Source organism: Paenibacillus sp. BAC0078 (assembly GCF_054483875.1).
The window spans coordinates 1-40418 of record NZ_JBTLRW010000035.1; the positions used below are offsets into that span (position 1 = coordinate 1).

Annotated in this window: 38 protein-coding genes and 1 pseudogene; 11 read left to right on the forward strand and 28 right to left on the reverse strand. The window is 50.7% G+C overall.

Annotation, left to right across the window (positions count from 1 at the left end):
* Positions 1–351 precede the first annotated feature (351 nt).
* Positions 352–1134, forward strand: a complete 783-nt coding sequence (locus ACX1DY_RS30675) for a hypothetical protein (RefSeq protein ID WP_458967904.1) — start codon at positions 352–354, stop codon at positions 1132–1134.
* 183 nt (positions 1135–1317) lie between these two features.
* On the opposite strand, the gene ACX1DY_RS30680 is transcribed toward ACX1DY_RS30675, so the two are convergent.
* From ACX1DY_RS30680 to nifB, 14 genes are all read right to left on the reverse strand, one after another.
* On the reverse strand, positions 1318–2364 hold the full coding sequence (locus ACX1DY_RS30680) for an MBL fold metallo-hydrolase (protein WP_458967905.1): 1047 nt from the start codon (positions 2362–2364) through the stop codon (positions 1318–1320).
* 42 nt (positions 2365–2406) lie between these two features.
* A complete protein-coding gene (locus tag ACX1DY_RS30685) occupies positions 2407–3141 on the reverse strand; it encodes a class I SAM-dependent methyltransferase (protein ID WP_458967906.1) in 735 nt (244 codons plus the stop codon).
* Between the two features lie 228 nt (positions 3142–3369).
* Positions 3370–5061 (reverse strand): glycoside hydrolase family 13 protein, encoded by a 1692-nt coding sequence (locus ACX1DY_RS30690; protein ID WP_458967907.1) that lies wholly within the window; start codon positions 5059–5061, stop codon positions 3370–3372.
* A 331-nt stretch (positions 5062–5392) separates the two neighbouring features.
* On the reverse strand, positions 5393–6166 hold the full coding sequence (locus tag ACX1DY_RS30695; protein WP_458967908.1) for a Cof-type HAD-IIB family hydrolase: 774 nt from the start codon (positions 6164–6166) through the stop codon (positions 5393–5395).
* 176 nt (positions 6167–6342) lie between these two features.
* On the reverse strand, positions 6343–7485 hold the full coding sequence (locus tag ACX1DY_RS30700; RefSeq protein ID WP_458967909.1) for a homocitrate synthase/isopropylmalate synthase family protein: 1143 nt from the start codon (positions 7483–7485) through the stop codon (positions 6343–6345).
* Positions 7482–8234: a HesA/MoeB/ThiF family protein gene (locus tag ACX1DY_RS30705; RefSeq protein WP_458967910.1), complete on the reverse strand. Its 753-nt coding sequence runs from the start codon at positions 8232–8234 to the stop codon at positions 7482–7484. The genes ACX1DY_RS30700 and ACX1DY_RS30705 overlap by 4 nt, the downstream gene beginning before the upstream one ends.
* Before the next feature lie 40 nt (positions 8235–8274).
* Entirely contained in the window at positions 8275–8841 is a 567-nt protein-coding gene (locus tag ACX1DY_RS30710; RefSeq protein ID WP_458967911.1) for a DUF269 domain-containing protein, read from the reverse strand.
* A complete protein-coding gene (gene nifX, locus ACX1DY_RS30715; RefSeq protein ID WP_458967912.1) occupies positions 8825–9235 on the reverse strand; it encodes a nitrogen fixation protein NifX in 411 nt (136 codons plus the stop codon). Before nifX ends, ACX1DY_RS30710 begins: the two co-directional genes overlap by 17 nt.
* Positions 9210–10538: a nitrogenase iron-molybdenum cofactor biosynthesis protein NifN gene (nifN, locus tag ACX1DY_RS30720; RefSeq protein WP_458967913.1), complete on the reverse strand. Its 1329-nt coding sequence runs from the start codon at positions 10536–10538 to the stop codon at positions 9210–9212. Before nifN ends, nifX begins: the two co-directional genes overlap by 26 nt.
* Positions 10528–11892: a nitrogenase iron-molybdenum cofactor biosynthesis protein NifE gene (gene nifE / locus ACX1DY_RS30725; protein WP_458967914.1), complete on the reverse strand. Its 1365-nt coding sequence runs from the start codon at positions 11890–11892 to the stop codon at positions 10528–10530. Before nifE ends, nifN begins: the two co-directional genes overlap by 11 nt.
* A 34-nt stretch (positions 11893–11926) precedes the next feature.
* A complete protein-coding gene (gene nifK, locus ACX1DY_RS30730; RefSeq protein ID WP_458967915.1) occupies positions 11927–13486 on the reverse strand; it encodes a nitrogenase molybdenum-iron protein subunit beta in 1560 nt (519 codons plus the stop codon).
* Positions 13483–14940 carry a nitrogenase molybdenum-iron protein alpha chain gene (gene nifD, locus ACX1DY_RS30735; RefSeq protein ID WP_458967916.1) on the reverse strand — a complete coding sequence of 486 codons (1458 nt, stop codon included), beginning with the start codon at positions 14938–14940 and terminating at the stop codon, positions 13483–13485. The genes nifK and nifD overlap by 4 nt, the downstream gene beginning before the upstream one ends.
* A 61-nt stretch (positions 14941–15001) precedes the next feature.
* A complete protein-coding gene (gene nifH / locus ACX1DY_RS30740) occupies positions 15002–15868 on the reverse strand; it encodes a nitrogenase iron protein (protein ID WP_458967917.1) in 867 nt (288 codons plus the stop codon).
* Positions 15869–15874: 6 nt separating this feature from the next.
* Complete coding sequence (gene nifB / locus ACX1DY_RS30745; protein WP_458967918.1) at positions 15875–17245, reverse strand: nitrogenase cofactor biosynthesis protein NifB; 1371 nt, start codon at positions 17243–17245, stop codon at positions 15875–15877.
* A gap of 658 nt (positions 17246–17903) precedes the next feature.
* Here nifB and ACX1DY_RS30750 point away from each other — a divergent pair.
* Positions 17904–18731, forward strand: coding sequence for a TerC family protein (locus ACX1DY_RS30750; protein WP_458967919.1), 828 nt, complete (start codon positions 17904–17906; stop codon positions 18729–18731).
* 127 nt (positions 18732–18858) lie between these two features.
* Here ACX1DY_RS30750 and ACX1DY_RS30755 read toward each other — a convergent pair whose 3' ends face one another.
* The 12 genes and pseudogenes from ACX1DY_RS30755 to ACX1DY_RS30810 all read right to left on the reverse strand — a co-directional run bounded on the left by ACX1DY_RS30755 (position 18859) and on the right by ACX1DY_RS30810 (position 31463).
* Positions 18859–21213 carry an S-layer homology domain-containing protein gene (locus ACX1DY_RS30755; RefSeq protein WP_458967920.1) on the reverse strand — a complete coding sequence of 785 codons (2355 nt, stop codon included), beginning with the start codon at positions 21211–21213 and terminating at the stop codon, positions 18859–18861.
* Positions 21214–21402: 189 nt separating this feature from the next.
* Positions 21403–22749 carry a sensor histidine kinase gene (locus tag ACX1DY_RS30760; protein ID WP_458967921.1) on the reverse strand — a complete coding sequence of 449 codons (1347 nt, stop codon included), beginning with the start codon at positions 22747–22749 and terminating at the stop codon, positions 21403–21405.
* A complete protein-coding gene (locus ACX1DY_RS30765) occupies positions 22742–23458 on the reverse strand; it encodes a response regulator transcription factor (RefSeq protein WP_458967922.1) in 717 nt (238 codons plus the stop codon). The genes ACX1DY_RS30760 and ACX1DY_RS30765 overlap by 8 nt, the downstream gene beginning before the upstream one ends.
* A gap of 20 nt (positions 23459–23478) precedes the next feature.
* Entirely contained in the window at positions 23479–23763 is a 285-nt protein-coding gene (locus tag ACX1DY_RS30770; protein ID WP_458967923.1) for an FAD/FMN-containing dehydrogenase, read from the reverse strand.
* Between the two features lie 170 nt (positions 23764–23933).
* On the reverse strand, positions 23934–24686 hold the full coding sequence (locus ACX1DY_RS30775) for an ABC transporter permease (protein ID WP_458967924.1): 753 nt from the start codon (positions 24684–24686) through the stop codon (positions 23934–23936).
* On the reverse strand, positions 24680–25456 hold the full coding sequence (locus tag ACX1DY_RS30780) for an ABC transporter ATP-binding protein (protein WP_458967925.1): 777 nt from the start codon (positions 25454–25456) through the stop codon (positions 24680–24682). Before ACX1DY_RS30780 ends, ACX1DY_RS30775 begins: the two co-directional genes overlap by 7 nt.
* Positions 25437–26453 (reverse strand): ABC transporter substrate-binding protein, encoded by a 1017-nt coding sequence (locus tag ACX1DY_RS30785; protein ID WP_458967926.1) that lies wholly within the window; start codon positions 26451–26453, stop codon positions 25437–25439. The genes ACX1DY_RS30780 and ACX1DY_RS30785 overlap by 20 nt, the downstream gene beginning before the upstream one ends.
* Before the next feature lie 640 nt (positions 26454–27093).
* On the reverse strand, positions 27094–27582 hold the full coding sequence (locus tag ACX1DY_RS30790) for a nitroreductase family protein (protein WP_458967927.1): 489 nt from the start codon (positions 27580–27582) through the stop codon (positions 27094–27096).
* A gap of 15 nt (positions 27583–27597) precedes the next feature.
* Complete coding sequence (locus ACX1DY_RS30795) at positions 27598–28173, reverse strand: nitroreductase family protein (RefSeq protein ID WP_458967928.1); 576 nt, start codon at positions 28171–28173, stop codon at positions 27598–27600.
* A gap of 42 nt (positions 28174–28215) precedes the next feature.
* Positions 28216–29017: pseudogene (gene sufB, locus ACX1DY_RS30800) on the reverse strand (Fe-S cluster assembly protein SufB); the annotation flags it as partial.
* Positions 29018–29063: 46 nt separating this feature from the next.
* Complete coding sequence (locus ACX1DY_RS30805; protein WP_458967929.1) at positions 29064–29579, reverse strand: MarR family transcriptional regulator; 516 nt, start codon at positions 29577–29579, stop codon at positions 29064–29066.
* Positions 29580–29744: 165 nt separating this feature from the next.
* Positions 29745–31463 (reverse strand): cellulase family glycosylhydrolase, encoded by a 1719-nt coding sequence (locus ACX1DY_RS30810; protein ID WP_458967930.1) that lies wholly within the window; start codon positions 31461–31463, stop codon positions 29745–29747.
* Between the two features lie 299 nt (positions 31464–31762).
* Between ACX1DY_RS30810 and ACX1DY_RS30815 the strand changes: the two genes are divergently transcribed.
* The 3 genes from ACX1DY_RS30815 to ACX1DY_RS30825 all read left to right on the forward strand — a co-directional run bounded on the left by ACX1DY_RS30815 (position 31763) and on the right by ACX1DY_RS30825 (position 33350).
* Complete coding sequence (locus ACX1DY_RS30815; RefSeq protein WP_458967931.1) at positions 31763–32161, forward strand: histidine kinase; 399 nt, start codon at positions 31763–31765, stop codon at positions 32159–32161.
* A gap of 178 nt (positions 32162–32339) precedes the next feature.
* Complete coding sequence (locus tag ACX1DY_RS30820) at positions 32340–32534, forward strand: hypothetical protein (protein WP_458967932.1); 195 nt, start codon at positions 32340–32342, stop codon at positions 32532–32534.
* 240 nt (positions 32535–32774) lie between these two features.
* Entirely contained in the window at positions 32775–33350 is a 576-nt protein-coding gene (locus ACX1DY_RS30825; RefSeq protein WP_458967941.1) for a fibronectin type III domain-containing protein, read from the forward strand.
* Here ACX1DY_RS30825 and ACX1DY_RS30830 read toward each other — a convergent pair.
* Together ACX1DY_RS30830 and ACX1DY_RS30835 are read right to left on the reverse strand one after the other, a co-directional pair.
* Positions 33245–33676: a DUF6398 domain-containing protein gene (locus ACX1DY_RS30830; RefSeq protein ID WP_458967933.1), complete on the reverse strand. Its 432-nt coding sequence runs from the start codon at positions 33674–33676 to the stop codon at positions 33245–33247. The two genes, ACX1DY_RS30825 and ACX1DY_RS30830, sit on opposite strands and share 106 nt — an antisense overlap.
* Positions 33677–33777: 101 nt before the next feature.
* Positions 33778–34989, reverse strand: coding sequence for an AAA-type ATPase lid domain-containing protein (locus ACX1DY_RS30835; RefSeq protein ID WP_458967934.1), 1212 nt, complete (start codon positions 34987–34989; stop codon positions 33778–33780).
* A 142-nt stretch (positions 34990–35131) separates the two neighbouring features.
* Between ACX1DY_RS30835 and ACX1DY_RS30840 the strand changes: the two genes are divergently transcribed.
* From ACX1DY_RS30840 to ACX1DY_RS30865, 6 genes are all read left to right on the forward strand, one after another.
* The gene (locus ACX1DY_RS30840) at positions 35132–36040 is read left to right on the forward strand and encodes a dihydrodipicolinate synthase family protein (RefSeq protein ID WP_458967935.1); all 909 of its coding nucleotides are present in this window, start codon (positions 35132–35134) and stop codon (positions 36038–36040) included.
* Positions 36041–36084: 44 nt separating this feature from the next.
* Positions 36085–36969, forward strand: coding sequence for a transporter substrate-binding domain-containing protein (locus ACX1DY_RS30845; RefSeq protein ID WP_458967936.1), 885 nt, complete (start codon positions 36085–36087; stop codon positions 36967–36969).
* A 30-nt stretch (positions 36970–36999) separates the two neighbouring features.
* Positions 37000–37731, forward strand: coding sequence for an amino acid ABC transporter permease (locus ACX1DY_RS30850; RefSeq protein ID WP_458967937.1), 732 nt, complete (start codon positions 37000–37002; stop codon positions 37729–37731).
* Positions 37715–38467 (forward strand): amino acid ABC transporter ATP-binding protein, encoded by a 753-nt coding sequence (locus ACX1DY_RS30855; RefSeq protein ID WP_458967938.1) that lies wholly within the window; start codon positions 37715–37717, stop codon positions 38465–38467. Before ACX1DY_RS30850 ends, ACX1DY_RS30855 begins: the two co-directional genes overlap by 17 nt.
* A 29-nt stretch (positions 38468–38496) precedes the next feature.
* Positions 38497–39030 (forward strand): OsmC family protein, encoded by a 534-nt coding sequence (locus ACX1DY_RS30860; RefSeq protein ID WP_458967939.1) that lies wholly within the window; start codon positions 38497–38499, stop codon positions 39028–39030.
* A gap of 87 nt (positions 39031–39117) precedes the next feature.
* The gene (locus ACX1DY_RS30865; protein ID WP_458967940.1) at positions 39118–40083 is read left to right on the forward strand and encodes a bile acid:sodium symporter family protein; all 966 of its coding nucleotides are present in this window, start codon (positions 39118–39120) and stop codon (positions 40081–40083) included.
* Positions 40084–40418 lie beyond the last annotated feature (335 nt).

The following is a 40418-nucleotide window of genomic DNA, read 5'->3' on the forward strand; positions in this document are numbered from 1 at the left end:
CAGAAGGAGACCCGTGCTCTTTATTTGTGTATGAAAAACGTTAACTTTCGCTACTTCGACCGCCGTTTGGATTTCAACATGATTTTTGCGGCTTAAAATGGACTTTACCAACAGTCTGAATTCCTCCACCTATTTCGGGCAAATTCATCATATATCCGGCAAATAGAGCTAATTAGTTTTACTTTTTCCAACTACGGAGTTTTTGGGAGGTAGTGTGCTGCTATTAGTGGGAGATTTTCCACTTGAGTCCACGGCTCATCTTAGGCAACAGCCCAAGATGAGCTTCACCGCAGTAGCAGATGGAGCCAGAATCATTACATAATCACGGCAATAAGGAAGGTGAACAAGACAATGACATTTTCGTTCGTAATCAATCCTGTTGCGGTACAAGAGTTCGACAGTGAGGATGAGCTGATCGAACGGTGCAAGGAATGGAATCTGTTATCCAGTACAGCAACCAGGGTCAAGACCTATCTGTACAAAGGGCATGGCTATTCGCTGCCTTGTGAAATTGTAGGATATGTGGATAGTCTGACCGTTGTCATACAATTCGAGAATAAGCAGCAGCATTGCATTCATCCCGCCTACTTAAAAGAAATGCAGACAGCAAGCTTTGGCTCAAAAACAGGGGCATTGGCGGAAGCTGCGAAGACAGACGACTCCGAAGAGACGGCGGAAGAAACCGGGGTAGAGGCGAACAACACTGAGGCAAGCAGTGCAGAAATACCTGCAGGTGATGGAGTTCCCGTCGTGACTCTTGATCAAGAAGCGGGGGCAACGGAAGCTGCAGAACCGGAAGCTCCCAAGAAGCCGGCAAAATCCAAAAAGAAACCCGCCATCATCCTGCCCGAAGAAAAGCTGGAAATGACAGCCATCGTAAAAGAGTTTACAACGGTTCCTAATCATTTCTCCGATAATGATGACGAAGTCATTATTTATGAAGGAGTCACTATAGCAGGCCACGAGCTTGCAATTGAGGAAGTCTGGTCCAGCCACAGTGCAACGCTGAAAAAGCTGGAGCTGGCTGTAGGCGATAGGGTATCCTTTGAAGCCAAGATCGTCGCCAAGAAGCTCACTCAGCATCCGGTAAAATATAAAATCAACAACCCGTCAAAGATGAAAAAAATAGAATAGGCGCCAGCAAGTAGAAACGGCTTTGCCATCCTTTGAAAGAGGCGGCATTTGTTTCAGCGAGAAATATAAGGATGATTGATGGTGTGAAACATATAAATCCTAATATTTTAAAGAGGCCAGGCAACGTATGAATGGAATCGTACCCCGTTCTATACTTTGCCTGGCCTTTTTTATGCTCAACTGCTATTCGCTAATAGCTTGCTCGACTGCCGCGAACAGCGTCACTCCGCCAGGCTCCGGCTGGAGGACGCTCGCCCGCTCCCGGCGCACCAGCTCAGCGAGATGCGCCATCGCTTCGCTCATGGCGAAGCGCATCTGGTGCGCGCTGGACACGCGGCTGCGGAACAGCGCTTCGCATACCGCGAAGCCGCTGAGCGGGCCGCTTGCCAGCAGAGCGGCTGCCGCATCCAGCCGCTCCTCATGATGGCGGAGCAGGCTGTCCGCCCGCTCCGCAAACCCCGTGAACGGTTCCCGGTGGCCCGGGAACGCACGGCTTACCCCGAGGCTGCGCAGTTCGCGCAGCCCCTCGATAAAGGTCAGCAGCGGCTGCGGATCGCCGCCCGGCTGCAGGCTGACATTGGGCGATATTAGCGGCAGCACAGCATCGCCGCACAGAATTTGCCCGCTGTCCCCGTGGTAAAAAGACACGTGCCCCGGCGCATGCCCGCCGGTGACCAGTGGCTGCCACGCGCGGTTGCCCATGATGAACGGCTCCGCCGTATTCATATAGGTCACCTCCGGCTGCGGCGTAACCTGGGGCAGGAAGCGCTCCAGATGCTCCCTGATTCCCTGCACCCAGTCCTCCGGCATGCCGTTCCGGGTGAAATACAGCGGCAGCGTCTCGTTCAAGACGGCCTCCGCTCCCCAGGTCCGCTGCGCCTCGGCGTGGGCGCGCTCCGACATCCATACCTTGCCGCCGCTGCGGGCCTGCAGCCAGCCGGCAAGACCATAATGGTCGGGATGATGATGGGTAACCACAATATCCCGGATGCTGCCCCATGAATAGCCCAGCTCCTGCAGCACTTTCTCCCAAGCCCGCTCCGCCTCCGGCGTATGCGGGCCAGGGTCGATAACCGTAAGTTGCCTGTTCCCGTCAGGCAGAATATAGCTGTTCACCCGGCGCAGCGGCGGGTCCATCGGAACAGGGAACTGGATAATGCCGCCCTCCCATGAGGTCAGCTCCGTAATATCGTCTCCGCCATTTGCTGCCGTCAGGTCCTTTTCCCTCACGATGCCATCTTCTCCTCCCCTGAATCCTCTTCCCGATACCAGCTAGGGGCGCACGCCCGTAAAAATCATCCGCGCCGAGCTGTCCGCTTCATATTCATCTTCCTCATAGCTGCCGTGTACAGCCTCAAGCTGCAAACCAGCGGCTTCAATCATCTCGCGGAATTTCTCCAGCGGATACAGCTTGACCCGCTCGTGGTACTTCCGTGGCGTCCCGTCAGCCTTGGAGGTGAGGATAATGTCTTTTTTTACATAGCCGTCCTCAATACGCCGGGACTCGTCGATCAGATTATTGCCATCCTCGCGGACGGAGTGCGGCACCAAATTGCGGATCACATGAGCCGGATTCAGAAAATCAATAATGAACTTACCGCCGGGCACAAGCATCCGGTGAATTTCCTTCAAGACCTTCAATTGCTCCTCATCCTCCTCGAAATACCCAAAGGAAGTGAACAGATTAACCACAGCGGCAAAACCGCCCTCAAGCGGCAGCTTGCGCATATCCGAACGTATCCAGGTAACGGCTTCGGCCCCGGCCTGTGCCCGCGCTTCACGCAGCAGCGCTTCGGACAGATCGACTCCTGTAACCTCGTAGCCCGCTTCCGCAAGCGCCAGCGAATGGCGGCCCATGCCGCAGCACAGATCCAGCACCTTGGCCCCTTGCGGCAGCTCCAGCCAGCCGATCATCCGCTCCACCTCGCGCCGCGCCCCGCCGAAATCCCTGTGGCGGTATACGATTAAATAATCCTCACCAAAGCTGTCCTCATACCATTCACCCATGTTCCTTCTCCTCCCCGCAGCAGCCCTGCACTAATCTCTCTATGTATGCCAATACGCGTATTCAACCCTGTTATCTCCCGATCTCTGGGCTATTCCCTGCTTCTCCTCCTAAATACCGTGGTTCGAATACATCGCCTAATGTAACGCAATTGTACCGTCTTTTGCCCGTAAACTCAAAAAAGAGTCGCCATTCCGCCACACTTTCCGCAGCAATGGCAACTCTATGTCTTACAGCAATTTTTCCAGATACACTCTCGCTTCATAAGGCCGAAGCTTCAGCTTCCTTAAGCTCTCCCCTGTACCCGGCGTGTAATTGGAGATCAGCAGCTCCAGCTTCTCCGCTTCAAAATCCTCCGGCAGCTCGAACACCGGCTCACGCTCATAGAAATTCAAAATAACCAGCAGGCGCTGATCCTCCAGCGTACGGGTGTAGGCATAAATTTCCGGGTGCTCCGCCAGTAGCAGGTCATATTCACCGTAGACAATGACCTGATGCTTTTTTCTAAGCCGGATCAGTTGCCTGTAGTAATGGTAGATCGAGTCAGGGTCCTTGACCGCGTTGGCCGCATTAATCTCCCGGGAATTGGAGTTCACCCGAATCCACGGCACACCTGTCGTAAAGCCACCGTTCTCCCCATCGTCCCATTGCATCGGCGTGCGGGCGTTGTCCCGGCTTTTTGTGTGGATGGCAGCCATGATGTCGGCTTCGGGAACGCCGTTTGTGCGTTTTTCCTCATAATAATTGAGCGTCTCGACATCCCGGTAATCGTCAATCGACTCAAAGCCCGCGTTCGTCATGCCGAGTTCCTCGCCCTGATAGATATATGGCGTGCCTTCCAGCATATGAATGAAGGTTGCCAGCATTTTCGCCGACGGGATACGGTAGTACAGATCATTGCCGAACCGCGATACCGAGCGCGGCTGGTCATGGTTGCACAAATAGTTGGCGTTCCAGCCTCTATTATGCAGAACCGTCTGCCAATTGCCGATGATTTTTTTTAGCTCCAGGAGATTCCAGGGTACCGTGTCCCATTTTCCGCCGCCAGGGGCCGCGCAATCGAGATTCATATGCTCAAACTGAAAGGTCATATTCAGCTCCCGGCGTCCGTCGCCAACATAATCCAGCGCCTGCTCCGGCCCGAGGCCTGATGTTTCCCCCACCGTCATAATATCGTAGTAATAAAGCACCTGATCGTGCAGATTCTGCAGCAGCGTGTGAACATGCTCCAGATTGGAGAACATATCATAGGCTCTCACCGTTGCCGTCCCGTCAGGGTTAAGGGCATCTGGATAACCTTCCGTCTTCACAATATGGGCAATTGCGTCAAAACGAAAGCCGTCGATCCCCTTTTTCAGCCACCACTGCACCATTTCGTGCAGCTTGTCGATCACGGCGGGATTCTCCCAGTTGAGATCCGGCTGGAATTTGGAATACAGGTGCAGATAATATTCATCCGTAGCGGGATCAAGCTCCCAGACCGACCCGCTGAAATAAGATTCCCAATTGTTCGGCGGACCGCCGTTTTTACCTTTTCTCCAGATATAATAATCCCGTTTCGGGTTATCCTTCGAGCTTCTGGATTCAATAAACCAGGGATGCTCGTGCGAGGTGTGGTTGAGCACCAGATCCATCATCAGCTTCATCCCGCGCGAATGCAGCTCCTGCAGCAGCCGGTCAAAATCCTCCAGCGTTCCGAATTCCCGGTTAATGTCGCAATAATCACTAATATCATAGCCGTTGTCATGGCCCGGCGATTTATAAATCGGACAGATCCAGATCACATCCACTCCCAGCTCCTGCAAATAATCGAGCTTAGACATCACTCCGCGCAAATCTCCGATCCCGTCACCATTACTGTCCATGAAGCTGATCGGATAAATCTGGTACACAACGCTTTCCTTCCACCACTTGGGGTTCACGGGTTTCCCTCCGCTTCTGCGATTCCTGCTTAATCTATCTTGTCCACACTTGCAGAAGAGAATCACAAATCTACGGTAAAACCTTGAGCAACGTTGCATATGAGCTTCTGATTGCACTTTGTGCAGCAGATTCCATCCAAAGTGTCCAAAAAATAATTCTATTGCATTTCATACAGCAGAATTCAGCTCTGCTCCCGACTATTCAGCCTTTCTGTCCACTTCTGCTGTACAAAGTACAATAGAACAGGCATTCCAAGCCAAAAAGGACGAATCTACTGCAGAAAATGCACTAGATTCGTCCCTTGGCTAAATAACATTTTAAATTGCCGTCCTACAGCAGCCCCACCATCCGCAAGCCCTCAAGAATTCCATTCTCACTGACATGCTTGGTGACATAACGGGCGACAGCCTTCACCTCATCCTCCGCATTGCCCATCGCGATACCATGCCCTACAAGGCTCAGCATCTCCAGATCATTCAGACCATCGCCGAAGGCATAGATTTCTTCCATCCGGGCTCCGAGACGTTTGATCATTTGCTCAATACCGGCAGCCTTGGAGCCATTACCCGGCAGCACATCCATACACAGCGGATTCCAGCGGATAAAGTTGAACTCCGGGAACCTCTCTTCATACACAATCTGGCTCTCCTGCGGACAAAATAACATCGCCTGATAAATGTCATTCTGCAAATAATATCCGGCATCATACATTGGAAACGCCATCTTTAGCGAACCGATGCTCGTCTTGATGTACTCATGTTCTGCAACATTTACGCTCATGCCCACAGCATCCACATAAGCCACCGGATGATCCTGTTTCTCGGCGAACAAGGTCATTTTCTGCAGAGAAGCCCTATCCAGAGGATTGCGGTAAATCACTTCTCCCTCAAAAATAACATACTGTCCGTTGAGCGACACATAAGAATGAATGTCCAGCTCCTCGCGCAAATCCTCGAACATATACGGCGCTCTTCCGGTGGCAATAGCCACATTGTGGCCCCGTCTCTTGAGCTCGGCAATAGCTTCCTTGGTGGTTGCGGGAACCCGCTTTTCCTCATCATAAATCGTTCCGTCAATATCAAAAAAGATCGTTTTCTTAGTCATCGTTCCCCATTCTCCCCGCACTCGCTGCTTTTCTATCTTGTTAAAATTGTAGTGGCTTGCTGCGCGCGATGCAAGAAATCTTTGCAGAAAAAAAGCAAGCCGTGGCTGTCCTTCCTATAAGAAAGACAGCCACGGCTTGCCTATCATCAACGCTTCAGCTCCTGTTATCTCAGGCCCTAAACGGCACTCCGCCCCCGCTGCCGCTCCTCCATCAGCCACTGCACCAGCAAATATTCCGGCACTGTGCCTTTGCAGGCCTCAGCGTATTCACGTACCCGCTCCAGCAGACGCTCTGCAGTATCCGCGCTGACCGCAAGGCCCCATTGACCCAGCGCATGGATTACGCCGCCAGTGCCGGAATGCTTGCCCAGCACGAAGCGGTGGCTGCGGCCCACCTCCGCAGGGTCGAAGGTCTGATACGTGGATCTCTCCTTCATCAGCCCGTCCACGTGAATGCCTGACTCATGCGTGAACGCCAGGTGTCCCACTACCGGCTTGGCATCGCCGATGCTGCGGCCTGAAGCGGCAATAACCTTATCCGCCAAGCCTTTGAGCAGATCAAGTCTCACATGGCTCTCGCCGCCGTACAGATGCCGCCAGGCCATGACGACTTCCTCCATTGCTGCGTTCCCGGTGCGTTCACCGATTCCCGCCACTGTAGTGCTGGCCCAAGCCGCACCGGCAGCAATACCGCTGAGTGTATTGGCGCAGGCCAGACCAAAATCGTTATGGCAATGCACCTCCAGCTCCACATCTGCCGGGACCGCACCGAGCAGTGTGTTTACGCGCTCTGCGATCTGGCCCGGATGGTGGGCCGATACTGTATCCGCATAACGGAATCTGCGAATGCCTTCGTTATACAGCATATTCACCAGCCGGACCAGAAAACCCATATCGGCTCTGGAGGAATCCTCCATCCCCACCGACACCGTCATGCCCAGGCGCAGCCCATATTCGGCAGCCCCGAGCAGCTTCTTCAGTCCCTCGGCAGGTGTGAGTCTAAGCTTGCCCTGCAGCTGAATCTCCGAGACGGGAATGGACACATGGCTCCAGTTCACTCCCGTAGCCCGCGCCTTGTCGATATCCCCCGCCACCGAGCGGTTCCAGGTCATCAGCTTCATCGGGAGGTTCAGCCCGGCAATCGCCGTTATATCCTCCTGCTCCCGCTTGCCCATAGCAGGAATTCCCACTTCTGCCTGCTCTACTCCGCACTCCGACAACAGCCTTGCGATTTCCAGCTTTTCCGCCCTCTTGAAGGAAACTCCCGCCGCCTGTTCACCATCCCGCAGTGTCGTGTCGCAAAGCTTGAGACTTTTCACAGCTTACCTCCTTCTCCGCAGCAAGCGCAATTCGGATTACGGGTAAGATGGACGCTATAACAGGCGAAGTCGAGTGAGCTGAAGCGATGCATTACGCCCGCATAAGTTATCCCTACCCCTGTAATCCATTTTACGGCCTCCAGTGCAGCCAGACAACCTGCGATCCCGGAGGTAGCTCCCAGAACCGGAAACCCAAGCGGCTCCCACTGCGGCTGCACATCCGGGTACAGACATTCCAGACAGGGCGTAACGCCAGGAATAACTGTGGTAAGCGAGATTTCAAATCCATACATAGCGGCTTCCACCATAGGCGTTCCGGTATCTACACACAGACGGTTCAGAGCATATCTTTCCGGGAAATCGTATCTGGCGTCAATCACTATATCAGCATCCCGCACCCAGGGCTTGGCAAGATCATATTCAATTCTGGCATTATAGCCTTCGATTTCGACAAAAGGGTTCAACCGCTTCAGGTGGGCAATCGCCGTACTCATCCGTTCCATCCCCAGATGGTCACTGTCCATCAGGATTTGCCGGTTGAGATCGGGCGGAACAATAATCCCTTCATGGGCCAAAATCAGCTTGCCGACGCCTGCCGCAGCCAGATACAGCGCAGCCGTTCCTCCAAGTCCGCCGATTCCGGCCACCATGACCGTCGCTTCCTTCAGTGCCTTCTGCCCGTCTTCTCCCAGCAGCTTAAGCTGCCGGGCATACCGCTCCAGCTCCAAACCTCCGGCAAGCTGCTCCATTCCCGATTCCCCCTGTAACTGATGATGAACTTGCGATCCGCTAGCCTTCCAGACTCAGCAGACCGTGGAATGCTGTCATTTCATTATATTTTTGCAGAAAAGCAAGGCCTTCCTCCACACATTCCACTCCATAGCGGACAGCCTTCTCCTCAGAGGTGAACGGGAAAGGAAAGCCGGCCCGCAGACTTTTCAGCACCAGAATGACACGCCCGCTGTAGAGCAGCCCCCGGCCAAAGCCCTCCATATTAATCTCGGCAGTGCTCTGAACCATGATTCCGCTTTTCTCCTCCATGACTCCTGCAATCGCCTGAAATATAACGGGAACCTGCTGGCGCACCTTCGGGGACACCGCACAGTTGAAATCCGATTGATTCTTGTCCTCGGGGGAAGCCAGGAACAGCTTCGCGATCTTCTCCTGCGGGGACAGCGCAGCATACCGGCCAAAGAAATCGCCAGTGTCCAAAAGATGGCATAAACGGCGGACAAAAGCATCCGCCGTATCCTTATCCAGCTCCTTGCCGGCCTTACGGCGGCGGGTTCTCACCGCCGCACCAGCCTCTATAGCTTCAGCTTGAAGCGCTGCGGTCTCATTAGCCATCGGTTCCATCCGCTTCCTCCCCTTCCCCTTTGCCTTCCTCTTCCGCCCGCAGCACCTTAGCCAGCCACATCGGCGGCTTGCCCTGCAGCATTTCAACCAGACGTTTCACCTGATCATCTATGGGGCTGCCAAATGGAACCTTGACAGGCATAATCTTGCGCCGTGTTACCTTGGCAGCGGCTGAAGCCCCAATCTGCATAATGAAGATCAGTGTGCAGTCACTCACCGCTTCCAGGCGGCTGTCAATTTTCCCGGCCTCATCCTGGTTCAGATGAGCCGGCAGCTTGCGCAGCTCGACCAGCTCGCCGCCATTTTTGTTCACATTATAAACCGCAAACATTGAGCTTTGCCCGAAGTGGGCATTTACGCGGCTGCCGTCATCTGTGGCGAATGCTACTTTCACGGTGTTTAGCCTCCCTCTGCATCAACAAATTCCCTGCTTTATTGCTCCACTCCATAGCCCCCCTGTAGCCTACCGAGACAGACATATACGCTCCCAGCTCACTCCAGACCGGAAACCCTGCCGCCATAAATGCCGCGTCAATCCGCTGTGCTCCGGCAATGCCGTGGGAATTGCTGATCCACAGTTCAGCGCCTTTGCCGAGCACCTCGGCATCATCCAGATCGCCGACCCATACTTCGCGCTCCATCCCGGCAATCAGCGGCGTTTCATAGGAGGCGATCAGCGCCTTCTGCTCGACCCCCAGCTCTTCAAGCCAGCCGGAGACGGAGTACAAGTGATCCGGTTCAAGCGCGGCCACTACAGACATGCCGGCAAATTGGAAATGGGCATCCAGCATGCCGTCGAGCAGATTCTCGCGCTGCCAGCAGTAACGAAGCGGTACCGGCTCGCCGCTGATCTGATGCAGGAAATGCAGCAGCTCGTCGGAAGCTTTAAGTCCCATCACACTCTCAAAAACCTTATATGGCGTGCCAAGCGCATTATGCAGCCGTCTCGCCGGACGCTCCATGCTGCCGCCGATGGCAATCGTCAGCCCCGACTGCAGACTCTGCAGCATGGAATCCAGCGGCACGCCGCCCCGGGTCAGCGGAGAGAAGCCGGTCAGCAAATGCCCTGACAAGGAGGTCGAAATATCCGGCAGTGCAATGACCTCGAACCCAAACGATGAAATAATCTCCTTCAGCTCCATTACATCCGCCGGTGTCAGAAAAGATCCGGGGAGCAGCGTAATCTGCCGGGTATTCACACTTCTCGAACCCCTGTGTCCCACCTGCTGAATCATTTCATCAATGATGGCCTCCACCGCAATGCTGAAGCCCGATTCCAGCGAACCGCGAAAGTCCGGCAGCACTACCGAAAAAGCAAGCCCTCCCCGCATATTCCGCTCCCGCTTATACGACTTGAGCATGGTCTGATAATCCACCCCGGCCACATCGGTCAGCTCTGTTCCGATAATCCCGATAATATCGGGGCGGTGCTTGCTCAGCACCAGATTCAGCGCCTCCTCCAGATTGCGGTTGGCGTCAAAGATGACGTCCATTTCCTGCAGCGCGGAGGTCTGTACGGCGATAGGCTCACGGAAATGCCGGGTCAGCAGTGCCTTAGGAAAAGCAGAGCACCCCTGTGCCCCATGCAGCAGCGGCATGGCACGGTAGCAGCCCTGCAGTGCCAATACAGCGCCGAGCGACTGGCCGATCTTGATCGGGTTGACCGAAGCTGGTTTTTTCCTTCTATTAACGGTCATATGGCGGAGCCTCCTTATCCCACGGCGCAGGACTTGCAGCCAGCTTCCAGATCGGATTGGCAAGCGAATAGGTCAGCTCCTTGGCCAGCCGCAGCAGTCCTTCATAACCGGCATAAGCCTTGTGCCGCTCCTGATTGATGTCAATGAACGGAACCTGCTCCTTCATCGCCACATACATATTGCGCCCGCCGGCGATCATAATATCCGCTTTGCGCTCCCGCACTGTCTTGAGAATCCGGCTCGCGCCACCCTCGGGAATATATTCGGTATCTTCGCTCACCCGGTCAGCGATCCGCCGCACATCATCCTCCGTGCTCTTGTTCGTGCCGACGCCTACTACCTGAACGCCCAGCTCCTTCAGCGCGGAAATGACCGACCAGCTTTTGACGCCGCCGGTATAAAGAACCGCCTTCTTTCCCTTCAGCAGCTTCCGGTACGGGCGCAAGTCTTGGCTAAGCCGGGCTTCTTCACGTTCTGTCAGACGGTCTACCCGGCGCTCCATCTCCCGGTCATTCATCAGATAAGCCATTTGCCGCAGCGAATAGGTCGTCTCCTTGGCGCCATAGAACGAGCCTTCAAAATACGGAATGCCGTAACGGGACTCCATTTCCCTGGCGAGTCCCAGCAATGCGCGGCTGCAGACCACCATGTTCACCTTGGCGCGGTGCGCCCAGGTGATCTCCTTATACCTTGCATCACCTGTAATGCGCGAGGTTACCGAAATGCCCGCACTGTTCATCAGCTTCTCGATATCCCACATCTCGCCGGCGATATTGTATTCGCCTATAAGATTTATCCCCGGAGGCAGCTCGGACTCCGGCTCCCCTGTCCCAATGACATACTGCAGCAGCGCATCACCGGCAAGGCGGTTGCCAAGATTCTTGCTGCCGACAAAACCCGGACTGTTGACCGGAATGACCGGAATTCCCAGCCGCTCCGCCGCTTCCTTGCATACCACATCCATATCCTCGCCAATCAGCGCGGTTACACAGGTTGAATATACAAATATTGCCGGAGGCGCAAAGCGCCCGGCAATATATTCAATGCTCTCCTTCAGCTTTTTCTCTCCGCCAAAAATAATATCGGAATCGTTAAGATCTGTAGCAAAGCCATATTGAGACAAGGAGGGGCCGCTTGACAAGGCTCCTCTGCTCTCCCAGCTGTTCCCGGCGCAAGCAATCGGACCATGAACAAGATGCGCAGCGTCCATAATCGGCAGCAGTGTGATTTGAGCTCCGTCGAAGGAACAGCCTCCAGCCGCTTCACCCGGTTTGGGCCGTGGACAGGGCTTTACTTTCGGGGCCAAGCTCCCGCAAGCCTCAGAATCAAATTCGTCTTTTCGAACAGGGTCCATCGGCGCTTCATCTCCTTTTCTCCCGCGAATGCCCTTACCGTACCAGGTCGTAGTTGAACTCAGAGTTGTTGCGGTCAAGCTCATCCAGCACAGTATTGACAAACAGGCTCAGCAAATTCAAGGCTCCTTGATACCCGAGAATCGGATAACGGTGCATATGATGACGGTCAAAGATTGGGAACCCTACACGGATCAGCGGCACATCCGCATCTTTGGCAGCGAATTTCAGATGCGAGCTGCCGATCGCCAGATCCACCGGGTCATTCAGCAGCAGGGAACGCATATGCCACAGGTCGTTTCCGATATAAAGATTTGCTTCTGAGCCATACGGACTGGATGCCAGAAGCGCTTCCGCTTCCTCCTTGAACTTCACCTCGTTAAAATCAACATCACCGTTGGAGCAAATAATGTGCACTGGCTCCATTCCGAGCTCCAGGCAAAGGCCGATCAGACCGATCAGCAGGTCAGGGTCGCCTACGAGCGCAACACGTTTGCCGTGAAGATACGGGTGGCTGTCCGTCAAGGCGTCTATCACGCGGCCGCGTTCTTCAATAAGCGAGGCCGGAATCGGCAGACCCGTCAGTTCACTGATCGCTTCCAGCAGCTTATCCGTGCCGGCGATTCCCAGCGGCGTAGACATTGCAGTGATCTGCTGCTTCCAGGTTCCGCTGATATAGTCCTGAGTCTTCTTGAGCGTGTATTTCTGGAGCGACAGCGTACCAAGTGCACATGGCGCCAGTGGAACATCCGCAAGCTTCGTGCCTCCGTAATAGTATTCATATTCACCATTGGCCGGAGAATCATAGTTCCCGCTGTGATCGCCAAGAATGGTGTACTGCGTATCAAATGCACCCAGTATCTTGCGGATTTCAGCAAAATTCCCGGTGTACGGCTCGAATCCGAGCATTACATTCAGCTTCTCGCCTGCTCCTTCGCCGCTTCCCGGCGCCGCCTGGATACCGGAGCGTTCATACAGGTAGCTGAGAATGCCTTTGAGCATGGAATCATAACCGGTAATATGCGAACCTACAAAGCTTGGCGTATTGCAGAAGGCAACCGGAAAATCTTCGGTAATAACGCCTTTCTGCCGGGCATTGCCGATAAAAGCCGAAAGGTCGTCACCGATAACTTCAGCCATACAGGTCGTACAGATGGCCACCATTTCCGGCTTGTAGAGCGCAACACTGTTCTCCAAACCGTCGATCAGGTTGCTCATGCCGCCGAACACCGCCGCATCTTCAGTCATTGAGGAGGAGACAGCCGGAGTAGGCTCTTTGAAATGCCGGCTTAAATGGCTGCGGAAATAGGAGTTGCAGCCCTGTGAGCCGTGGACGAACGGCAGTGTCTTCTCAAATCCGAGGGCCGCCATGACCGAGCCAAGCGGCTGGCAGGCCTTATGCGGATTGATTACCACCGCTTTGCGGTCAAAATTCTTCTCCATATATTCTGCGGATTTGGAGTAAGCGAGGGCCTCCGCCGTCTGCTTCTCACTGCAGGGCGCTTCGAACTGTTTTTTATTTTCACGCTGCTGCACGAAACGTTCTTCCGAGAACAAGGAATTATAATCCGGGATGTTCAATCTGTCCTTACTCATATGCTCGCCCCCTCTGCTTGAACCTTCACCTTCTTCTTCATCAGATTCCACACCGGATTATTCACAGTCATATCCATATCCTTGGCAAAAACCTTGAAGCCGTCAAAGCCATGATACGGACCGCTGTAGTCCCAGGAATGCATCTGGCGGAACGGAACACCCATCTTGTGGTACACATATTTTTCCTTGACGCCCGAGCCTACCAGATCGACATTCAACTTCTGTGCCAGCTCCTCCAGCTCATACGCGGTCGGATCGTCCATAATGATTGTGCCTTCCTTCATCATCGGAAAGGTCCGCTCATAGTCGTCCTTATGGGCAAATTCATACCCGGAGGCTACAATATCCATGCCCAGATCCTCATAAGCACCGATGGTATGGCGGGAACGCAGGCCGCCGATCATCAGGAGAACCTTTTTATTTTCCAGGCGGGGTTTAAATTTATTGATAATGGCATCCATTTCCGGTTTATGTCTCTCAATCATCTTCTCACAGTTCTCCTGAATCGTTTCATCGAACCGGGCTGCGATGGCCCGCAGGCTCTCATAGGTCTTGGACGGCCCAAAGAAGTTGTACTCCATCCACGGAATATCATAGGCCTTCTCCATATGATCAACCATGTAGTTCATCGAGCGGTGGCAGTGAATCAGATTCAGCTTCGCCTTATGAGCGATTTCGAGCTCGTTCAGGGTACCGTCGCCGGACCACTGGGCAATCACGCGCAGTCCCATTTCTTCGAGCAGAATACGGGAGGCCCAGGCGTCGCCGCCGATATTATAGTCGCCGATAATATTGACATCGTAGGGACCGGTTTCAGCCAATTCAGCTTTGCCAAGAACAAAATCGCGAATGGCGTCATTGGCAATATGGTGGCCCAGCGACTGGCTGACCCCGCGGAACCCTTCGCAGCGTACCGGAACAATCGGCATCTCCAGCTCTTTGGCCATTTTCTTGGATACAGCTTCAATATCATCGCCGATCAGACCGACCGGACATTCGGATTGTACGGAAATCCCTTTGGCAAGCGGGAACATCTCCGTGATTTCGCGCATGATGACTTCCAGCTTCTTGTCACCGCCAAATACGATATCCGTTTCCTGAAAATCACTTGTAATCTGCATAGCCGTAAAATTGTCGATCCCAAGCGTCCCGTTAGCATAGTTGCGGCGTGTGCCCCAACTGTACTGTCCGCAGCCGATAGGGCCGTGGCTGATATGGACCATATCCTTGATCGGGCCCCACACCACCCCTTTAGAGCCTGCATAGGAGCATCCGCGCGGTGTCATTACGCCGGGACGGGATTTAATATTGGACTTCAGGGCACAGGTTCCGCAGGATTGAGATTCTTCAGTATTGATCTGAAAATGCTTTTCGCGGTCCTTCTTTGCCTTTTTGGGGTAGGCTTCCAGAACTTCTTCTACTATTTTCTTATTCTCTTCAATATTCAGTCCCATTGGTTGACCCTCCTTTTCGTGGTGCAGGCCGCTCAAACCGCCTGCGTGACCCTTCGTTCCACTATTGGCCGGAAGCTTCCAGCTTCTTGAGCGCAGCTTCCTCGTCTTCGATAATACCGAATTCCATCAGCAGCTCTTCCAGCTCTTCCATCGAAATCGGAGTAGGGATCGTCAGCATCTTATTGTTGAGAATTTTCTCGGCCAGGATTTCATATTCCTTCGCTTGCTTGTGCTGCGGATTGTATTGAGCCACAGTCATTCTGCGCAGCTCGGCGTGCTGAACGACATTGTCGCGCGGCACAAAGTGAATCATTTGCGTATTCAGACGACGGGCAAGCTCGGTAATCAGCTCATCTTCACGGTCAGTGTTACGGCTGTTGCAGATCAGTCCGCCCAGTCTCACCCCGCCGCTGGTTGCATATTTCAGAATCCCGCGTGCGATGTTATTGGCGGCGTACATTGCCATCATCTCACCCGAACATACAATATAGATCTCTTGAGCCTTGTTCTCGCGGATCGGCATTGCGAAACCGCCGCATACAACGTCACCAAGCACGTCATATGATACGAAATCGAGATCCGAATAAGCGCCTTCCTGCTCCAAAAAGTTAATGGCAGTGATGATTCCGCGTCCCGCACAGCCAACGCCCGGCTCAGGTCCGCCGCATTCCACGTTGATGATGTCGCCAAAGCCGGTTTGCAACACATCATCCAGTTCCAGATCCTCAACGGAGCCAAGCTCTGCTGCCAGATGAAGCACGGTCTGCTGGGCTTTAGTGTTCAGAATCAGACGCGTAGAGTCTGCCTTAGGGTCACAGCCGACAATCATAATCCGCTGTCCGAATTTGGTGGCCAACTGAGCTAGAGTGTTCTGGGAGGTTGTGGATTTACCGATACCGCCTTTACCGTAAAAAGCTATTTGTCTCATAATTCATCATCCCTTCGAAATGTTTGTATTTTCAAAATAAGAGTTGTATTTCACACTTTCGAGAATAGCTTCCTGTATCCCGCCTTTGCGGACGAGAGGCAACACTCCGGCTTTGTTCAGGCTGGCACGCGGGCTGTCTCCGATACCTGAGCAGAGAAGAATGCGGCAATCACTTAAAATCGAAATAATTTCTTGCAGCGTAGCGGCCTTGTCGCCGTTACAGTCTGCCTTACCATGACAATAAGCCTGTATCTTGCGGACACCGAGCAGCTTCACATCCGCTCCGTCGGTATCGTACACTAGGAATTCCGTTGCATGCCCGAAATGCTGATTAACCTTGTCGCCGCCTCTGGTGGCTACAGCGACTCTGACCTTTGGAGCATCTTGCCGCAATTGCCTCGCTTGCTTCGCTTGAACCCGCTCGCGGATCTTTGCGTCCAGCTCGCCCTGGAGCAACGCTCTGGCTTCTTTGTTGATTACCGGATCGGCTTCCATCGCTTCAAGCGGGAAATCCTGATTGCGGTCCTGGCCCAGCAGCCCGATGGCATCCGCCCGGCATTGCCGGCAGTGGCGCATCACCTTCATGCCGTCACGGCCGAGAAGCTCCTGCAGGTTGTGCAGCTCCTTCGGACGGGGCGCCTTGCGGCCATCCTGCTCATATTGGCTGCCAGGTGCGATAATAAGCGGTGTTACATTATGCAGTGTGGCCCCAAGCTCTTTTACTCTTTTGGACACTGCGGGAAGATGCCCGTCGTTGACCCCTGGAATCATAATGGAATTGACCTTGACCAGAATCCCCAGCTTCGCCAGCCTCTCAAGGCCCAGCAGTTGGCGATTGATCAGCAGCTCTGCCGCCTCTCTCCCTTCATACCGTACACCCTCGTCGAATACCCAAGGATAAATCTCTTGACCGACATCAGGATCAACAGCATTGATAGTGATGGTTACATGGCGGATGCCAAGCTCCACAATCTCATCCACATGCCGGTAAAGCGTCAATCCGTTGGTGCTGAGGCAAAGCGAGACATCAGGCACATGCTTCTTAACCCTGGCAAAAGTGTCGAAAGTCTGCTCTGGATTAGCCAGCGGATCGCCGGGACCGGCTACGCCAACCACCGAGAGCTGCATTAACTGGGCGGCTACCCCTTTTACCTTGCGTTCCGCCTGCTCCGGGGTGAGCACCTCACTGACTACACCAGGCCTGCTCTCATTCACGCAGTCAAACTTGCGGTTGCAGTAATTGCACTGGATGTTGCAGGCAGGAGCTACCGGGATGTGCATCCTGGCATAGAAGCGATGGGCTTCCTCGCTGTAGCACGGATGGCGGCTGATCTCCTCCTCAGCTTCACTTGATATACACGGCGACGGCTGCATCATTTCCCACCTCCTAAAAGTTTTACAAGCGTTACATCCTTGATTTGGCTTCGAGTAAAACTCGCTTCGGAAGCATTCGCTTAAGTTTTGCGAGCATTCGCTTACCCTTCTAATAGACTTTCTCTTCGCGGTGCAAACAAATTTATGTAATGTTTTCTTACATAAAATCGCTTGACCGCTTTAATTAGTTACATCATATTTTCATTCCTATACACCGTCAATCGAGTTTAGGCTTAAAAAACCCTATATTTCCTTATGTTTGCAGTTTCGACATATCATATGTTATATTATCTAACCTTTATGTATCATGGTTCCGTTTCCATTTCAGGCGTTTTTCATTGATATTTATTCTCACGGGCATTGACAACGACTCTTAAGTCATATATGATACTTTTAAGTAAACAACTCAAATGATGAAATTTAATATATCCCGTAAAGGGGAGTAGCTGTTAGATAAAATCGTCAATACGAGAACGTGAGGATGTTCTCCGGTTTTATCGGCAATAAACCATTGTTAGCGAGACCTTTACCAATCAGGTTAGTCCTTTATTCCGAAGGCTGATCTGTTTGGTAAAGGTCTTTTTTATATATATTTGGTAAAAATAATGGTAATGTAGGTATTTTTTATCGATATTTACATCCAAATGAGGAGGAAGCAGCAATGGATTGGGGATTATTATTAGAATACGGATGGGTTTTGCTCGTTCTCGTAGCACTGGAAGGGTTGCTCGCCGCAGATAACGCACTGGTATTGGCAATCATGGTCAAACATCTTCCTGATGAGGACCGTAAGAAGGCATTGTTCTATGGTTTGGCAGGGGCGTTTGTGTTCCGCTTTGGCTCACTGTTCATCATCTCGTATCTGGTGGACATCTGGCAGGTACAAGCTATTGGCGCCATCTATCTGTTGTTCATCGCCGGTAACCATATCTTCCGGAAAGTATTGTTCAAGAAACCGGAAGCTGAGACGGCTGTCGAAGGTGCTTCTGAAGAAGGGGCAGCAAAGAAAAAATCCAGCTTCTGGTTCACCGTGCTGAAGGTTGAGGTGGCCGACATCGCTTTCGCCGTCGACTCTATTCTTGCAGCGGTTGCGCTGGCCGTTGCGCTGCCGCCAAGCGGAATGGGTAACATCGGGGGCCTTGATGGCGGGCAATTCCTAGTTATTTTTGCCGGCGGATTCATCGGACTTGTCATTATGCGGTTTGCGGCATCCTTCTTCGTCAAGCTGCTGCACTCCCGTCCGGGCCTTGAAGTGGCAGCGTTCTTCATCGTAGGCTGGGTAGGTGTCAAGCTGGCGGTCATCACTCTGGCTCACCCTTCGCTGGGTGTGCTGTCCGAGGATTTCGCCCATAGCACCTGGTGGAAAGCCACCTTCTATATTGTGCTGGTAATCATCGCAGCTGTAGGCTGGTTCATGAGCAGCCAGAAAGCTGAAGAGAACGAGGGCCATCTCCCTGTTCGTGAAGCAGATAAGCAGCTCGGGAAATAACCCGCAGCTACTTATAGTCATATTTGAACAAAAGCCTGCTCCCCCGCCTGAAGGCAGGGGCAGGCTTTGCTTTTGTCTTCGGCAGTGCTGTGCTTATAGCGCACTGCCATTGCTGCAGCGGAGGTTATTACTGGCCAATGGCCTGGTCGGTTTTGTCCTGCAATTCCACCAGCTTCATGATTACAGTGGCAACATCAGCTTTGGTTACCTTTTGCTGCGGATTAAATTTACCGCTGTCTCCCTGCAACAGCCCCAGCTTCACGACCAGTGCCACTGCGCCTTTATCTTTAATGGCGGCGCTGTCGCTGAAGCTGCTCACGGCAGTGTCATTTTGCAGGAACGCAGAGAACTTATTGTATTTCAAAAAGGAAGCCAGCAACACAGCGAGCTGCTCGCGGCTGAGTGTATTGTCCGGCTGCAACACAGCATCCTTGCCGATCCAGCCGTGGCTTACAGCATAGCTGACAGCCGCATAATATTTGCTGTCCGTACTTACACCGGCCATCGCCTTCCGCTCCGTTCCAGTCGAATAACCGGAATAGTACGGATTGGATGCTTTGGCAATAAAGGCAAACCAATCTCCAACCGTTATTTCCTGATCCGGCTTGAGCTTTCCGTCAGCGTCAGGAACAAGCACACCATACTTGACGAGTTCAGTTAACTGCTTCTCCGCAGGGTGGCCTTTCAGATCAGCCACCACAGGGACAGTCGCAGACTGGGCAGAGTATGGAAACACCCGGACCCATTTGCCTGTCATGGCATCCAGCACCTCATACTGATCCTTATCGTTAACCGGCGACGGATTATAGACCAGCTTCACTTTGGGTTCTACGTACAGAGTATTGCTATACCCGCCGATGCGGTTATATTGCAGCTTCAGGGTATATTTGTCCTTGTAGCTCTTCAGCGCGTCGCTCTTGGATATGGCAGGAGTTGGCTGATCCTTCAGCGTTTCGACTCCCGCGTTAACCAGGGCTGAATAGTTCTGGAGTCTGCCGTAAGTATCCATAACCAAAGTTATGGCTCCGTCGCTTATTGGAATGCCCTTGTAATAGCGTACGAATTCATAGCGGAACCCCTTTCCGTCTGGAAGAACACTCCATGCTTCATCATGACCGGCCAGTTTTAACTCGCTGCTTGCCTGATCATATAGACGGTTGATCAGAGCAACAGCCTGCTGTTTGGCTTCCGCCTGAGTCAGCTTCTTGCCGCCGGCAGGAGCAGGCTGCGGCTTAGCATCGGTACTGCCCATAAATTGCTCAGACTGAAAAACATAGATTTGACCGGTTGCCGCATCAATCTCAGCATAGGATCTGGAAGGAATTTCAGCCATGCCCCCTTTGCGTTCCGCCTCCCAGGACAGCCTCCATACCTTTTGTTTCGTGTTCGGATAGCTATCTCCCAGCATTTGGGTTGTTAGCTTACGTTCTGCCGGAATGAAGGCTACCTGCTGTACAAGCTTTGCAGCTTCCGCTGCAGTAAGCGACTTGCCTGTGCTGATTGGTTGAAATCGCTCTTTAGTCTGCGGTACAGCCTCATCCCTTGTAGAGAGAGAAGCAGCTTCCGTCCCATCATAATCTATACTTTTCCCGCTCTGGGCATCAATTGGATACAGATCCTGCTCCTCGGGACGCCAGCCCAGAATCCAACGGTCCACCTGGTTGTCTTGGTAAACCGGAATGTAGTACAGGCCCACAGACAAGCCGTCCGTAAATTTCTTCTGCGCCGATTCCAAAGAAACAGCAGGCTTAGCGGACGGATAGAAAAGTCCTGAAGACGGTTTGTTGAATTGAATGACATTTCCATTGCCGTCGATAGTGATCGAGAGGAAATCCGATGTAGGCAGACCATTCTTCAGAATCTTGAAGGAGAAGCTGTATTGAACCGTTCCGAACAGCGCTCCGCTGGCCAGATTCAGTGCATCATCGTCCTCAAGCTGAATATCATCTTTACCCAGGGATGGCGCAGCGGCGGCAATAAAGGGCCGGGCACGCTCCAGCGCTTCAGCACGTGTAATTTTGGGCGGATAATACGCGGTTTCTTGCGTTAAAGGGAACGAGAGGTAGGTATTGACCAGGTCCCCGCTAACCGCATCAACCATGCTGGAAAAACCGTAGCTGGTGTTGCCAACCTCATATCCCCAGTTGATGTTCCAGATCATTTGATTGGTGCTCGGAGGATAAGAGTTGTCTCCACCCAGCTGGACTCTCGATACGATTGCATCCTTCAGCACAGGAAACAGCTCTCTAAGTTTTGCAATCGCTTGCTCCTGCGAAATTTTGGCTTTGGAAGCGTCCGGTGTGACTGCGGCTTGTCCGGGAGCCTCCTTAACCGCTGCCGCTGCAGCTGAAGTACTACTTGAATCCGCTGCGGCTAATCCGCCAGGCAGAAGCAGGGCAAGTGCAACTGTAGTGGTAAGCAAAGCTTTGGTGATCTGAAGTACGAGATGAGTACTGTTTTTGGGACTATTTTTACGATCCAACAAATTCATCCTCCTCAATTTCTTCCATATATTCTCTCTAAGTATAGAGATATATGCTTATTTTTTCCATATTTTATTTACGGCAGGAAGCTACAGATTACGCAAAATGCACAAAAAAAGCCTCATCTCTCAAATAGAAAGCGAGGCTTTTATAGTCCCCAAACTGAAGAACTCTTCAGCAAAGGATATTCATTTAGGAAGATGAACGCAGAACTCCGAGCCTGAGCCCAGGGTGCTTGTGACGGTTACCCGTCCTCCATGCGCTTCGACAATCGCTTTTACAATCGTAAGACCAATTCCGGCTCCCCCGGTTTTACGGCTGCGCGACTTCTCTCCACGGTAAAAGCGTTCAAATATATATGGTAGCTCATCGCCGGCGATTCCAGCACCCGTATCGGCAATCATCACCTGGACTTCGGAAGACTCCTCAGAGAGGGTTACTTCTATCCGGCCTTCCTTCGTATATTTAAGCGCATTATTCAGCAAGTTGACAAAAACCTGTACCAGCCGTTCATAATCACCGTTAATAAAGATTTGCTTCTCATCCTTCAAGGTCAAGACAACCTTGTCCAGCTCCGGCCTGCCGGCAACCGAATGAACCGAATCACGGAGCACGTCATTCAGAAGCAGCCGTTCATGCCGCAGTTGAATCATCGGGTTCTCTGCCGCATTAAGCTTTTCCAGATCATTAATAAGCTGTACCAGCCGGATGATTTGAGCGTGGCAGATCTGCAATCTCTCAGGCGTGGCCTCCCATATTCCATCCTGAAAAGCTTCAATATAGCTCTGGACGGTGGTCACAGGCGTGCGTAATTCATGAGCGACATCTGCCGTGAGATTTTTTCTTAGCTTCTCCTGCTGCTGCAACGTATCCGCAAGATAATTAAGCGCCTGGCCTACCTCTTCAATTTCTGTCTGTCTGTTAATCTGAAGCGGGACCCGCTCCGTCAAATTGCCTTCCCGCATCTTCACGGCGATTCTCTTGATCTGAATGAGCGGAAGGCTCAAGCCTTTAGCCATAAATCTGCTGTACAGATAGGCACCCGCAAGCACCAGCAGCAGCGCACCCCAAGACAGCCTGTTGAACATCTGGAGAAAATCCCGGTTCTGTGCATGCTCAGCTTCACCACTTCCCCGCATTTCAAGTGTGCCGATGTTCACTCCATCCTTCACAATCTCATAGCGGCTGGCAGCCGAATCCTTATTTGTCCTTGACATGCCCATGCCCATACCCATGTTTCCTGTATCCCAGACCAGCTTCCCTTCCGCATTATAGAGGCGTATGGAATAATTCCGCAGCATCGCCTGATGGGATATATTCATCAATGTATCCATTCCCCAGGAATGTGCAGGATCATAGGCTTGTTCAAGATCCGCGAGCAGGAATCCGGCTTCGGCTTTCTGCTGGTTTTTAACATACCTTCCGAAGGAGAAGCTCATCACCAGGTTGACCAAAAACAGGATGATCAGCAAAGAGCTGAGTGCGACACCGAGATGGGACAACAGCAGTTTTTTCCGCAGTCCGCCTTTATTCATCCCGATTCACCAGAAATTTATAGCCGATTCCGAACACTGTACCAATAAACTGGGGATGCCGTGGATCATCGCCGATTTTTTGCCGCAGATTCTTGATATGCACATCTATCGTCCGCTCAAAGCCGTCAAAATCATCGCCCTGGATGAGATTCACCAGCTCGTAGCGGCTGAAAGCCCGTTTGGGATTCCTGGACAGACACTCCAGCAGCTTGAATTCAAGTGGTGTCAGCGCAAGCATCTCTCCCTCCAGCTTAACCTCATGCCGCTCAGAGTCCATCCATAGCCTCCCGCCCCCGAAGCTCAAGGCATTGCCTTGTTCCTGGTTCTGAGAATGCTGCGCCCTCCTGAGCAGACTGATGACCCGGGCCAGCAGCTCCCTTGGACTGAAGGGCTTGGTAATGTAATCGTCCGCACCGATCAGCAGGCCATTCACCATATCGTCTTCACTGCTTTTGGCCGTAAGCATAAGGATGGGCGTATTCGAGCTTCTGCGAATAATTCTGCAGATCTCTTCGCCGGAAATGTCCGGCAGCATAAGATCAAGCACCACCAGATCAGGCTTCAGCTTATCAAAAAGCTGCAATGCGCCGGTTCCAGTCTCAGCTTCATGTACGATATAATTGTTCTTCTCCAGATAAGCTCTGATCACCCGAAGAATATCCGCCTCGTCGTCCACGAGCAAAATGGTTGGAGCCTCCACCACGATCATCCCTTCGTTTTATAACGCGATTAGAAATTCATCATGCTGCCGCGACCCGATGTATTTCCCATCATGCCGGATCTGCCGGATGATTTGCCCATCATGCCGCTTGTGGCCGTTCCATGCCCACTTTGGCAATTGTTCACCATGTCCTTGATGCCATCGTCCGACAAGTTCGGATGCATCTGTCTTGCAAAAGGCAGCATTTTCTCAAACCAGCTCTGTCCATTGTCAGTTCCCGCTGCATACACGCTTGTACCGATACTCATAACCACAACCAATGCCGTAATTCCTAACCAGATCTTCTTTTTCATTGTGCTCTCCTCCTTCTTTATGTACACATCATAACTCGAAGTTGTGAAGAACCTGTTTGCTTTCGCAGGAAATTTAAATTTTTTTTATTTTGTCAAAAAGACGGCCCGTTCATGAGCCGCCTAAGCATCGTTACGCTATATTCTATCGCAGCAGCATACAAGCTCTCACTCTACCGCCGCCATTTCATAAATTTATAATCCAAAACATCGACGAGCAGGAACAGCACAAACCCGACAAGGCTGAACAGCATAATGCCTGCGTACATTTCCGGGTAATCCAGGCGCAGCCAGGCATCCATAATGAAGAAGCCCATGCCATGCTCCGTTCCATAAATCTCGGTGAAAAACAATACAGATATCGCAGTTCCAAGGGAAATCCGGATCGTGCTGAGAATGACCGACAGTGCGCCGGGCAGCGTCACATTCCAGAACTTCTGCGCGGTGCTTGCGCCGATGCTGGTCAGCACATCATAAGTGCTTTCGGGAATGGCCTTGATACCGTCACGCACGGAGATAATAACCTGAAACAGCAGAATCAGCATAATCATCAGCACCTTGGAGGTTTCGCCAAGCCCGAAGAACAGCATGACCACCGGCAGCAGCGCAATCTTTGGAATGGGATAGGTCAAGTAAACCACCGGGTCCAGCAGCCGGTTCCACAGCGGCGAGCGGCCCATTAAGAGGCCAATCAGCAGACCGATCAGCAGCGCCAGCAGCACCCCTTCAAAAATCCGCAGCAGACTGTAGCCGACATTCAGCGCCACATCCTTTGCCCCTAGATGGAACATCGCATTATAGACCGAGCCGGGGCTGGGAAGAATCGGATGATTCATCAGCAGATAAACAACATACCATACCGCATTCATGCACAAAAAGACAAACAACAGCCGCAGCAAGTGAGGAAGACGTCTTTTTTTCACCATTTCGTAAGCATTACCTTTCTGATTCGCTTGCTCTGCTCAAAGTAATCATCGCTGTCCCGCTTATTCTCATGCTTCATTGCAAAGACAGCAGTGTTATCGAGGATTTCCGGCGTATCCTGCTTGCTTGACGGCATGACGATGATCTTCTGTCCCAGCAAAATCGCTTCCTCCACATCATGGGTCACAAACAGCGTTGTAGCCGGATTAGCCAGCCAATTATCCAGAAAAATCTGCTGCAGCGCTTCGCGCGTAATGGCATCCAGTGCGGAGAACGGCTCGTCCAGCAGCAAAATCGTCGGCTGAATGGCAAACGCCCGGGCAATCGCCACCCGCTGCTGCTGTCCCCCGCTCAGCGAGAGGGGATACCGGCCGGCCAGCTCGGAAATTCCCATCGACTTCAGCCAATGGGTAATTTCCGCTTCCTGCGTTTCCTTGTGTCCTCCCGCAGGACGGGTGATCTTCATCGCAATCTGAATATTGTCATGGACAGTTTTCCAGGGCAGTAGCCCATAATTTTGCGGGACCAGCCCAATCAGCGTTTCTTTGTCATGCACGGATTTCCCGTTGAACAGCAGCTCGCCCTCATAGCCCGGCAGCAGTCCCGCCACCGCACGCAGCAGCGTGGATTTGCCGCTGCCGGAAGGCCCGATGATCGTATAGATGCCATGCTCCGGCAAGGTCAAATTGACTTGCCCCAGGGCCAGTTGTCCGCTTTTATATTCCACTTGAAGCTCTTTGATGCAGAGTCCGCTATTCTTTAAACTGGACATCGGAGATCACATCTTCAGGCGCAATTTTTTTGGTCAGCAGGCCTGTCTCCCGCGCCCAGGCAAAAGCCGCTTCCACTTCCTTCACATCCACCTGATTAGCCGGCTGGTATTCCGGCACTTTGATCTGGTCCTTCAAGGTATCCGGGTAGCCAACCTCCTTGATAATCAGATCAATATACTCCGATTGGTCATGCGATTTCATGTAAGCTACCGCTTCATCATAGGCCACATACATATTCCGGATGGCTTGTCCCTTAGCATCAATCGCGCTTTGCGGGAAGGCCAGCACAAACGGGTTCACTTTAGCGGTCTTAGTGGAGCTTAGCACGCGCAGACCCGCCGCTTTCCCCATAGTGACATAAGGCTCCGGCAAAATAGCCGCATCGGCTTTTTGGTTCTTCAGCAGCTCCAGGCGGGTTGGAATTTGCGGCACTTCGGTCACCGTAATATCTTTTTCCGTCAAGCCTGCCTGCTTCAGCATCGTCGCCACTGTATATTGTGTTGAAGTATTCTTGGACAGAATCACTGTCTTGCCCTTGAGGTCCTTCACGTCCTTAATCGCATCATTGCCGGTGAGCAGATCAAATTCACCGGTAGTGGTGCTGGCGATCTTCACATCAAGCCCCGCTTCATTATAGATCGAAATCGCCACCAGGTCGGCGCTAAGCCCATCCACTTTACCAGCCTGGAAAGCCACGTCACGGTCCTTGGCGCTCTTGAAGGTCTGAATCTCCAGATTCACGTTATGCTTTTTATCAAAGCCCTGCTCATGGGCAATAATGAATGGAATCGCATCAATAGATGGTAAAAGACCCAGCGATAATGTGGCCGTCTCTGCCGGCGTACCGCTTGCAGCCGGCACCTCTCCAGCCGCACTCCCCTTATTATCCGCTCCTGCATTATTCGTATTTGATGTGCCGCAGCCCACCGCCACTACACTGATCGCAGCGACCAGCATCAACAGCATTGTAAGGTATTTCCAGTTCGTTCTTTTCATGTTTCTCCGGTAGCCTCCATCTTCCTTGGGGTTTGATTTCTATATAAGCTGAACTATAGATTTACCCAATCGGCATTGGTCGTGACTGCAGAGAATGTTTGGACTTCCGGCCGCTGTTATGTTTGGATTTCCTGATTTAAAACCGTTGTTCACGGTAGAAATCCAAACATAGCCTATGCTTACGACGCCAGTTTTCCTGCGGAAAGCTCTCAGGCGGTCGCTAGCGCTCCATAAGTATCCAAACTTCTCCTCCGTCACTTTTGCCTTTTGGTAGTTTTTATTTCAGCTTATATAGTTTCTCTTTTCGGCCTCCGGGGCAGCACAGAATGTAAAATCGGCTCATGCGAATTTATTCACATATGGGCATATAAGTGGAGCCTGCTTCGCTGCCCTTTGAAAGCCCCTCCCATATAGCAGGCCGGCCCTTCCTGCGAATAATCCGCGTATGCGAGATGTATGTATACTGCCAGCTCCCCGAAAAGCTCAAGTAATGCAATTTTACACCCATTATTCTATTTTGTATATTTACAAATTGAAATACTTTCCACGGCACATCCCACAGCAAAAAGCTCTCCCTTGCCTTGAGAAGCAAGAGAAAGCTGTACAAAACATTCGGGTACATCCATTCAGTTGTATAAAACTACAGCGCTTCGAGCCTTACTTCTGTCATGCTACCTGCCTTGTACGCACTCCCCGGCTCGTCCACAAACCCCATTTCCAGAACGGCAACGATACATTCCTTATCCTGCACACCGAACAAGTAAGTTTGCTCCCGGTCATACGTCCAATCCTTCATCGTCCTTCTTACCCCCAGTTTCCGCTCGTACGCAAGCAGCTGGAAGTTCTGAATAAGGCAGCAGACCGCGGCAAAATCCTCATCCCGCTTATAAGAATCACTCTCTTCCTTCATTGCGACAATCAGGTAAGCTGGAGCAGGGTCCTGCAGACCTGTCATGAAGCTGCCGCCGCTGCCTGCCTCTGCATAAATAAATCTCCAAGGCTCCCTAAGCCCGTCATTTGGCGCCCACACGGCATCATTCAGCAGCTCGAGCACAAGCCACTGAGGAACGGGCCGGTCGGAAAAGGACCCGGGGCGGTACAGCCCCATGCTCAATCCGGTTAATGACACTTGGCATCCCTCCCTTTAAGCCTTCTGGCCTGTATAGACTGTCCATTTCTTCTCGGCTGTCGTTCTTGCCCGGCCTCTTGGCACCTTATCGAAATATCCCAAATGAATAATGCCGACAAATCTTTCATTCTCGCGGACCCCGATACGTTTGAAAAACTCCTCGCTCTGCATCATCGGTTCAGTATCCCACAGCATCCCAAGCTGCCGCTCCCAGCCAAGCAACTGGAAGTTCTGCAGGATGCTGCAGACCGCCGCATAATTCTGGTCGCTAGCCCTGCGGTCCGGGCCGGTGCCTGCAATCACAACAACATGGCCGGGAATATCGATGAATCTCTTTTTGAACAGCTCGATCATTTTGCCCGGAATCCACTTGCCAAGCCTGCTCCCGGTCATTTGCTCCAGTATATAATCAGCCAGCCGAGTGCGCGACTCGGACGTACCGGCGTATAGACAGCGCCAGATAACAGTATCCGAAGCCGGAAACAATCCTGCGGCTGCATTCAGCAGCTCAGCCACCAGTTCCTCGGCAACAGGCGTCTGATTGAACTTGCGGATAGTTCTCCGCTCTCTAATTAATGATGCCAGACTCAAGCTGCTCATTCTCCTCTCATTCGGAGCCATGGTCTCCGGGCTTTATCCGATGCTTCCTTCCATCTCCATTTTGATCAGCCGATTCATTTCCACAGCGTACTCCATAGGAAGCTCCTTAGTGAACGGTTCAATAAAGCCCATTACAATCATTTGAGTGGCTTCTTCTTCCGTTAATCCCCGGCTCATTAAATAGAACAACTGCTCCTCGGAAACTTTGGATACAGTCTCTTCGTGCTCTAGTGTAATGGATTCATTCCGGATTTCATTGTAAGGGATCGTATCTGAAGTAGATTGATTATCAAGAATCAGCGTGTCACATTTAACATTCGATTTAGAACCGGCTGAGTCCCGGCTGAGTCCCGGCTGAATGACACAAGTCCCCGGTAGGTCACCTTCCCTCCATGCTTGCTGATTGATTTCGAAACGATGGTGGAGGTCGTCTCTGGTGCCAGATGAATCATTTTCGCTCCGGCATCCTGGTGCTGGCCTTTACCGGCTAAGGCAATGGAGAGCACTGAGCCTTTGGCTCCACGGCCTTTCAAGACAACGGAAGGATATTTCATCGTCAGTCTGGAGCCGATATTGCCATCCACCCATTCCATCGTTGCATTTTCTTCGGCAACCGCCCTTTTGGTTACCATGTTGTAGATATTGGGCGCCCAGTTTTGGATGGTTGTATAGCGCATACGTAATTTTTCCGGCAGATGATTTCAACCACTGCGCTGTGCAGGGAGTTCGTACTGTAGATTGGTGCTGTACAGCCCTCTACATAATGCACAAAGCTGTCCTCCTCTGAGATGATCAACGTCCGTTCAAACTGTCCCATATTTTCTGAATTAATCCGTTTCCTTCAATCTCTGCTCTTAAATCACTGATTTCCAGACATGTATTCATCGCTCAGCAACTCCTTCTGTTAATCTGACTTCCAGTTCAACATTGTATTCCTGCAGAAATTTGCGGATAAGCTGCTGTTCAGCGGCCGAATACTTATCCACAAAACGGTAAAAGCGCTGTGCTTCAATTTCGTGCAACTGCTCATGAAGATCAAATATTTTTTTCCCTTGCGAAGTAAGCTGGAAGTAGCTCTCTTTCTTGTTGTCATCCTTTTGTGTCCGCTTTACAAGTCCATCCTTCAAAAGCCTGCCGCCGATTTTGGTAATACTGGCTTTCGACAGATCCAGTATTTCCGCAATAGTCGTGCTGTTGACCGGTTCATGGCGGCCGATACAATCAATCACGTGAATCGCTGTAATGCTCTGCGGAAAGTTATCGATGGACTCCCTTTGGGCAAAAACGAGAAATTGATCAAGCTCCGTCTCCGCAAGAGATTCATGCATATGCAGAAATCTGATGTATTGCGCATACAACAGTTGTTTGAGAGAATCCGCTGATTCCAATGCGCTCATCCACTCCTTTTCAATAGCAATATTATTGTTTACTAGTAAACAATATACCATCATTGATAATGATTATCAACTACTTCGGCAAATTCCATCCCTCTCACAGCAAAAAGCCTTCTTCTCCCCCGCATCCATCACAGGTTAAAAGAAGGCTCGTCTTATTTCCACATCCTACATTGCAGTGCCTGTAACTGTGGTTCCGTTCTTCGTAATCTTATAGTTCACCACATCGCCGTTCCAGAAATGGAACTTCAGAATGACATCGCCGTTATTCACTTCATTGAAGAAGGCCGGCAGCAGACTGATCTCATTGGTGGTGTAGGAAGGCGTAAACGTATAGGCGAATTCCTTGTACGGCGTCCAATTTTGCGGACCGGCATTGCCGCCGGAGGCATACGTAGCTTCCATAGTAGCCAAGGTTGTTCCATTAAAGGCAGTAGGGATTTTAAATGAGCTGGTCGTTCCCTGGGCATTGCTCAGTTTTGGCGTGTTCGAGAGGACAACATTAAAGCTCCAGTCTGCCCCTTTGTTGAAGCGGGCGGTTAATACCGCATTTACCCCAAGCTTGCCGGAGGAGGTCAGGCTCGTGAGTCTGGCCGCTTTGAAGGTCAATTGGTCACCGCTCAAAGTATAATCTGTTCCCTGCACCAACTGCTGGCTTCCGTAGAGGATCGAGGACAGCGTATTGCCGTTCAGGTTAAGCTTCACCGTCACATCTTTGGCCGCAGCATCCTTTTTCAAATTAATGAGATCGCTTTCAGCAGTGGACGAACGGCCGGACCAACTGGCTTTCATCATATTGTAGAGCTGGGGATCGGACCATTGATAGGTTGTACGGCCAAAATGCTGGCCATTATCCCACAGCATCGGTGTAATCTGCTTGGATTTCAGATAATAGGCCAAATATTCGAAGAACTTCAGTTTCTCGCCCTGCTCGATAACACCGGTATTTTTGTCAAAGCCGAGCAGGCCGTATTCGCCGACAATGACTGGAATTCCTTTGGCTGTAAAGGTGTTGTACACATTGGTAAAGGTGGTGTTGATGTCATTCTGTGTATCGGTGTCGAACTTCGTATAACCCGCAATGTTAACGCTGAATGGCCAGAAGCCATAGTAATGCACGGTAGCAATCAGGTTTGCGTCATTCAGCTTGGTAATCGTGCTGTAAAGCGCATTCATTCGGGTCTGGGTTGGAGAAGCTTCGAGCGTAGACAGCACCAGCGGACGCGTTGCATTATTTCCGCCCGATTTTCTGACGATGCTGTGGAAGGACACATTCAGCTCGTCCAGCATCTGGATCGCCTTGTTCTCATCCGTAGTTCCGCCATCGGTAAAACGCGGCTCATTGACACTTTCGAACATCAGCTTACTCGAATACCCTTTGAACTTGTTCGCAACCTGTGTCCAAATCGCGTTATAGCGGGCCAGCACCTGGTCGTGCTGCTGCTCCATCTTGCTGATCCACAGCCAGGAATCATGGTGGAGATTGATCATCACATACAGGTTCTCGCCAATCGCCCAGTCCACAACCTGCTGAACACGGGACAGATAGGCCGGATCAACAGTATAGCCTGGAGCCGCTCCGGTGTGAACATCCCAGGTCACGGGAATACGGATGCTTTTGTAACCTTGAGCCGCAATCTTCTTGATTAATTCCTGAGTAACTGCGGGGTTGCCCCATGACGTTTCGTCGGCTCCCGTAGCATCGAGCGTATTGCCAAGATTCCAGCCCGGCTGCATGGCATCGACATAGGATTGCAGACCTGTGGCGGCGGCAGCTTGTGCCTGCGGTGCCTCTTCAGAGGATGCAGCAGAGACTGTAGGTGTAACTAAAGCAAGCAGTAAAACAGCGATGAATGCAAGTGACAGGAACGATTTCTGTTTTGGCATAAAAAAGTAACTCCTCCTTTTAGGTGTAAGGCTCCTTTTTAAAACAGATGCTGTGTTGTATAGTAGTGCATGTCATTCAGAAGGAAGGCTGACTACTGCACAAAATCACCTCCGCACTTTTTTTGCAACCGCTTACGAAAATCAATATAGCATCTTTATCCAATGGTAAATATCCCAATAATTAGTGCGAAAATCCATTCAAAATTATAGATTTTGGAATGTCATCAATTCCACAAGCTTGCTTGTCCCGAATTATGATATAATTAGCGAATCTTACGCAGGTGAGGGGACCGGGGACAATGAGTGATCAGATTCTTCAGCAGATTCTTGGGGAACTAAAGAGCATGCGCTCCGATTTAAGCGAAGTGAAGGTTGACTTGAGCGGAGTAAGGGCTGACGTAAGCGGAGTGAAGTCCGAATTAAGCGAAGTGAAGGCTGACGTAAGCGGATTGAAGGCCGAATTCAGCGAAATGAAAGCTGACTTAGCCGAAGTGAAAGCCGATATTATCAGCATTAAAGAAGACACCAAACTCATCCCGCTGATCCAGCAGGCGGTGTCGGAAGTGAATGCCGAAGTGATCGCTAACCGCGACACCTTGCATAATATAGAAGAAACTCTAAGAAGTCATGACGTTACACTTGATATCTTATCAAGACGTTCCATAGATCAGGAAGCAGCTTTGAAACGAATTAAATAGATGTCCTCGACACAGAGACACAATTCTCTCCATTGAACACAAACCCTAATAAATATATAATTTCCTTAAGAAAATTTGTCTTTTTCCCGTGGACACATCTTCCAATTTCTTTATTTTGTGTTATAATGAAAGCGTAACCAAAAAGAAATAAAACTTTTGATTGCATCGTCCAAGGAGGATGAATGAAATGCTGGCAGGACTTAAGGAGCTTAAAAATTGGGTATCCGGAATGTGGCAGCCATGGATGACTTCGGAAGAAGAAGACTACTGGAAAATCGAATATTCTGTGGAGCGTCATTTGCATACACCGCCAACTCCTAACCCGCTTACCTACCAGGAAGAAGCACGCATCAAGAGTGTCAAATATCATTAACTACATCTATTGCAGATACAAATTTACTCACAATCAACTTTTGACATAAGACCGCAAGAAGCCGGAAGCTATTCCGGTTTTTGCGGTCTTTTATTTTGGAGCAACGAGCTTGTACCAGTCATTCGCCTTTTTTAACACCTGATCTCCACCCGCAGCCTTAAATTCCTTTACAAAAGTATCAAAATATTCTACCAGCTGGCAGTAGACCCGGCAGCACCAAGCTGGCCGGCAAATGCCAAACTGACAGGCTCGAAGATTAGCCAAACAGGACTTACCTTGAACTGGCCTGCTGCGGTAGACAACGAAGGGGTTGTCAGCTACAGCGTATACCAGAACAGCAAGCTGCTTAACACCGTAGCAGGCACTACTTATTCCTACAATGTAACCGGATTAACCCAAGGCACGTCCTACTCCTTCTCTGTAGTAGCCTATGACCTTGCGGACAACTCAAGCAATCCATTAACGGTCACCCTGAGCACTGTTTCGGTCACTCCTGGAAATGGTTCAGGTTCGGGTGCAACACCAACGCCTTCTCCGTCACCTTCGCCTACACCAAGTCCAACTTCCTTTTTTTGTCTTCTTCCTCGCGGTAGTCAAGAACAGAAAGCAAAACAAATGGTCGGGAAACAATTCTCTAACTTGCTGTCATTTCATCAAGGCCCCACCTCTATCATTCGAGTGAGCCAATCCGTTGAAAGAAATTATTATTTTTATAGAAACCTGTCACCCGGGACAATTAATCCATTTACAGGGAACAAATTATTAAGCGGGTGTTGCACTTGCATACTTTCGGTTAAAAACTCAGTGTCGAAGTAGCTAAGTTTCAACATATCACGGATCACTTTGGATTTCTGGCTGGTTGTGCTTTGTGCAGTACCATAATATCCACAAATGTCGTGTACTGATACGTAAGGCTGAAAAGATTTGTCGAAAAGAAAATTAATCGTACCAATTGCATGAATAATACCCGCTGCCCAGACTTCCAGCTTACCAGACATAAAAGGAACCGTCCGTTTGCGCCCCAGCTTCTCTACCATTTTAACAGACACCCGCTCGTATTCTTCATCCAGATGTTCACGGCAAAATCCTTGCAGCAACTCGAGTAGTTTAACTTTCTTCTCCAACATTTTCGGGTCTTTCATTTACACCCTCCCCTTTTTTACATTATTCATATTTTATCATAAGAAGGCTTAAAACATGTCACTCCGAAGTACGGCAGCTAGGCTTTCGGCACCTCAAGCGTCTAGTTCCCGTTCAACTTTCTCCACATTGTACTGCGGCTGATCCCGAGCCGTTTGGCTGCTTTGGAATGATTCATATTCTCCTCCTGCAGGACCAATGAGATGATGTCTTTTGTGATTACATCCAGCGTCTGGTTTACATCTACCCCGGAGATAGACCGTTCAGGCCGCTGGGATTCTTTTCTCAGTGTGGCTTCAACTTCCTCTTTGGTAATTCTGGGACCTCTGGCGTTTAAGGTCAGTTCTTCGACTACTCTCTTCAATTGCTCCAGATTATCCTTCCAGTTAAATTCCTGCATAGCCTCTAGCGCTGCCTGTTCAAAATCAACTCCGGCTCTATCGGGCGGCCCGTTCATTTCCTCGCGGCACAGCTTCACCAGATGCGGAATATCAGCTTTCCTGCTTCGCAGTGTAGGCAGCTGCAGCTTCAGACAACCCATATTATTGGCGAACAAGCGGCAGATTTCATCGGGTTCTTCATCCGAGTTGCGGCAGGAATAGGAGAAGATAACCTTGTTATGCGAATAGAAATCCCCGTCCTTGAAGTACTCATGCATTTGCTTGATAAAAGGAACCGACAAAACCTCCACATTTTTGATATAAATTATGTGTCCAACCTCCATAAACGCAGAGCTGGTATTCTCCAAAAGCCACCTCCATTTCTTCCCGGTCATCAGGATACAGTCAACAATCATCATGGGTTTATGGCGGAGCAAATGGTTCTTACTCATTAGACATGCTTTGTACAGCTCATTGGCCACTATATTTTTGCCTGTGCCAATTTCACCGACAATAAATACAGGGCTCATGCTCTGCCCGTATCGTTTAATTTGAGCGATTACCTCTTCAATGGCCGCGCTTTGATCAAACCAGATGAAATCTTTGCTGCTGCTCCAATCCTTTTCGTTTTCGAACCGGATGGAGTAGTCGTTCGGGTCTCTGCCCGGTCCGAGCTTTTCGAACAAAAAGATATTCAAACAGATCCCTCGGACCGACAGCCTCAGCCCTTTGATCTCCCAGATGCTTCTGTTGATTTTTTTCCGGATTCGTACTTCCCGCCCCTGTCTCAGCAAGGGCAGCCTGCTGAGCATTTCCGCTTTGGCTTCTGCATGAATATTGCTCTGGAGGGTAGTAAGCAATACATTCCCGTCATCATCGTACACTTCAATCAGGCTCTGCTCTGTGAAGACGTCGTTCATATGCTCCTCTTTCACCGGTTGCCCTCTCTCTCATTAATTTAGACCCTGTTTCAAAATGAAACACTCTAGCGCTTAAATCCGATTGAATATATATGAATACTACGATAAAGTGATTAATCATACAACCCACTACTATATACAACATGGAGGTTAACCAATGCCCAAAGAACCCTTTTCACTGCATGGAATCGTTACTACCGTGCTTACACCGTTCACCCCTGAGCTAAAAATTGATTACGATTCTCTGCAACGTCAAATTCAGGCTGCAATCGATGCCGGATCAGCCGGTTTTCTGGTTCCCTGCCTTGCCAGTGAAATCGCTCATTTAACGTTGGACGAGCGCCGTGACATTGTAAAGGCCACCGCGGAGGTCAGCCAAGGAAAGGCAACCGTCATCGCCAGCATCAATGCCGATACGGGCAAGGACCGGCTTGCCCTTTTGCACGATTTCATCCAATCCGGGGCCGATGGAGCCAATGTAATGCTGGATTACACCACAGATGAGCAATATTGGCGGGATATTCAAGAGATCGATGCAGCCCGTCCTCCTTTTCTAATCCTTCAGGATGTGGACAGTCAAGGGGATGGATTAAGGGATGAGCTTCTCCTCAGATGCTATCACGATTTCGCCAGTGTCGTAGGCGTTAAGGTGGAGGTGAAGAACAACAATCCCAAATACACGAGACTGCTGAATGCAACGGACGGAGCGATCAATATTTCCAGCGGGAAAGGCAATGATCAGCTCATCGAGCTTCTGGACAGAGGTGTGCAGGTCGTTATGCCCTCGGGTTTATTTGAAATTTTCAACGGCATCTATCAGCGGTATGCTGCCGGCAACCGTGAAGGCGCAAAAAGATTATTCTATGCAGCACTCCCGATTATCGCCTATACGCGTCAGGACGGGACCCTCAATCGGGCCTTTCATAAACGTTATTTGCAGGCTACCGGCGTGTTCAAAACCAATCTCACCCGGGAAACCGCATACTATGATGCCGTCAACGAAGCCTACACCCGCGAATTGATTCAACTTGCTTTGAGCATCGTGGAAAATATCGATCAATATTAAGCGGCAGACCCAACTGATCGCATTAAAAGAGAGGGGCGAAACAAATGAAACTGAATTTATCCCTGCGTTCCATAAACGCTGCTGGCCTGTTACTATTGGTGATCCTCACCGGATGCGCGCAAAACACGGCCGACAATACCCCGAAGGGCAGCACTACATCAGCAGCGGCGGAGCAGAAGGAAGTAACCACCCTGCTGGTCGGCACAGGCGGAACAACCAAGCCTTTTACGTACAACAATGACGCCAATGAATTGGACGGGTATGACATAGCCTTGCTAAAAGCGGTAGACGAGCTGCTGCCTCAATATGAAATCAAATTTGAGCAGGTTAAATTTGACGGGATTTTCTCCGGAATTGATGCGGGACGTTACCAGATTGGCGCCAACAGCATTTCTAAAAAACCGGAGCGCTTAGAAAAATATATTTTCACCGCCGAGCCTTACGGATACGCAAGCAGTGTGATCGTCAAAAGAAAAGATGATACCTCCATTCAAGGCCTCGATGATCTGGGCGGCAAAAGAGCCGTTGTAACTACGGACGGAAGCGCGAACGACAACTTTATTGAAAACTTTAGCAAAGAGCATCCCGACAATCCGATTAAAATCACCTACGCCGATCTTGAGGATACTCAGGTCTATCAAAAAATCGAAAATAACGAGTTGGATTTCAAGCTCCACGCGCTGTCTTCCTACAAAGAAATAGTTGAAGAATTCGGATTCACTAATCTGGATAAAGTGCCTCTTTCGGTAGAGGAAGCCAAACGGATCAGCGATCCAGGTGTCTACTTTATTTTCCCTAAAACTGACAAAGGGGAAGAAATACGCGCTGCGGTGGACGATGCCTTGAACACATTAAGGAAGAATGGAAAATTGTCGGAGCTTGCCATTCAATACTTTGAAACGGACATCAGTACTGGCGCTTCTGAATGATCAACTACAACATGAAGGGAGTCCGCCCGCATGCCGAATCTGTTTGATTTTGGTGTCGTCATGGACATGATTCCGCAGCTTATCAAATATATTCCAATCACATTCGAGATTGTACTGTTATCCGTAGTGTTCAGCTGGGTAATCGGATTCCTTGTAGCTTTAATCAAAATAAACAAAATTCCGGTGCTTCATCCGCTGTCCGCTCTTTACGTCTCCTTTATGCGGGGAACGCCCTTGATTGTACAGCTGTATATCGCCTATTTCGGCATACCGCTGCTGCTGCAATATTGGAACCACATCTATGGAGCGGAATACAGTTTAAATGGGATCAGCCCTATGGTCTTTGTTGTCGTTGCCTTCGCCCTTAATGAAGGGGCCTACTGCTCGGAAACTATACGCGCCGGTCTGCAGGCTGTGGACAAGGGGCAGACGGAGGCTGCTATGTCCATCGGCATGACATCAACTCAGACTTTTTTCAAAATAGTGCTGCCGGAAGCGTTGATTGTTGCCCTCCCTTCTCTGGGAAATGCCTTTATCGGAATGATCAAAAACACCTCATTGGCATTTACCTGTGCAGTGGTGGAAATGACTGCGGCTGCCAAGCTGATGGCTTCTAAAAACTACCGCTTCTTTGAATCCTATGTTGCGCTGGCAATTATTTATTGGGTGATTACTATTGTAGCCGCAAGGCTGATCAAGCTTGGCGAACAAAAATTAAGAGCAAATGAAAGACAGGTTGAGTTCAATGATACAAGTTCGTAACCTCCACAAGAAGTTTCAGAAGCATCAGGTTCTTAAAGATATTGATCTGGATGTAGGTGAAGGCGAGGTTGTGGCGATCATCGGACCGTCGGGCTCGGGCAAATCCACCCTTCTGCGCTGCATTAACTTTTTGGAAAAACCCGAATCAGGCTTGATTGAGCTGGATGGCAAGCGAATTAATATTGAGCGGGCGAGTAAACAGGAAATATTGTATCTGAGGCAGCATACGGCGATGGTATTTCAGCAGTTTAATCTGTTTAAACACAAGACCGCCCTGGAAAATGTAATGATCGGCCTAACGGATGTGCAGAAAAAAGGCAAACAAGAAGCGCGGGAAACCGCTGAGTATTATTTGGAAAAGGTGGGGCTGAAGAACCGGATCAAATATTATCCCAAACATCTTTCCGGCGGACAGCAGCAAAGGGTGGCAATTGCCCGAGCACTGGCCTTAAATCCCAAAGTTATTTTGCTTGATGAGCCGACTTCCGCTCTGGACCCGGAAGTGGTGAATGATGTACTGGAGGTGATCCGTGCAGCTGCCCGGGAAGGCAGAACGATGATTATCGTGTCACACGAGATGAATTTTGTATATGAGATTGCAGACAAAGTGATCTTCATGGACAAAGGCCAGGTTGTGGAGCAGGGTACTCCGCAGGACATTTATCTGGAGCCCCGTCAGGAAAGAACCAGACAATTTTTATCCAAGGTCAATATCCATTCCAATTACAGTATTTGAGCTGAACACTATTCGAGGAGGCTATAACAATGACTACATTAAACGATTATTTGCAGCAAAAACGCGAGGCAGGCTTGCTTCTCAAGGAAAAGGCGCTGCAGCAGCCTGAGTATAACCGTTTTAGCGCCAAGGTAAAAGCTAAGGGACGCAGCGGTGTACGTGAAATCCGCATTCGCGATTTCCAGATTATCAGTGACAGTCCAGAGGACTACGCCGGCTATAGCCTGGGTCCAAGCTCTCCGGAGCTGCAGCTTGGCGTACTAGGCAGCTGCCTGACCCATATTACGCTGATCCAGGCATCGCAAAGAGGAGTTAGCCTGGAGTCTCTGGAGGTGGAAGTAAGCGGACAACAGCACCCCTTGGCAGGCAGTCCCGGCTATGAGCAAATTCCAATATTCCCTCACAACATCCGGTATAAGCTGCACATTACATCCAGCGAGCCGCAGGAAACGATTGCCGCACTCCATAAGGCGGTAGAGGAAGCCTGCCCTATTCTGAATCTGCTGCTGAACCCGCAGACCATTGAGGGAGAGTTAATCCTCACACCTCCAGCCTCCGTATAAAAAGCAGCTTCCGAAAAAAATGTCTCCTTCTTCATCTTAATGATATATAGTAGTAACATCCCATAATTACGAAGGAAGTTATTCGCTATGCTTCACTCATTGAACCGGCGGTTGAACCGCATGATGCCCCTGATTACACCGCTCAGCATTCTCATCGGCGTAATCTGCGGCAGCCGCTTGTCTTCTTTTACCTACTTGTCGCCGTGGCTATTTGCCTTTATGACCTTTGCCGGCAGCATCAGTCTGAGCTTCAGGGACCTATTGAATGTAATCAAAAAACCCGCTCCGCTATTTGTATGTCTGTTCATTCTGCATGTGGCTATGCCCATAATTGCATTGGCATTCGGACATTTAATCTTTCCGGGGGATACGTATACGATTACCGGACTTGTTCTGGCTGCGGTTATCCCAACCGGCGTAAGCAGCTTTATCTGGGTCCATATTTATAAAGGCAATATCGCCTTGACTCTGTCGATTATCCTCATTGACACCATCGTGGCCCCTTTCGCCGTGCCCGGCATCCTCTCGCTGTTAATCGGAGCAAATGTGCAGTTGGACGTGACAGCCATGATGAGCAGCCTGTTCTGGATGATTGTCGTCCCTTCGCTGCTAGGCATGGTATTGAATGAATGGAGTAAAGGAGCCATTGTACCAGTCTGGAGTCCGAGAATGAACCCATTCTCCAAGCTGGCTATGGCAGCAGTAATCGCGATTAACGGTTCGGTTGTCGCCCCTTATCTGACAGACTTTAGCTGGCGGCTAGTTGGCCTAGCGGCTTTGATCGTTACGCTCGCCTCCACAGGTTATCTGCTGAGTTTCAGCCTCTCCAAGCTGATGGGCTGGAGCGAAGCGGATCAGACAGCGCTTATTTTCAACGGAGGCATGCGCAATATCAGTGCGGGAGCCGTTTTGGCGGTTACCTATTTTCCCGCTCCGGTCGCTGTTCCTGTCGTCCTCGGCATGATATTTCAGCAAATGCTGGCTTCCCTGGTCGGCTTCCTGATCGGCCGCCGTACCAGGCTAGAGCATTCCGACACAGCCTCCGCCGCCTGACACCAAGTTATACCTGTTTTTCCTTTCGCACTAATAGAACAGGCCCATGTCAATGACATGGGCCTTAGATATTTTTCGATTGAAGCGGCATAAACGCATCACTCCAAAGCACGGCAGCTAAACTACCAGAGCTCAGCACACATCCAGACCGCAATAAAAGTGATTTTAGCACTATTTGATCTGTATCTGGTATATTTACTACATGAGTACAATCTTTTGAGCCTCCAACACGGCTAAAGCCGTGGGATTCCTAGCTAGTTAACGCACGCAAGCCATTTCTGTTTTGTGCAGACTGCTAAGTCAAGAGCTAGCTCATTAGCTCGTCCTGGATCAGA

Coding starts and splice junctions, on each gene's coding strand:
- ACX1DY_RS30675 (WP_458967904.1), top strand. CDS start 352: ATGACATTTTCGTTCGTAATCAATCCTGTTGCGGTACAAGAGTTCGAC.
- ACX1DY_RS30685 (WP_458967906.1), bottom strand. CDS start 3,141: ATGGGTGAATGGTATGAGGACAGCTTTGGTGAGGATTATTTAATCGTA.
- ACX1DY_RS30695 (WP_458967908.1), bottom strand. CDS start 6,166: ATGACTAAGAAAACGATCTTTTTTGATATTGACGGAACGATTTATGAT.
- ACX1DY_RS30705 (WP_458967910.1), bottom strand. CDS start 8,234: ATGGAGCAGCTTGCCGGAGGTTTGGAGCTGGAGCGGTATGCCCGGCAG.
- ACX1DY_RS30710 (WP_458967911.1), bottom strand. CDS start 8,841: ATGGAACCGATGGCTAATGAGACCGCAGCGCTTCAAGCTGAAGCTATA.
- nifN (WP_458967913.1), bottom strand. CDS start 10,538: ATGACCGTTAATAGAAGGAAAAAACCAGCTTCGGTCAACCCGATCAAG.
- nifE (WP_458967914.1), bottom strand. CDS start 11,892: ATGGACCCTGTTCGAAAAGACGAATTTGATTCTGAGGCTTGCGGGAGC.
- nifK (WP_458967915.1), bottom strand. CDS start 13,486: ATGAGTAAGGACAGATTGAACATCCCGGATTATAATTCCTTGTTCTCG.
- nifD (WP_458967916.1), bottom strand. CDS start 14,940: ATGGGACTGAATATTGAAGAGAATAAGAAAATAGTAGAAGAAGTTCTG.
- nifH (WP_458967917.1), bottom strand. CDS start 15,868: ATGAGACAAATAGCTTTTTACGGTAAAGGCGGTATCGGTAAATCCACA.
- nifB (WP_458967918.1), bottom strand. CDS start 17,245: ATGATGCAGCCGTCGCCGTGTATATCAAGTGAAGCTGAGGAGGAGATC.
- ACX1DY_RS30750 (WP_458967919.1), top strand. CDS start 17,904: ATGGATTGGGGATTATTATTAGAATACGGATGGGTTTTGCTCGTTCTC.
- ACX1DY_RS30760 (WP_458967921.1), bottom strand. CDS start 22,749: ATGAATAAAGGCGGACTGCGGAAAAAACTGCTGTTGTCCCATCTCGGT.
- ACX1DY_RS30765 (WP_458967922.1), bottom strand. CDS start 23,458: ATGATCGTGGTGGAGGCTCCAACCATTTTGCTCGTGGACGACGAGGCG.
- ACX1DY_RS30770 (WP_458967923.1), bottom strand. CDS start 23,763: ATGAAAAAGAAGATCTGGTTAGGAATTACGGCATTGGTTGTGGTTATG.
- ACX1DY_RS30775 (WP_458967924.1), bottom strand. CDS start 24,686: ATGGTGAAAAAAAGACGTCTTCCTCACTTGCTGCGGCTGTTGTTTGTC.
- ACX1DY_RS30780 (WP_458967925.1), bottom strand. CDS start 25,456: ATGTCCAGTTTAAAGAATAGCGGACTCTGCATCAAAGAGCTTCAAGTG.
- ACX1DY_RS30785 (WP_458967926.1), bottom strand. CDS start 26,453: ATGAAAAGAACGAACTGGAAATACCTTACAATGCTGTTGATGCTGGTC.
- ACX1DY_RS30805 (WP_458967929.1), bottom strand. CDS start 29,579: ATGAGCGCATTGGAATCAGCGGATTCTCTCAAACAACTGTTGTATGCG.
- ACX1DY_RS30810 (WP_458967930.1), bottom strand. CDS start 31,463: ATGCCAAAACAGAAATCGTTCCTGTCACTTGCATTCATCGCTGTTTTA.
- ACX1DY_RS30815 (WP_458967931.1), top strand. CDS start 31,763: ATGAGTGATCAGATTCTTCAGCAGATTCTTGGGGAACTAAAGAGCATG.
- ACX1DY_RS30820 (WP_458967932.1), top strand. CDS start 32,340: ATGAATGAAATGCTGGCAGGACTTAAGGAGCTTAAAAATTGGGTATCC.
- ACX1DY_RS30830 (WP_458967933.1), bottom strand. CDS start 33,676: ATGAAAGACCCGAAAATGTTGGAGAAGAAAGTTAAACTACTCGAGTTG.
- ACX1DY_RS30840 (WP_458967935.1), top strand. CDS start 35,132: ATGCCCAAAGAACCCTTTTCACTGCATGGAATCGTTACTACCGTGCTT.
- ACX1DY_RS30845 (WP_458967936.1), top strand. CDS start 36,085: ATGAAACTGAATTTATCCCTGCGTTCCATAAACGCTGCTGGCCTGTTA.
- ACX1DY_RS30850 (WP_458967937.1), top strand. CDS start 37,000: ATGCCGAATCTGTTTGATTTTGGTGTCGTCATGGACATGATTCCGCAG.
- ACX1DY_RS30855 (WP_458967938.1), top strand. CDS start 37,715: ATGATACAAGTTCGTAACCTCCACAAGAAGTTTCAGAAGCATCAGGTT.
- ACX1DY_RS30860 (WP_458967939.1), top strand. CDS start 38,497: ATGACTACATTAAACGATTATTTGCAGCAAAAACGCGAGGCAGGCTTG.
- ACX1DY_RS30865 (WP_458967940.1), top strand. CDS start 39,118: ATGCTTCACTCATTGAACCGGCGGTTGAACCGCATGATGCCCCTGATT.